The sequence below is a fragment of the Curtobacterium sp. APC 4022 genome (assembly GCF_030407555.1).
In the GTDB taxonomy this organism is placed as follows: domain Bacteria; phylum Actinomycetota; class Actinomycetes; order Actinomycetales; family Microbacteriaceae; genus Curtobacterium.
In genome coordinates, this window is record NZ_JASDDD010000029.1 from 1 (window position 1) to 41,721 (window position 41,721).

Here is a 41,721-nt window from a genome sequence, read left to right on the forward strand (position 1 = left end):
CCCTCCACGGGGTCGGCCTTCCCAGGCCGGCCCCGTGGAGGGATGTGGAGGAACTAGTCCTGCTGGTTGCGCTTGTCCCAGCGCTCGTTCATCCGGTCGATGAAGGAGCCGCCGCCGGAACCGCGAGCCGGGCGAGCACCGCCGCGGGCAGGTCGGGCGGAGGCGCCGCGTGCCGGTCGTGCGGTGGGGGTCCGACCACCGGGCCGCAGGGCGAAGAGCACCCCGGCCAGCATGACGACGAAGCCCAGCACACCGATCAGGGGCTGCTTGATGACGAGCCCGAGGACGATCACGCCGACGCCGACGAGTCCGATCAGGACACCGATCGTGATCGCGGTGTACGTCGGACGGCCCTGGCGGCGAGTGACGCGCGCCACGAAGTCGGAGTCGTTCTGGTAGAGGCTCCGCTCCATCTCTTCGAGGAGGCGCTGCTCTTGCTCCGAGAGTGGCATCTTGGTTCCCTCTTGTTCCTGGGATCGACGCGGTGGAAGGGGTGGATCGATCTTACGACCGGACCACCCACTAAGGTAAGGACCGTGGCTGAGAGTACGCGATTAGTGGACCTCGTCTCGGCGCGGATCGATCGGGCTCTCGACGAGCAGCGCGACCGCCTCGCGGCGATCAGTCCCGACCTGGTGTCCTTCGACACCTTCGCACGAGACCTGTTGTCGGGTGGGAAGCGCTTCCGTGCGCTGTTCTGCTACTGGGGCTGGCAGTCGGTGGCGGGCCGTTCGGGCTCGTTCGACCCGCTGTCGGAAGGCGCCCGGCAGACCACGGCCGAAGCGATCGTCACCGCCGCCGCCGCGCTCGAGGTCTTCCACGCCGCGGCCCTGGTGCACGACGACATCATGGACCGCTCGGACACCCGTCGCGGGCGTCCGGCAGCGCACCGCCGTTTCGAGTCGCAGCACGCCGACTCCGGTTGGGTCGGCGACCGCGCCCTCTACGGCACCAACGCCGCGCTGCTGCTCGGCGACATGCTCCTCTCGCTCAGCGACTCCCTCTTCGACGAGGCCCTGGCACTCCTCGACCCGGTGCGCGCCCGCGTCGTCCGCCAGGAGTTCCACACCATGCGACTCGAGGTGACCGCAGGCCAGTACCTCGACATCCACGAGGAGACCGCCTGGCCGACCGTCGACGACGCCGAACAGCTCGTCCGGGCCCAGCGCGTCATCGTCTTCAAGTCGGCCAAGTACTCGGTCGAGGCGCCGCTGCTCATCGGGGCGCTCATCGCCGGTGCCAGTGCCAGCCAGCTCGACGGCCTGCGGTCTTTCGGCCTGCCCCTCGGCGTGGCGTACCAGCTGCGCGACGACATGCTCGGCGTGTTCGGTGACCCCGAGGTGACGGGCAAGCCCGCCGGGGACGACCTCCGCGAGGGCAAGCGCACCGTCCTGGTCGCCACGGCCCGCAAGTCCCTGCCGGTCGGCGCCCGGCAGCTGCTCGACGAGCTGCTCGGTGACCCGGACCTCGACGACGACCAGGTGCAGATGCTCCGGGCGACCCTCACCGACTCCGGCGCGGTCAGCGCGGTCGAGCGGTCCATCGAGCGGCACGTGCAGCGCGCGAAGGCCGCTCTCGACGCGTCGCCGCTGACGCCGTCGGCGCGCGAGCAGCTCGCGTCGCTCGCTGACACGGTCAGCCGCCGGTCCGCCTGACCCAGCGCACCCCTGACGGACGGGAGGCCCGGTACCAGCTGGTACCGGGCCTCCCGTCTGACAGGGGGTCGCGACGAACGCGACGGGCGCGGCGACGACCGCCGCGAGCTGACGCTAGAGCAGCGACTGCGCCGCGCGCCGGACCTCGGCCTTGCGGTTCGCCCGGAGTGCGGCGATCGGCGTCGTCCCCATCGCGTCGTCCTCGGTGAGCATCCACCGGACCGCCTCGTCGTCGGTGAGCCCGTTGTCGCCCAGGACGATGAGGGTGCCGCGCAGCGAGGGCAGCGGCTCGGTGTCGTCGAGGAACTCGGACGGGACGCGGAGGACACCGTCGACCCGGGCCGGCAGCAGGGTCCGTTCCTCGAACAGGCGGTGGACGCGGCCGGGGCTCACCCCCAGCAGGTCGACCAGGTCGGGCACGGTCAGCCAGCGTTCGGACAGGGCGTCGTCTCCGGGAAGGGCACTCACGGGTCCCATCGTGCCAGAGCGGGGCGGGCCCGCGCAGCACCCGCCGCCCCGATGCCCTCCGCAGACCGCAGATCGCGGATGAGCACGACTCGATTGAGTCACTCCAGTCACACAAGTCACAGCAGTCACGAGCACAACTTCCGGCGCTCTGGTTGACTTGGGAATCACAGCGTGTCAGCGTGTGGTCACCTGTGTGTGCCGTGTACGTGCACACACGGCCGACAGACCCACCCCGTGCCGACGACGCGCGGAGACAGGAGAACGACCGTGGACAGGGACACGACCCCCGACGAGGCAGCCCGACGCCTCCGCTCGTCGCGCTTCGCGACGATGCCGATCGTCCTCGCCGGCACGATCGCGGTGACGGCCGGCCTGACCGGACCGATCGCCCACATCGAGCAGCGTCATGACGACGACTCCAACCGTCGGCACGTCGACGCGGACCGGAACCTCGGCTCCGGCCCGGTCTTCGGCACCGCCGTCGCCCGCCAGCAGCAGCCGGTCGTCACGACGGTCGCCGCCACCCGCTCAGCGGCGCCCACCACCTACACCGTCCGCCAGGGCGACACCGTCTCCGCGATCGCCGGCCGCTACGGGCTGTCCGCGCAGGAGATCCTGGTCCGCAACGGCCTCGGCTGGAACACGATCATCCACGCGGGCCAGACGCTGCGGCTCGCCTCGACCCCGGTCGGCGGTGCGGTCACGTCGAGCACCACGACCGCCAGCTACCACGTCAAGCAGGGCGACACCGTCTCCGGCATCGCGGCGAAGGTCGGCGTGTCGACCGCCGCACTGCTCACCGCCAACGAGCTCTCGCAGCGCAGCGTCATCTACCCCGGGCAGTCGCTCCGCGTGCCGGCCGGTCGGTCCAGTGCCACGAAGACGGCCACGACCGCCGGGCCCGCCGCACCGAGCGCCGCCCCCACCACGAGCGCCACCGTCCACCGCGCCGGCTCCGTGACGATCGGCAACGGAGACACGATCCTCTCCGTCGCGACGACGCACGGCGTCTCGGTCTCGTCGCTCCTCGCCGCGAACGGCCTGACCTACACGAGCACGATCTACGCCGGCAGCACCCTCGTCCTGCCCTCCAGCGGCCCGTCGCTCTCCTCCGAGCAGCGTGCCAACGCGGCGACCATCGTCCGTGTCGGCCGCTCCCTCGGCGTCTCGGACCGTGGTCTCGTCATCGCGTTGGCGACCGCGATGCAGGAGTCGAACCTCCGGAACCTCGCCCACGGCGACCGCGACTCCGTCGGCCTGTTCCAGCAGCGTCCGAGCCAGGGGTGGGGCACCCCCGGTCAGCTGCAGGACACCGTGTACGCGTCCGAGCTGTTCTTCGGCGGGTCGCGGAACCCGAACCCGGGCGTCACGGCCGGCCTGCTCGACATCCCGGGCTGGTCGTCGATGAGCGTGACCGAGGCTGCGCAGGCGGTCCAGCGCTCCGCGTACCCGAAGGCCTACGCGCAGTGGGAGCAGTCCGCCCACGCCTGGCTCCGCTCGCTCTGACGTCCGCACGGTCGGACCTCCCGTCCACCACGCCGGCCAGCAGCCTGATCGGCACCGCCGGGTCATCCCTCCGGTCGAGATCGTGTAACGACCGGTGCGCCGGTGCCGGTCCTCCCCGTCCGGATTCGTAGAATGCCGCAGATGACCACGAACGCCGCCACGGACCCGATGATCGGTCGCATGATCGATCAGCGGTACCGCGTCCGATCCCGGATCGCGCGCGGCGGCATGGCGACCGTGTACCTGGCGACCGACGTGCGCCTGGAGCGCCGGGTCGCCGTGAAGATCATGCACGGGCACCTGGCGGACGACCAGGCGTTCCGGGAGCGCTTCATCCAGGAGGCCCGCTCGGCAGCCCGGCTGTCGCACCCGAACCTCGTCGGCGTCTACGACCAGGGTGCCGAGGACGACTGCGTCTACATCGTCATGGAGTACATCCCGGGCATCACGCTCCGCGACCTGCTCCACGAGCACCGTGCGCTGACGCCCGAGCAGGCGACCGACATCCTCCGCGCGGTCCTCGCCGGCCTGGCCTCGGCGCACCGTGCCGGCATCGTGCACCGCGACCTCAAGCCCGAGAACGTCCTGCTCGCCGACGACGGGCGCATCAAGCTCGGCGACTTCGGCCTCGCGCGCGCCACCACCGCGAACACCGCCACCGGCGCGGCCCTGCTCGGCACGATCGCGTACCTCTCCCCCGAGCTCGTCACCCGCGGCGCCGCCGACTCGCGCAGCGACATCTACGCGCTCGGCATCATGCTCTACGAGATGCTCACCGGCGAGCAGCCCTACAAGGGTGAGCAGCCGATGCAGATCGCCTACCAGCACGCGAACGACACGGTCCCCGCACCGAGCGCCGCGCTACCGGGTGTCCCCGCCGAACTCGACGACCTCGTCGCCTGGGCCACCGCCCGGGACCCGCGCGACCGGCCGCTCGACGCCCGCGAGATGCTCGACCACATGGCGGGCGTGCAGCAGCGCGCGACCGGCCAGTACCGCACCGCCGTGCTGCGCCCCGAGAACGCGACCGCGATCCTCCCGTCCGGTGGCAGCGCCGGTGCCGCGGCCTTCGGGGACGACGTCCAGGACGCGAGCGAGCACGACACGACGGTCCTCGACCGACGGGGCACGCAGGAGACCCCGCCGCGTCCCCGGAACGCGCCGGGCGCCCGGAACGCCCCCGGCCCCCGCCGGACCGGCGCGGTCACCGCGACCCTGTCACCGGCCGGCCAGCGCCTGGCCGACAAGTCCGCCAAGCGACGGAAGCGCGGCTGGATCGCCCTGGTCGTCGTGCTCGTCCTGGCCCTCGTCGGAGCGGGCGTCGCCGCCTGGTACGGCCCCGGACCGGGCGGCAACGTCCGGATCCCCGCGGTCGCCGGCAAGACGGTCTCCCAGGTCCGACAGGCCCTGGCGTCCAACGGGCTGCGTGCCGCCGAGGCGACGACGAGCCGCCCCGACCTCGAGGTCGCAGCCGGCCTGGTGACCGCCACCCAGCCGCCCACCGATCGCGAAGTGCGGAAGGGCACCGCCATCCGCATCGTCGTCTCGAGCGGCCCGCGGATGATCAGCCTGCCGGCGATCGTCGGGCAGTCCGCTTCCACCGCCCGCGCGGCCCTCGACGACGACTTCGACCTGCAGGACCCGCAGTACCAGTTCTCCGCCGACGTCCCCGCCGACACGGTGATCGCCGCGACCGGCCGGAACGGCTCCGGCGCCCTCGACCTGACCACCGTCGAGCAGTACCCGGAGCGCGGCCCGGTCACGCTCACCGTCTCCCTCGGGGCCGTCCCGGACGTCACCGGCAAGTCCGTCGCCGACGCCACCAGCACGCTGCAGGGCGTCGGCCTGGTGCTCGGCAGCCAGACGCAGCAGTTCAGCGACTCGGTACCGGACGGCCAGGTCATCTCCGCCGCCCCCGCCGACGACCCCGCCGTCAAGGGCACCGCGGTCGACGTCGTCGTGTCGAAGGGACCGGTGCCGATCACCATGCCGTCGGTCAAGGGGCAGACGATCGACGAAGCCACCTCGACCCTGAAGGCACTCGGGCTCCAGGTCAGCTACCCGGACTGCACGAACATCCTCTGCGGCTTCTACGACTGGAAGAGCAAGCTGCCCGTCACCGCGACGGACCCGGCCGCCGGTGCCACCGTCCACAAGGGCGACACGATCGCCCTGGCCTACGACCAGTAGCGGCGCGACCGCCCACATGACGGGAGGCCCGACACCGGACCGGTGTCGGGCCTCCCGTCATGCAGGCGGTGCTGCCCGTCAGCCGCGGATGACCGACGGGTGCGCGCGGAGCTCCTCGGCCACCAGGAAGGCGAGCTCGAGGGACTGCATGTGGTTCAGGCGCGGGTCGCAGAGCGACTCGTACCGTGTCGCCAACGTGGCCTCGTCGATGTGCTCCGAGCCGCCGAGGCACTCGGTGACGTCGTCGCCGGTGAGCTCCACGTGCATGCCGCCCGGGTACGTGCCGACCGCACGGTGCACCTCGAAGAAGCCCAGGACCTCGTCCACGACGTCGTCGAAGCGGCGGGTCTTGTAGCCGTTCGGCGTCGTCAGCCCGTTGCCGTGCATCGGGTCGGTGACCCAGAGCGGGGTGGCGTCCATGCCCTTGACCGCCTCGAGCAGCTTGGGCAGCTCGTCGCGGACCTTGCCGGCACCCATCCGGGTGATGAAGGTCAGGCGGCCCGGCTCACGCTCGGGGTCCAGCTTCTCGATCAGGGCCTGCATGTCGGCGACCGTGGTGGTCGGGCCGAGTTTGACCCCGATCGGGTTCCGGACGCGGGACAGGAAGTCGACGTGGGCGCCGTCGAGGTCACGGGTGCGCTCCCCGATCCAGATGAAGTGCCCGGAGGTGTCGTACGCCTGACCGGACCGGCTGTCGATCCGGGTCATCGGGCGCTCGTAGTCCATCAGCAGCCCCTCGTGCGAGGCGTAGAACTCGACGTGCTTGAGCGCTTCGAAGTCGGCACCGCACGCGGCCATGAACTGGATCGCGCGGTCGATCTCGGCGGCCAGGTTCTCGTACCGGGCGTTCGCCGGGTTGGCGGCGAAGCCCTTGTTCCACGAGTGCACCTGCCGCAGGTCCGCGAAGCCGCCCTGGGTGAAGGCCCGGACCAGGTTCAGGGTCGACGCGGCCGTGTGGTAGCCCTGCACCAGGCGACGGGGGTCGGCCTGGCGGGACTCCGGCGTGAAGTCGTAGCCGTTGACGATGTCGCCGCGGTAGGCCGGCAGGGTGACGTCGCCCCGGGTCTCCCAGTCACTCGAGCGGGGCTTGGCGAACTGGCCCGCCATCCGCCCCATCTTGATGACCGGGGTCGAGGCACCGTAGGTGAGGACGACGGCCATCTGCAGGATGGTCTTGACGCGGTCGCGGATCGAGTCAGCGGTGGCACCGGCGAAGGTCTCGGCGCAGTCGCCACCCTGCAGCAGGAACGCCCGGCCCGAGGCGGCGGCGGCCAGACGGTCGCGCAGCTGGTCGACCTCGCCCGCGAAGACGAGCGGCGGCAGCGTGGCGATCTCGGCCGAGGCGGCTTCGGCAGCGGCGGGGTCCGGCCACGTCGGCTGCTGCTTGATCGGGAGCGTGCGCCAGTGGTCGAGGCCCGCGATCAGGTCCGGATCCTGCAGGGTGAGGGAGTCGATCGACTCGGACAAGGCTGCACCTCGGTCTTGTGGTTCGCGCACGGCCGTCGACGGTGCGACGGCGTCCCGACGGATGCGGGACCGTCCGATCTTACCGTCCGGCGGCGGAGCGACGCTCGCGCATGACGCTCTCGCGGGCACTCGTGGCCCGCTCCTTGACGCTCGTCGCGTAGACGTCCTCGTACTCCTGGCGACTCAGCCCCCGGAGCTCGTGCATGATCTCGTCCGTGACGCTGCGCAGGATGAAGCGGTCGGTCTCGAGCCCCTCGAAGCGCGAGAAGTCGAGCGGCTTGCCGAACACGACGCCGACGCGCTTGAACTTCGGGAACTTCTGCCCGATCTGCTGGACCTCACGCGTGCCGACCATGGCGACGGGGACCACCACGACCCGACCCTCGAGCACCATCCGGGCGATGCCGGTGCGTCCGCGGTAGAGCTTGCCGTCCGGGCTCCGGGTGCCCTCGGGGTAGATGCCGAGCTGCTCGCCGCGGGCCAGGACCTGCAGGCCGGTGCGGAGCGACGCCTCGGACGCCTTGCCGCCGGAGCGGTCGATCGGCAGCTGGCCGATCGCGTTGAAGAACGTCTTCGTCGCCCAGCCCTTGAGGCCGCGCCCGGTGAAGTAGTCGCTCTTCGCCAGGAACGACATCCGACGGTCGAGCACCGCGGGCAGGATCACCGAGTCGATGAACGAGACGTGGTTCGACGCGAAGATGACCGGGCCGGAGGCGGGGACGTTCTCGCGTCCGACCACCCACGGCCGGAACAGGGTCAGGATGAGCGGGCCGAGCACGAAGTTCTTCAGCAGCCAGTAGAGCATCGTCGACTCCGTCGGGTGGTGGGTGTGCGGACCGTGCGGGGTACCGGCAACCGCGGTTCAGGCGGTGCGGGCGTGGATGCGGGCGAGGTCGGCGGCACCGACGACACCGGCGTCGTTGACGAGCTCGGCGATCACGAAGTCCGGCTCCGGGTGGTAGCCCCGCGCCGGCAGGTTGTTGAGGTACGCCTGCTTGATCGGCTCGAGCAGCCGGTCGCCCGCGCTGGCGACGCCGCCGCCGAAGACGAACAGCTGCGGGTCGAGCACGGCCGACAGGGACGCGCACGCTTCGCCGAGGTGGCGGCCGAGACGCCGGAGGGCCGCGAGGGCGCCCGGGTCGTCGGCGAGGATGAGCTCCCCCACGACGGCGCCGTCGAGCTGCCCGCCGTTGGCGTCACGCGCTTCGGCCAGGGCGACACCGATGCCGCCGGCGTCCGCGACGTCGTTCGCCATCCGCTGCAGGGCACGACCGGAGCCGTACTGCTCGATGCAGCCGCGGGCACCGCAGCCGCAGGGCAGGCCGTTCGGCACGATGCGCAGGTGGCCGATCTCACCGCCGGTGCCGAAGCCGCCGCGGAACAGCCGGTCCTCGGTGACGATCGCACCGCCGACCCCGGTGCCGATGGTGAGCATGGTCATGTCGGACACGAGCCGACCGGCGCCGAAGCGGAACTCGGCCCACCCGGCGGCGTTCGCGTCGTTGTCGACGGTGATGTGCAGGTCGCCCAGACGCTCCTGGAGCTTCTGGCGCAGGGGCTCGTTCCGCCAGCGGATGTTCGGCGTGTAGTACACGATCGACTGCGAGGCGTCGATGAACCCGGGGGCGGCGACCCCCACCGCACCGACCTGGTGCTGGAGTCTGAGGCGCTCGACCATCGACACGACGTCGTCGAGCATGGCGATCGGGTCCGCAGCGTTCGTGGCGACGCGGTCCTCGGCGAGGATCTCGCCCAGCTCCGTGACGACCGCTCCCGCGATCTTGGTGCCCCCGATGTCGATTCCGATGGCATGCACGAACACGGAGCCTACCCGTTCGGGGACGACTCACCGAACGAGGCCGACTCACCGAACGCGAGGGGAGTCGTCCTATGCTGAGCGGGAGCCGACTCGAAGATGAGCGGACTCACATCGAACGGGACAACGAGGGAGTTGCCGTGACCGATCAGCGTGCTGACCGCACCACGTCCACCAGCACGGGCGGATCGCCCGTCGCGCACGAGAGCGCACCGGCCACCGCCGGACGCCACACGGCGCCCGCACCCGGGGCACTCGGGAGCGCCGCCGACAGCGGCCCGGTCGCCCCCGACCACGGCTCCGCCGCCCGCCTGCTGTCCGACCGCGCACGGCTCACCCCCGCGCGGCCGATCCTGGCCGAACGCACCGGCGACACCTGGACCGGCATCGCCGCGGCCGACGTCCTGGCCCGGGTCCGTGCGATCGCCAAGGGCTTCGTCGCCGCCGGCCTGCAGCCCGGCGCCCACGTCGCGATCCTGTCCCGCACCCGGATGGAGTGGACGCTCGTCGACTTCGCCGTGTGGACCGCGGGCCTGGTCTCCGTGCCGGTCTACGAGACGAGCTCCCCCGACCAGATCCGGCACATCCTGTCGGACTCCGAGTCGGTGGCGATCGTCGTCGAGAAAGAGGAGCACGCCCGCCGTGTCGCCGGCATCGCGCCCGACCTGCCGCACCTCGGCCAGCACTGGACGATCGACGGCGGCGGCCTGGACGACCTGGCGCGCCTGGGCGAAGAGATCGCCGACGACGAGCTCGATGCTCGCACGGCCGCCGTCTCCGGTCGGGACGACGCCACGATCATCTACACGTCCGGCACCACCGGTCGACCGAAGGGCTGCGTGCTGCGGCACGACAACTTCACCGCCACGGTCGAGGGCTCGACCGAAGCGATGTCGGAGATCGTCGCCGGTGACGCCTCGACGCTGCTGTTCATCCCGATGGCCCACGTCTTCGCCCGGTTCATCGCGGCGATGTCGGTCTCGGCAGGAGTCCTGGTCGGGCACGAGCCGGACACGAAGGACCTGATGCGCGCGGTGTCGACCTTCAAGCCGACCTTCCTGCTCGCGGTCCCCCGGGTGTTCGAGAAGATCTACAACTCGGCCGAGCAGAAGGCCGACCTCGGCGGCAAGGGCCGGGTCTTCCGCGCGGCCGCCGCCACCGCCGTCGCGCACTCCGAGGCCGTCGCCGCCGGACGGGTCCCGCTCGGGCTGTCCCTGCGCTTCCGCCTGTTCGACCGGCTCGTGTACCGCAAGCTGCGCGAGGCGATCGGCGGCCGCGTGCGCTACGCCATCAGCGGCTCGGCACCGCTCTCCCCGCGGCTGTCGCACTTCTTCCGCTCCATCGGCGTGCACATCCTCGAGGGCTACGGGCTCACCGAGACGACCGCACCGGCGACGGTGAACCGGGCGACCGAGCTCCGGATCGGGTCGGTCGGGCGGGCGCTGCCGGGCGTCGAGATCCGGATCGCCGACGACCAGGAGATCCTGATCCGCGGCGTCGACGTCTTCGATCGCTACTGGCAGAACCCGGAGGCCACGGCAGCCGCCTTCCGTGACGGCTGGTTCCGTACCGGCGACCTCGGTCGGCTGGACGGCGACGGGGTCCTGTCCGTCACCGGCCGCGCCAAGGAGCTCATCGTCACCGCGAGCGGCAAGAACGTGGCACCGGCCCCGCTCGAGGACGCGATCCGCGAGCACCCGCTCGTCGGACAGGTCGTCGTCGTCGGCGAGGGCAAGCCCTTCGTCGCCGCACTGGTCACGCTCGACCGCGACATGCTGCCGGGCTGGTGCGAGGCACGCGGCATCGCCCCGGCCCTCACCCCGCAGCAGGCCGCCCACGACGAGCGCGTGCAGCAGGCCGTCCAGGAGGCCGTGGACACCGCGAACGGGCGGGTCTCCCGTGCCGAGTCGGTGCGGTCCTTCTCGGTCGTCGACGCGGACCTCACCGAGGCCTCGGGGCACCTCACGCCGAAGCTCACCATCAAGCGCTCGGTCGTCCTGCGCGACTTCGCCGCGGACATCGAGTACATCTACTCGGGGTCGAAGGTCCAGACCACGGCGACGCCGGTGGTGCAGTCGCGACGGCGGCACTGACCGTCCGGCACTGACCGTCCGGCTGTTGCGGCCGGAACCGCCTGGAGGCCCGTCACCCGTCCGTCGGACGGGTGACGGGCCTCCAGTGCGTGGTCTGGTGACCGGCGGCTGCGGGACCGACGTCGTGGTCGGCCAGGTCAGGCCTGCGGCGTCTCCGGAGCGTCGATCGGGTCGAGGACCGCGGTCGACGCGGTGCTCGTCGAGACCTGCTCGGGCCGGCGGTTGGTGCGGGTGCGGTGCGAGCTGAGCTCGTCGTTCTGGAGTGCCATCGTGCTCGTCCTGGGTGAGGGGGGACCGTCGGCGGGTGACCGACTGCGGAACACCGTACCCCGCGATCCGGACAGAGGGACAATCCCGCGTCCGGGTGTCATGATCCGTCCCCCACGGGCGTCCCCCGGATGTCCCCGCCGGGTCAGCGGACCGTCACCGAGCGACAGCCGAGCAGCGTGTTCGCGGTGCCGGTCCCGACGTTGATGCCGTAGGCACACACCTTGTGCGTGCCCTTCGCCAGCGCGACCGTCCGCGAGTACCCGGACGCCGCCGGTGCACCGGGGTGCGCGCGCACGACGTCCGGACGGGCGATCGAGGTGGACACCCGCCCGAGGCTCTTCGCCCCCGAGGTGGTGTCGTACAGGGCCACCGCGAGCGGGTCGCGGGTGTCCGGGTCGTACGCCCACCCCGACAGCGTCACGCCCGTGCTGCCGGCCGTCACGGCGTCCAGCGTGCCGCGCGGGTCGTGCGACGTGTCCGGTGCTGCCGCGGCGCCCTTCTTCATGACCACCGGGGCGCTCGCGTCCGCGGCCGCGGCGCTGCCGTCCGGGTGGTGGACGGTGACCCGGACACCGTACTTGCCGGCCGGCTTCGTGCCCAGGCTGAACGGCACCGAGTTCGTGCCCTTCACGACGGCGACCCCGGCCGCGATGCGCTGCCAGCTGCCGCTGCCGATCCGCACGGCGACGTCGGCGGTCGCTCCCGACACCCAGGCGTTGTCGTGGAACGTGACCGTGGTCGAACCGGTCGCCGTCGGGTCCGCGCGGAGGTGCACCGACTTGAGGTGCCAGACGGCCTTCCCCGGGTCCTCGTTCGGGTCGAAACGGAGGCCCGTGATCGTCTGCCCGGCCCACCCGGCCTTCGGCGCGATCGCGTCCTCGTCAAGCGGGTTCTGCGCCGTCATGTCGACGGTGGTCTCACTGGCGTTGGCGTTCGAGTAGGTCAGCAGGTCGTTCCCGATCTGCGGGGTGCCCGTCCCGGACACGTTCCAGATCGCCCGCGCCAGCTTGCCGCCGCCGGCCGACCCGGACAGGTCGAACGGCCCGTCGTACCGCAGGTCGTACTGGAGGTAGTGGTAGGTGCTGCCGGCCAGGCGCGAGACCGGCAGGTGGACCTGGGGGTCGTTCTGCAGCGGTCCGGCGTTCCGGGCCGTGATGCCGCGGCTGTCCCGGCTCAGCACCGTCGCGTTGGAGTACCGGACGCTCGAGGTCGCCGGTGCCGACGTGAAGTTCCAGGGGCGTCCGGTCGTCGCCGTCGCGTAGTCCTGCCCCTGCGACGGGTTCGGCGAGTCCACGACCACCTGCGGCCGCGGTGTCACCGTGTAGCCGCTGTAGGCGCCGGCCGGCATGCCGGCGTGCGGGTGGGTGGCGTCCGGGGCGGCGTGCAGGCGCACCCAGTCGATGCTGACCTGCTTGCCGGTGTTGCCCGTCCCCTTCGGCAGCACGACCGGGTCCAGGCGGAACACGACCTTCTTGGCCGATCGCCACGGCACCTTCGCGAGGAGGTTCGACTTGGCGGTGAGGTCGAAGTCGTACACGTGCGGCCCCTGGACGACGGGGAACGAGAAGCCGCCGCCACAGGCCGAGGTCTGCTCGCGGCAGGTGAACCAGTAGACCGCGCCGATGTGCTTGGTGAGCGGCTGGTCCATCGAGAACGTCAGCCGCGAGTACTTCGCGGGGTCGACCGGCTGCCGGGCACCGTCACGACCGGTCGCCAGGCTGCCGGAGATCGAGTGCACCAGGAACAGCTGGTTGCCGAGCGCGAGGTCCACCTTGAGCGCGCCGCCGGACACCGTCGCCCGGGTGCCCGAGAAGTCGGTGTTGAAGTCGGCGGCGTTGCTGAAGTCCCACGCGTCGCCGTAGACGTCGCTGGCGTAGTCGGCTGCCTCGGACTCCGTGGTCGCCGCGGAGGCACGGACCGGTGCGCCGACGGCGGCGCCGAGCGCGAGTCCGGCGGCGACCGCGACGGCCGTCGCGATGGCGACCGCCCGTCGTGGCCCGCGCAGGCGTCGCGTCTGGCGCGTGCGTCCCGTCTGGGGCGTGGTGGCGGTGTGGTCGTGCATGTGCTGTCCCCTGCCTGGTCGTCCGGGGCCCTGTGGTCGGGGCACGCCGGCGTCGCGGACGACCGGGCCGTTCCGACCCGGTCCGGGGTCGGCACGTCGGGAGCGCACGAGGTCGTCGAGCGGAGCCTACGACGCGGTCGGCGGCAGCGGAAGGAGGACGGTACGCGGCGCGCGGGCCAGCTCACTGAAGGTCATCGCAGCCGCTAGTGGAACCAGTCCTGCGCGCGGATGTCCCGGAGCGCCTGCCGACGGGTCTCGGGGTCGAGGGTCATCACGTAGACGGTGCCGTCCAGGTGGTCGCACTCGTGCTGCAGGGCCTCGGCCATCAGCCCGGTGCCCTCGAGCTCCACCGGTTCGCCGTCGACGTCCACGCCACGCACCTTGGCGTACGGGAAGCGCTTCGTCGGGTACGCCAGACCGGGCACCGACAGACACCCCTCGTCCATCAGCTCGGGCTCGCCGGCGGTCTCGACGACCTCGGGGTTGAGGACGTACCCGACCTCGCCGTCGACGTTGTACGAGAACGCGCGGAGGCCGACCCCGATCTGCGGCGCGGCCACGCCGGCGCGGCCGGGCTCCTTGACGGTGTCGATGAGGTCCTGCACGAGTTCGCGGACACCGTCGGAACCGATGCGGACCGGGTCGGCGGGCGAACGGAGGACGGGGTCGCCGAACAGGCGGATGGGACGGACGGTCACGTTACTGCAGCACCACCAAGAGGTCGCCGGCGTCCACCTGCTGGGTCACCGGGATCGCGAGACGGCCGACGGTCCCCGCGACGGGTGCCGTGATGGCCGCTTCCATCTTCATCGCCTCGATGCTCGCCACGGCCTGACCGGCCTCGACGACGTCACCGACGGCGACCTTGAGCGTCACGACCCCGGAGAACGGGGCGGCGACGTGCTTCGGGTCGGACCGGTCCGCCTTCTCGGCGGCCTTGGTCTCGACGACGACCGAACGGTCACGCACGGCCACCGGCCGGAGCTGTCCGTTCATGGTCGCCATCACGGTCCGGATGCCCCGGGCGTCGACCTCGCCGATCGCCTCGAGCCCGACGAGAAGGTTCACGCCCTTGCCGAGCGGCACGACGTGCTCCTCGCCGGCGCGGAGGCCGTAGAGGTAGTCGACGGTCGGCACGACGGACAGGTCGCCGTACTCGTCACGGACCTGCTGGAACTGGCGGGTGGGCTGCTCGAACAGCAGGCGGTTCAGGGCCTGCTGCCGCACGGTGCCCGGGGTGTCGAGGGCGGCGCGCTCGTGCTCCGGCACCGGGGTGACCTCGATCCGGACGTCGCGCCCGGCCAGGACCTTCGAGCGGAACGGCTCCGGCCAGCCGCCCGGCAGGTCACCGAGCTCGCCCGCCATGAAGCCGACCACCGAGTCCGGCACGTCGTACTTCTCCGGGTGCTGCTCGAAGTCCGCCGGATCGGCGTTCACCGCCGCGAGCTGCAGGGCGAGGTCGCCGACGACCTTCGACGACGGGGTGACCTTCGGCGGGCGTCCGAGGATCCGGTTCGCCTCGGCGTACCAGTCCTCGACCTGCTCGAAACGGTCGCCGAGGCCGAGGGCGATGGCCTGCTGACGGAGGTTCGACAGCTGCCCGCCGGGGATCTCGTGCTTGTACACGCGGCCGGTCGGGCCCGCGAGCCCGGACTCGAACGGCGCGTACACGCGGCGGACGGCTTCCCAGTAGGGCTCGAGGTCGCCGACGGCACCGAGGTCGATGCCGGTGTCCCGCTCGGTGTGAGCGAGGGCGGCGACCAGCGCCGACATGCTCGGCTGGCTGGTGGTGCCGGCCATCGGTGCCGCGGCCACGTCCACCGCGTCCGCACCGGCACGGGAGGCCGCCAGGAGGGTCGCGAGCTGCCCGCCCGCGGTGTCGTGCGTGTGCACGTGCACCGGCTGGTCGAACCGTTCGCGCAGCGCGGCGACGAGCTTCTCGGCCGCACCGGCGCGGAGGAGCCCGGCCATGTCCTTGATGCCGATGACGTGCGCGCCGGCGTCGACCATCTGCTCGGCGAGCCGCAGGTAGTAGTCGAGCGTGTAGAGGTCCTCGGCCGGGTCGAGGAGGTCGCCCGTGTAGCAGAGCGCTGCTTCCGCGACGGCCGTGCCGGTGGCGAGCACGGCCTCCAGGGCGGGACGCAGCTGACTGACGTCGTTCAGCGCGTCGAAGACCCGGAAGACGTCGACGCCGGTCGCGGCGGCCTCGGCGACGAACGCGTCCGTCACCTCGGTCGGGTACGGCGTGTAACCGACCGTGTTGCGGCCGCGCAGCAGCATCTGGATCGGGATGTTCGGCATCGCCTGACGCAGCGAGGTCAGACGCTCCCACGGGTCCTCGCCGAGGAACCGGAGGGCCACGTCGTAGGTCGCGCCACCCCAGGCCTCGACGCTGAGCAGCTGCGGGGTGAGCCGCGCGACGTGCGGCGCGACCGCGACGAGGTCCTTCGTGCGGACCCGCGTGGCGAGGAGCGACTGGTGCGCGTCCCGCATCGTGGTCTCGGTGACGGCCAGCGCGGTCTGTGCGCGGAGCGACCGGGCCCACTCGGCCGGGCCGACGCGGAGCAACAGGTCACGCTGCCCCTCGGGGACCGGGGCGCCGAGGTCGACGGCCGGCAGCTTCGACGCCGGGTCGACGACGTGCGCTGCGGGCGAGCCGTTCGGCTTGTTCACCGTGACGTCGGCGAGCCAGTTGAGGACCTTCGTGCCGCGGTCCTTCGACACGTGCCCGTCGAACAGCTGCGGACGTTCGCCGATGAACGCCGTGGAGACGTCACCGCGGGCGAAGTCCGGGTCCTCGAGGACGGCCTGCAGGAACGGGATGTTCGTGCTGACGCCGCGGATCCGGAACTCGGCGAGGGCACGACGCGCGCGGGCGACGGCCGCCGGGAAGTCCCGACCGCGGCACGTCATCTTCGCGAGCATCGAGTCGAAGTGCGGGCTGATCTGCGCACCCGTGGCGACCGTGCCGCCGTCGAGCCGCACGCCGGCGCCACCCGGGCTGCGGTAGGTGGTGATGCGGCCGGTGTCGGGACGGAAGCCCTGGTTCGGGTCCTCGGTCGTGATGCGCGTCTGCAGCGCGGCACCGTGCACCGAGACCGAGTCCTGGGACAGCCCGAGGTCGGCGAGGGTCTCCCCCGCGGCGATCCGCATCTGCGACTGGACGAGGTCGACGTCGGTGACCTCTTCGGTCACCGTGTGCTCGACCTGGATGCGCGGGTTCATCTCGATGAAGACGTGCTGGCCGGCGCGCTCCCCCACGGTGTCGAGCAGGAACTCGACCGTGCCGGCGTTGACGTACCCGATCGACCGGGCGAAGGCCACGGCGTCGCGGTGCAGTGCTGCGGCGATCTCCGGGTCGAGGTTCGGCGCCGGGGCGATCTCGACGACCTTCTGGTTGCGGCGCTGCACCGAGCAGTCCCGCTCGAACAGGTGGATCGTGCCGGCGTCGGTGCCGGTCGCGTCGGCCAGGATCTGGACCTCGATGTGGCGCGGCCGGAGCACCGCCATCTCGAGGAACATCGTCGGGTCGCCGAACGCACTGTCGGCCTCCCGCATCGCCTCTTCCAGTGCGGGACGGAGTTCGGCCGGGGTCTCCACCCGGCGCATGCCACGACCGCCACCACCGGCGACCGCCTTCGCGAACACCGGGAAGCCGATCGCCTCGGCACCGGCCACGAGTTCGTCGACGTCGCGGCTGGCCGGGGTGCTCGCGAGCACCGGGACACCGGCCGCGATCGCGTGCTCCTTCGCCGTCACCTTGTTGCCGGCCATCTCGAGCACGTGCTCGCCCGGGCCGATGAAGGTGATGCCCGCAGCGGCAGCCGCGGCGGCGAGCTCCGGGTTCTCGGACAGGAAGCCGTAGCCCGGGTAGATCGCGTCTGCCCCCGACTCGCGGGCGACCCGGATGATCTCGGACACGTCCAGGTAGGCGCGCACCGGGTGGCCGCGTTCGCCGATCAGGTAGGCCTCGTCGGCCTTCAACCGGTGCAGGGAGTTGCGGTCTTCGTACGGGTAGACCGCCACGGTCCGGGCACCGAGCTCGTACGCTGCGCGGAAGGCTCGGATGGCGATCTCGCCACGGTTCGCGACCAGGATCTTGGTGAACACGAGGTCCCTTTCAGCCCGGGTTGAGGTCTCACAACCTTACTGGCGGTAACGTTGCTCATCGTGCATGTACTCAGCGTGAGCTCCCTCAAGGGCGGTGTCGGCAAGACGACGGTGACGCTCGGCCTGACGTCGGCGGCGTTCGCCAAGGGTCTGCGCACCCTCGTGGTGGACCTCGACCCGCAGTCGGACGTCTCCACGGGCCTCGACATCAACCTGACCGGCCACCTCAACGTGGCCGACGTCCTCGAGAACCCGAAGGAGAAGATCGTCCGCCAGGCCATCGCGCCGTCCGGCTGGACGAAGGGTTCCCAGGGCAAGATCGACGTCATGGTCGGGTCGCCCTCCGCCATCAACTTCGACGGGCCGCACCCGTCGATCCGCGACATCTGGAAGCTCGAAGAGGCCCTGGCGAACGTCGAGGCCGACTACGACCTGGTGCTCATCGACTGCGCTCCGTCGCTGAACGCGCTGACCCGTACGGCCTGGGCGGCGTCCGACCGCGTGACCGTCGTCACCGAGCCCGGCCTGTTCTCCGTCGCCGCTGCCGACCGGGCCCTGCGCGCGATCGAGGAGATTCGTCGTGGTCTCTCGCCGCGCCTCCAGCCCCTCGGCATCATCGTGAACCGCGCCCGCGTGCAGTCGCTCGAGCACCAGTTCCGCATCAAGGAGCTCCGCGACATGTTCGGGCCGCTCGTGCTCTCCCCGCAGCTGCCTGAGCGCACGTCGCTGCAGCAGGCGCAGGGTGCCGCGAAGCCGCTGCACGTCTGGCCGGGCGAGTCGGCGCAGGAGATGGCGCGGAACTTCGACCAGCTGCTCGAGCGCATCATGCGTACGGGCAAGATCGGGCCGTACGCGGACGGTGCGGGCGCGATCGCCTGACGGTCGTTCGTCGCTCGGAGGGTCGCCCGCGGGCGGCCCTTCGTCGTTCCCGGGGCGCGCGTGGCCGAGCGGCCAGAACACCCCGCTCAGTTCCGCCGAGCGGTCACGAAGTGTCGGCTGTGCCCCGCGCTAACGACGATTCGTGACCGGTCGGCGAGGGAACGCGGGCGCGTCGGGCCCGGCTGGCGGCCTCCGGCGGCCCGCGACGAACGGCCAGGACACCCCGCTCAGTTCCGCCGAGCGGTCACGAAGTGTCGGCTGTGCCCCGCGCGAACGACGATTCGTGACCGGTCGGCGAGGGAACGCGGGCGCGTCGGGCCCGTCCGGCGGCTCCCGGCGGCCCCCGACGAGCGGCCAGGACACCCCGCTCAGTTCCGCCGAGCGGTCGCGAAGTGTCGGCAAAGTCCGGCGAGAACGACGATTTGTGACCGGTCGGCGGGGGGCGCGTGGCGCGGCGGCGGGGGCGCGGCCGGGAGGCGCGGCGCCCGTCAGGCAGGCGTCGGAACCGGGACGGACCCGGCAGCCACGACGGCCGGGACGGTCAGGACGCGCGGGTCGCCCGACGCGCCGCGAGCTCGTCGCTCGGGTCCTCTGCCGGGGTGGCATCGAGCTCGACCAGGGAGGACTCGACCTCGCGCAGGACCTTGCCCACGGCGATGCCGAAGACGCCCTGCCCGCGGGAGACCAGGTCGATGACCTCGTCGTCGGAGGTGCACAGGTACACCGAGGCACCGTCGGACATCAGGGTCGTCTGGGCCAGGTCGCTCACGCCGGCTTCGCGGAGCTGGTTCACGGCGGTGCGGATCTGCTGCAGCGAGATGCCGGTGTCGAGCAGGCGCTTCACGAGCTTGAGGACGAGGATGTCGCGGAAACCGTAGAGCCGCTGCGAGCCGGAACCGGCAGCGCCGCGGATCGTGGGCTGCACGAGTTCGGTGCGGGCCCAGTAGTCGAGCTGGCGGTAGCTGATTCCGGCTGCCTTCGCGGCGACGGTGCCGCGGTAGCCGTTCTGCTCGTCGTGCTCGGGCAGGCCGTCGGTGAACAGCAGCCCGAGGTCGTACCGCGTCATGTCAGACGGGGTACCGGGGACATCGTTCCCACTCATCAGCTTGCCTTCCACGACGATCGAGCTCCCACCCGAAGCTTCAACAGCGGGTTGAGAGTTGTTCCGAGGTCCACGGTAGCGAGTCGGGCGGCGTGGAGGCGGGACATCCGCACCGGCGCGTCCGGCGTGTCGAGGATATGCCCCGGCACCGACCGCCGTCGAGGGTCCGACCCGCCCGGGCCGCTCACGAGTCGAGCCGACCGATGGCCGCGCGGATGAGTGACGATCGGATGACCTCGAGGTGTCCGGCGATCTCCCGGGCGAGTTCGAGGGCCTTCGCGCGGGACGTGGCGTCCCCACGGCGGGACACCGGCATGAGGGCGGACTCGATGAGACCGACCTCGCGCTCGGCGGTGCTGCGGAAGGTCCGGAGGTGCCGGGGCTCGATGCCGGAGCGCTGCAGCTCGACCAGGGCCTTCAGCACACCGACCGAGTCCTCGCCGTAGGTGTCGGACGCCGGGATGAGGGAGGCGGACACCGCGTCACCGACGAGCATCGGCGACGCCCCGGCCGCGCGCTGGAGTTCGTCGCGGGAGTACCGCCGCTCACGCCCGAGCATCGACGGACGCGGGACGTCACCACCGCCCGGCAGGGCCGGTTCGCGTCCGGCGTCGAGGTCGGCGAGGTAGTCCTTGATGACCTTGAGCGGCAGGTAGTGGTCGCGCTGCAGCCCGAGCACGATGCGCAGTCGGTCGACATCGGCCGGCGAGAACTTCCGGTAGCCGCTCTGGGTGCGGATCGGGGTGACGAGTTCGCGCTCTTCGAGGAAACGCAGCTTGGAGCTCGACAGGTCGGGGAACTCCGGCTTCAGACGCGCGAGGACCTGCCCGATCGTGAGCAGGTCCGGCGCCGGGGACACCGCCCGCGCCGCAGCGGAGCGGGGCGCCACTACGCGTTCGCCAGGCGCGCCAGGTCGACCCGGGAGGCGTAGAACGTCAGCCGGAACTTGCCGACCTGCACTTCGGAACCGTCGACGAGCAGTGCTTCGTCGATGCGGACACCGTCGAAGTACGTGCCGTTCAACGAGCCGAGGTCCTTCACGCTGAACGACGTGCCCCGACGGACGAAGTCGGCGTGCTTGCGCGACACCGTGACGTCGTCGAGGAAGATGCTGGCGTCGGGGTGTCGACCGGCCGTCGTGACGTCGGAGTCGAGGAGGAACCGCGCACCCACGTTCGGACCGCGACGGACGACGAGCAACGCCGAGCCCGACGGCAGCGCCGAGATCGCGTCGCGTTCTTCTGCGGTGACTCCGGCCTCGGGCGTGAGCGCCGCGGCGTTCTCCATGCTGAAGGTCAGCGTGGTGTCGACCAGCCGCTCTTCCGGGCGTCCCGGCTGCGGGACCACTGGATCTGGCATCGTGGACCTCCTCCTCTTGGTCGTCCAGCGTATCGGAAACGACGCACTCGGCGAGAGCCCCGTGCACAGGGGACATGCGGCGGACTCCCACGGACGGACGGGAGGCTCCCCACCAGCTGGTGGGGAGCCTCCCGTCCGGCACGTCGCCGGGTCGTGCCGCAGCGCCTCTGCGGTCAGTGACCGGCGCCGGACGGCGCCGACCCGCCGGACTGCACGTCGTGCAGGATCTCCTGCACCTCGGAGTCCTTCAGCCGCGTCCAGGGCGAGCCGTCGGGGTCGCTGGTGGAGGCCTCCGGGCTGTCGCCGGTGTTCCACCACTTCGCCTGGTACGGCGTGCCGTCGAACAGGACCCGGTCGCCGGTGTCGTAGCTCGTGGTGCCCGACCAGGCCGGGTAGGTGCCGGACGGCAGCTGGACGGGTGCCACCGGCTTCTCCCCCGGCAACACCGGGCCGACGAGCTGCCACGGCGTCTCGTAGGAGCTGAGCACGGCGTCGTCGGGCAGGTCGCCGGACGTCCACCACTTGGCCTCGTAGACGTTGCGGTGCCAGACGATCTTGGTGCCCTCGAGGTAGGCCGAGTCCTTGTCCCACACCGGGTAGGGGCTGGTCGACGGGTCGTCGGAGGGCTGCGTGGTCGAGGACGGCTCGGCGGTCGTCACGTCGCCGGACGCCGCGACGATGCCGCCGCTGAAGCCCTTGCCGAGCACGTCGGCGAACAGCTTGCCGTCCTGGTCGACCCCGGAGCACGAGTTCGACACGGTGGACAGGTTGACGTAGTTCGAACCGCACGTGGTGTCGCGGTTGAGGGACCACATCGACATCCGCCCGAGCCCGGTCTGGCGCGCCCAGGCGTTGAGCTTCGCCGCGTCGCGCATCGAGAAGACCTCGTCCTGCACGTCGTTCTGGCCGATCATCGGGGTGGCGCCGACCTTGCGCCAGAGCGTGCCGTCGCTGAGCGGGGTGCCGGCGCGGGTGTACAGGATGCCGAGCTGGCGGTGCACCTGCTGCAGGGTCTCGACCGAGGCCGAGTACATGCTCTGGCTCGAGCCCATGCTGTCGCCGTAGTCCATCGTCATGGCGTTGACGCCGGCCAGGTCGACCCCGGCGCTGAGGAACTGCGACACGGCCTTGGTGCCGTCGGCGGTCAGTCCGCCGGGCGCGGCGGGCAGCGTGAGCCACACGGCGAGCGGGTGTCCGGCGCCGCGACGCTGCTCCTGCAGCTCCGCCACGGCCTGGGCACGGCGCTTGCCGGCGTCGGCCTTGGTCAGGTCGTCGCTCTCGATGTCGAAGTCCACCGTGGAGACGTCGTAGCGCTCCACGACGCTCTGGTACGCCGACACGAGCTTGCCCTGGTCGGTGCAGGTCGAGGCGAGCTCGTCGTTGGCCAGGCCGCCGAAGGACACCCCGACGGCGCCCTTCTGCTGCTCGAGACGGGCGATGCGGCGGTCCAGGTCGAGCTGGTCCCCCGCTTCCTGGAGGCCGTAGGCGGCACCCCAGGTCGGCGTGCAGGCCTGGTCGTGGTCGGCCACCACGAAGGACAGCATGACGTCGCGGCCCTTCGCGGACTTGACGTCCTCGAACGGGAACGTCGGGGTGACGGTGACGTCGGTGTAGGCGGCGAACCAGGGCTTCACCGTCTCGGCCGCCTGGGCGCTCTGCCACCGGTCGACGCCGGCGTACCCGCCGGCGACGACCGCGAGGGCGACCACGGCGGCCAGGGTGACCCGGACCGGGGAGAGTCGTCGTGTGGTGCTCATGGTCAGGCCGCCGTCTTCTCGTCGTGCTGCACGGCCAGGCCGCGCTGGGCACCGACGGTGCCGGCCCCGATCTGGTGGGTGGTCCCGGGGTGGGAGGTGCCGAGGTGGTCGGCCCCGAGGTGTTCCGGGATGGTCGTGCCGCGCTGGCCGAAGTAGAGCACCGAGCGCCAGTCCTCGGTCGCGGGGACGGCCTCCGGGACCAGTCCGCGTCGGACGGCCTTGGCGGTGGCGCGCTCGTCCTTCCGCGCTGCACGGCGTGCGGCGCGGGCGGACGGGTCGTAGAACATCCACTTCGTCGCCCAGATGAAGACGTCGACGACGGAGTTCCAGAGGCCGATGTAGGCGGTGATGGCGTACAGGGCGAGCAGGGCGTTGAAGGCGGCGAACACCGCGTTGCCCCAGTTCTGCGCGCCGAAGTCCCGCACGAAGGTGAAGACCGAGAAGGCCACCATGGCGTACGGGGCCAGGACGTAGAGCGCCGGCGAGGCAGTGCGGTCCTTGACCTTGGGCGTGCGGGCGAACGGGATCTTCTTCGCGGTGAGGGCCTGCTGCACGCTCTTCAGCACGCCGGCGACGTTCACCGGCATGAGGACCAGGTTGAAGCCGTAGATGCGCAGGATGTCGGTGCGCTTGTAGCCGCAGTACTTGAGGTCGCTCGCGAAGAGCCAGAAGTACGGCAGGGCGGCGAGCAGCACCATCGGGCTGAGCAGCCGCGAGTCGTACGGGTAGGCCAGCAGGAAGATCAGGCCGAGCGACCCCCAGGCGATCGACGCCATGTAGTTGACGCGGAGCGCCATCTCGACGACGCTGACGCGCTCCCCGCGGGCCCGGCGCTCGCGCACCTGGCGGATGTACTTCGGCAGGATGAGCAGGCCGCCGTTCGCCCAGCGTCGCCGCTGCACGATCAGGGAGCCGAAGTCCGGCGGGGTGGCGCTGTAGGACAGGCGCTCCGGGTAGTTGACGAGGGTCCAGCCGTGCATGCCGAGGTCGACGCTCGACTCGGTGTCCTCGATGACGGTGCGGTCCTGGACGTAGCGCTTCACCTCGAAGCCGCCGACGGTCTCGGTCTCCTCGATGTCGCGCAGGGCCCGGGTGCGGATGACCGCGTTCGCGCCGACCCAGAAGGTGGCGCCGTACTTCGACATGCCCTGGTGCAGGATGTGCTGGATGTCGGTGGTGGCACCGGCGAGACGCTCGATGCGGGTCGCGGCACCGCGGAAGGACGAGTACGGCGTCTGGGTGACGGCGACGCGTTCGTTCTCGGGCTGCTCGAGGAAGTAGACCAGGCGCAGGCAGTAGTCGCGGAGCAGCACCGAGTCGGCGTCGAGCGTCAGGACGTAGTCGGACGCGGGGACGACGAGGTCGGCGTCGGCCGGGTCGGTGACGGTGCGCAGGACGGTGCCGGACGCGGTCTCCTCGTGGCGGTAGGCGCCGCCGAGCAGGCCGATGTACGAGTTGAGGTTCATCGCCTTGTTCGCCTCGTGCGAGAGGTTCGCGTAGCGCTTCCGCTCGAACGTGGTGATCTCGGCGGTGAAGGTCCACGCCAGGCGACGCTGCAGTTCGACGGCGCGCGCCGAGCTGACGTCGGTGGACTGGGCGGTGCCGGCGTCGGTGATCGCGGCGTCGAGCGCCTCGGCCGTCAGACGGAACTCGTCCGCAAGGCCGACGAGGACCTGGTCGGTGAAGAACTGGTCGACGTGGTCGGCGACGCCGTGTTCGCGGGCGTGGCGACGGAGCCAGGCGTCCGCCCAGCGGTGGTGCGCGACCAGGGTGCGCACGGCCTCCACGGAGGCCTGCGGGGCGTTCGCGGCCTCGACCTCGGCGGAGAGCAGGGCCTCCTGGAACCGGCGGGACGGCGCGGCCAGCTGCGACTGGATGGTGTCGGCGACGGCGCGGGTGCGCTCGAGCTTCGCGGCGGTCTCCGGGTCGGTCGGGAACGGCGAGTCGTCGACGAGCAGCACGATGCGCAGGTCCGGGTACTCCTGCAGGGCGGCGGACCACAGCGTGGTGGCGACGACCTCGGGCTCCTCGGCGTAGCTCGGCACGAGGACGGTCAGCGGCGACTCGTGGCCCTCGGCGAAGTGCCGGTCGAGTTCGGCGCGCGGGACGCGGACGTGGGTGGCGAAGCGCTCGAGTGCCCCCTGGCGGGCGACCAGGTGCATCAGGGCCGAGAAGGTCAGGAAGGTGACGACGACCGTGTACGAGATGGCCTCGGTGGTGAAGCGGAAGCTCTCGGTGCCGGAGTCCAGGAACTGGCGGATCACCGTGTAGACGACGTAGGCCAGCCAGAACGCGATGGTCAGGATGATGGCGACGCGTCCGGAGACGAGCTTCCGGTCGGAGGGGCGGGCGTGGATCGTGTCGAGCGGCTGGGTCCGTCGCTCGGCACCCCACTGGCGGCGGCGCGTCGGGGCACCGTCCAGGTGTTCGGGCATGCTGTCCTTCGTTCGTACCGGACCAGCAGCCGTCGGGTGTGGATGCTGTCGGGAGTCCGGTGGTCGTCGATGACGGTACGGCGACGGGCGTCGTCGTGCGGACCCTCGGACGGGGGGTTCTGGGCACCTCCTGCGGGTTCCCGCAAGCGTGCGCGCAGACCCGCATCCGGGGGGGCGGCACGGCGAGTCCGACCGCCGGCTGGACACGGCCTGGAGGCGCGGTGCACGTCCGTCGACCGGCTGCGGCCAGGCGGCAGGCGGGTCCTCAGCGCCCGCGGGCGAGCAGCCAGAGCAGGTAGGGCGCTCCGACGACTCCGGTGACCACCCCGACCGGCAGGGTGACGCCGGGCAGCGCGAACTGCGCCACGAGGTCGGAGCCGAGGGTGACGACGGCGCCGACGGCTGCGGCCGGGCCGAGGGCGATGCGTCCGCCGCCGACGAGCCGCCGGGCGATGGGCGCCGCCATCAGCGCGACGAACGCGACGGGTCCGGCGGTGGCGACGGCCCCGGCGGTGAGGAGCACCGCGGTGAGCAGGAGCAGCACCTTCGCCCGGTCGGGCCGGAGGCCGAGGGACGCCGCGACGTCGTCGCCGAGGGTCAGCACTGCGAGGCGCGGCGACTGCACGAGGGCGAGGGCCATCAGCACGAGGAAGCCGACCAGGAGCGCGCCGACGACGGTGCGGTCGACGGCGTTCAGGCTGCCGGAGAGCCAGAGCAGCGCGGTGCCCGCCTGCTGCAGGCTGCCGCTGGTGAGCAGCCACCCGGTGACGCTGAGGGCCATCGCGCCGACACCGACGCCGACCAGGACGATCCGGTTGCCGGTGATCCCCCGCCGCCAGGCCAGGGCGGCGATGAGCACCGCGACGGCGACGGCCCCGACGAGCACCACGCCGAAGAGCAGCACCCCGGAGGCACCGAACAGGACGATGGCGACGAGGCCCGAGGCACTGGCCCCGGCGGTGATGCCGATGACGTCCGGGCTGGCGATCGGGTTGCGGACGACGCTCTGCACGATCGCCCCGGCCGCGCCCAGGCTGGCCCCGACGAGGACGGCGGCCAGGACCCGCGGGCCACGGAGCTGTCCGAGCACGAAGTCCGAGATCGTGTCGCCATGCCCGACGAGCGCGCCGAGCACCTGCACCGGCGACAGCGGGATGTCACCGACGCCCAGGCCGACGAGGACCAGGACGAGCAGCGCGACGAGGGTGCCGACGAGGACCAGTGCCTCGCGGCGCCGGGTCCCCCGGCGCCGCGGTACGGGCGGGTCCGTCCGGGTCGTCGTCGCCGTCACAGTCCGCGCACCGCCCGGGAACGGACCAGCGCGATGAAGACCGGGGCACCGATCAGCGCGGTGACGATGCCGACCTGCAGCTCCCCCGGGTAGGCGACGACCCGGCCGATGACGTCGGCGACGAGCAGGAGCGCGGGTGCGACCACGGCGGACAGGAGGATCGTCCAGCGGTGGTCGGGACCGGACAGCCGGCGAACGGCGTGCGGCACGGCGAGCCCGACGAAGGCGATGGGCCCGGCGGCGGCCACCGCGGAACCGGCGAGCAGCACGGTCACGACCGCGCCGACCGCCCGGACGAGCACCACGCGCTGCCCGAGCGACGCCGCCAGCTCGTCGCCGAGCGCCAGGGTGTTGAGCGAACGGCCGAGTCCGACGGCGATGACGAGCCCGACGACGATCGGGGCCACGACGACGCCGGCGGTGCGGAGGTCCTTGCCAGCGAGGGCCCCGACCTGCCAGAAGCGCAGCTGGTCGAGCAGGCTGGCGTTCGTGACGAGCACCGCGGTCGTGACGGAGGACAGTGCCGCGGCGGTGACGGCGCCGGACAGGGCGAGCCCGACCGGGGTCAGCCCGCCGCGGGCGACGGCGGCGATGCCGTAGACGAGCAGTGCGGCCAGGGCAGCGCCGGCGAACGCGAACGGCAGGTAGGTGGCGGTCCCGCTGATGCCGAACACGGCGATGCCGACGACGACCGCGAGCGCAGCACCGGCGTTCACGCCGAGGATGCTCGGGTCGGCCAGCGGGTTCCGGGTGATCCCCTGCATGACGGCGCCGGCGACACCGAGGGCCGCGCCGGCGAGCAGTCCGACGACGGTCCGGGGCACGCGGTTGCCAAGCACGATGAGCCCGATCTCGTCCGTCCGCCCCGGGTGCAGGAGCGTGTCGACGACGACGCCGAGCGGGATCGGACGTGACCCGACGGCGACGCTCAGGGCGCAGGCGGCGGCGAGCACGACGACCGCGAGGACGGTGGCGAGCACCAACCGGGACACGGGAGCGGGCGCCGGAGGCGCGACGGATCGGGATCGCATGGGAAGTGAGGCGAGCCTAATGGATGCTCCCGGCGCGGCTCCGAGGGGCAGTGGCGTCGTTGTCGGCAAGCGTCGAGCAGCTGCTCGGCACCACCATGGTCCGTTCATAGGGTCGTCATGGGAACGGGGCCTGTACTGACATCCATCGACGGCCGACCGGGCCGCGAGGAACGACCGGAGAGCACCGATGAACGAGACCCCGAACCCCATGCCGGACGACGAGCGTCGCGAGCCGGAGCAGGCCCAGCGGCAGGAGCAGCTGCCCTCGTGGGAGGCGCCGCACGCGGACCGGGCGTCCCTGCGTCCCGCCTACGCCTTCGACGGGTCCGGTCCGTACCTGTACGGACCCGACGGCTCCGGTCCGTACGCGTACTCCCTCGACGGGCGCGGTCCGTACCTGGTCGGCAGCCCGGCACTCGGCGGGACGCAGCAGGGCGGCCCGACCGGCGCCCAGTACGGCGGGCAGTACGGCGGGCAGTACGGTGCCGCGCCGCAGGGCTGGACCGGGGCGTTCGGCACCGCGCCGGGGACGAACCGACGCTCCCGCAAGCTGGCGCTGGCGATCGGCTCGGGCATCGCGGCGCTCGCGATCGTCGGTGCTGCCGGTGGCACCGCGCTCGGGCTGTCGTCAGTGCACACCACGACGACGTCCAGCCAGGGCTCGTCGCAGGGCACGACCACGACCCCGGGCACCGGCTCCGGCACCGGCACCGGCTCGGGCACGACGGGTGACGGCAGCGGCACGAACGGCTTCACCGTCCCGGGCCAGGGCACCGACGGCTCGGGCACCGACGGCTCGGGCACCGGCACCAACGGCACCGGTACCGGCAGCACCTCCGAGTCCGCCGCCACCCCGGCGACCGCCGCGCAGAAGAAGGGCGTCGTCACGATCGACACCGTGATCGGCTACGACCAGTCGCAGCAGGCGGCCGGCACCGGCATGGTCCTGACATCCGACGGCACGATCCTGACGAACAACCACGTCATCCAGGGCGCGACGTCGATCGAGGTCACCGACGAGACGACCGGCAAGCAGTACACCGCCGACGTCGTCGGGGCGGACGCGACGAACGACGTCGCGGTCCTCAAGCTGCGGGGTGCCTCCGGGCTGTCGACCGTCACGCTCGACGACGACGGCGGTGCGTCGACCGGTGACGCAATCACCGACGTCGGCAACGCCGAGGGCACCGGTGACCTGGTGGCGGCGACGGGCACCGTGACCGCCACCGACCAGGACATCCAGGTGCAGAGCGAGTCCGGCACCGGCACCGAGTCCCTGACCGGGCTGCTGCAGCTGGCGGCGCAGGTCGTCTCGGGCGACTCCGGCGGCCCGGTCCTCGACAGCGAGGGTGAGGTCGTCGGCATGGCCACCGCCGCGTCCTCGGGGACGGCCGACGTCACCGGGTTCGCGATCCCGATCAGCACGGCGAAGTCGATCGCGGACAAGATCCTGGCGGGCGACTCGTCGGGCACGATCACGATCGGGCTGCCGGCGTTCCTCGGGGTGCAGATCAGCAGCACCGCGACCGGCACGACCAGCGGGGTGCCGATCGCCGGCACCGTCGAGGGCTCCGGGGCTGCGAGCGCCGGACTGGCCGCGGGCGACACGATCACCAGCGTCGACGGCACCGCGGTCACGAGCTCGGACCAGCTGACGAAGACCATCAGCGGCCACGACGTCGGCGACCGGGTCTCGATCGGCTACACGACGAGCGACGGCACCGCGAAGACCGTCACCGTCACCCTGACCGCCGGCCCCGCAGCCTGACCCGACGACCTGACACCGGTCTGTCCACGACACGGACTCCACCGGCAGCACCGATCTGTCCACGACACGGACTCCCCCGCACGATGCCCGCGCCCCACGGCGCGGGCATCGTGCTGTCCGGGGATGTCGGGCCAGCAGGAGGGTCCGGGTCGCTCAGCCGAGCAGCGCGCGGACGAGCGTCCGGTAGACGTTCGCCGACGCCTCGGCCGCGAAGGCCGTGGTGCCGCCCTCGGTCCGGCCGACCCGGGCGAAGCCGATCCCCTCGGCCGAGACCACGACGAGCGGCCGGGTCCGACCGGGGCGAACGAGCGCCGAGACCGTCCACGGGGCCGCCCAGAACGCGGCCAGGGTCGGGTCGTCCGCGGCCACGGCAGCGGGCAGGTCGGGCGTCGACTCGCCACCGGCCAGGCGTCGGTCGAGCAGGTCGCCGGGCAGGACCGACGTGCGGAACGGCCAGGTCCACGTCGGGCGGATGCCGAGCCTCCCGGCCAGCAGTCCGACCACGCGTTCCGGCGGGACGGACGCGACCACGGACCGGCCGTCGGCACCGGTATCGACGACGGTGCCGGACCAGGCCTGGAGGCGCGTCACCCGCCCGTCGTCGTCGTGCTGGTCGAGCGTGGTCGGCTGCACCCCCTCGGCCCAGGGGGCGAGGACGGCCGCGGTGTCCGGCGGGACCGTGCCGAAGCGGCCGACCAGGTCGGCGGCGACGAGTTCCCGACCGCCGTCGGTCCGGAGGAGCGCGGGGTTCCAGCGGCGACCGGCGAGGTTCTGCAGGGTCGAGACGGCCTCGGCACCGAGCGACGGGCCGGTGAGGGTCGATCCGCTGAGCAGCACCGGCAGCGGTTCGAGGCTGCGCGACCCGCTCGCGGTGACCCGGTCGAGGACCCGGACCGACTCGAGGACGGCGAAGACGACGTCGTCCGTGGCGGTCATCCGGGCGAGGGGCCGTTCGATCGTCAGGTCCACGCGGTGCCGCCCCGTGACGAGCAGCAGGTGCGCGCCGGCGATGTCGCCCTCCTCGTCGGGACGGACGTACTCCACCAGACGCGCGGGGGCGCCGGCCGTGGTCCAGACGTCACAGCCCACCAGGAGCAGCCCGTCGACCGAGCCCGGCAGCCGCTCGAGCAGCGAGGCGTTCTCGTCGCCGATCGCGCGGTCGCTCGGACGGGAACGGACGGTGAGGACGACGTCGTCGCCGCGGACCCGGAGGTCGGCGCCGGCGGTCTCCTCGGTGCGCCAACCGGACGGGCGGACGAAGCGGACGCGGGCGGTGCGGTCCTCGGTCTGCCCGGCAGCGGCGGCGGGTGGGTCGGGGACGAGCATGCTGCGAGGCTACGTGCGGGCCCGCGGCCTCGGGTCAGCGGCTCGCCGGGCCGGAGCGATCACCCGGCCGCAGCGATCAGCCGGCCGGAGCGATCACCCGGCTGTCCGGCGCGGTCGGGGTGACGGGGGCGGCGGGACGGGCTTCGCGGCGACCACGTCGGCGCGACGGACGGTGACGAGTCCGCGGCGGGTGGCGACGGTCACGGTCTCCGGGGTGCGGTCGGTGAGGTCGCCGAGGGCGTCCCGTGCGCCGTCGCCGTCGTGCGCCCGGACGACCAGCCGGTCACCGAGCGTCGCCGCGTCGAGCACGGCGAGGGCCTGCGCTCGGGCGATCTCGGCCTGCGACGGGGCGGCGGCGGGATCGCGGTCGGCGTCGGACATGTCTCGAGGGTACGGCCGACGGTCGACGGCGCACGTGCCTCGGCGGGACGGCCCCGGGGTCCGCCCGACCGCCGCGGCTAGGGTGGCGGGATGGACAAGGCCCGGGTGGACAGCTGGATCTGGGCGGTCCGGATCACCAAGACCCGGTCCGCCGCGACGACGGCGTGCAAGGCCGGGCACGTCAAGGTCAACGGCGAGCGGGCGAAGCCGTCGCAGCCGGTCGCACCCGGGGACGAGGTCCGGGTGCGTCAGGCCGGGTTCGACCGGATCGTCGTCGTGAAGAGCATCATCCTCAAGCGCGTCGGTGCGACCGAGGCGGCGAAGCACCTCGTGGACAACACCCCGCCTCGTCTCCCTCCCGAGGAGGCCGGCTTCGTCCCGATCCGCGAGCGCGGCGCCGGGCGTCCGAGCAAGCGGGAGCGCCGCGACCTCGAGAAGCTCCGCGGGTACTGACCGGCGTACCGCCGACCACACGGGTCAGACGAAGCGGACGGTCTGCTGCAGGCGGTCGCGGATCGCGAAGACGTCGACCGAGCCCTCGGGTGACCAGTTGCCGGCGAGCACCTGCACGAGCGCACTCCGTCGGACGATCAGCGCCGTGGGCTTCCGGGGCGTGCCGATGAGTTCGACGTCCTCGTCCACCGCGGAGTCCGGCACGACGAGCAGCCGCCCGGTGAAGCGCACCCGGGTCTGCTTCTGCACGGCACGGGCGGCGCGGACGAGTTCCTTGACCGGGCGCTCCCCCGGCTCGAGCGTCTCGCCGACCACCTCGCCGTGTTCGATCAGCACCGGACCACCCCAGTCGATGGACTCGACGGCCCAGAGCCCGGTCGGGGTGAGGACGGCGTGGTCGAGCTTGCCCTCGGTGCCGGCGTCCAGGTCGTGCCACACCGTCACGCCGATGCCCATGTCGGCGATGATCGCGGCGGTGGCTTCCTCGGCCAGTGCCTCGCCGAGCAGCCGGCGGACGGACCGCGGTGCCGAGCGGACCAGGGCGGGGTCGTAGGGGTCCGCGATCGGGTCGCCGAGTCCGACCCACTCGCGCTCGGCTGCCAGGAAGACCTCGCGCGACCGACCGCCGGGGTGACCGTGCGACCGGGCCCTGGGGCGGGAGTCGCGACGCGCTGTGGGCGGTGCGTAGTCGTCGCGACCGGCACCGCTCCTCCAGGCCGCCGACCCGGACGGTGCGGACGACGAGCCGGGACGGACCGCGCCGGTGTCGTAGGCGCGGCGGGCGGCCGGTGTGCCGATCAGCTCCCACGCGACCTGCACGCGGCGGAAGTGCTGCGCGTCGCCGCCGAGGTCGGGGTGGCTCTCGCGCGCGGCTCGACGGTAGGCACGGCGGAGGGTCTCGTCGTCGGCGCTCGCGGGGACGCCGAGGACTTCGTACGGGGTGGCGTCGGCCGGGCTGTCGGTCATGGCCCTGGAACGCTACCCGACACGGGGTCGGTGTCCGCCGCGAGCGGGCTGGGCGGCTGCTGAGCAGTGCCGCCTGACCCCGCCCTGCGGCCTGACCACGCCGGTGCGGTCAGACCAGCGCTGCGGTGATCGCGTCCCCGTGCTCCTCGAGCCAGGCGACGTCGGCGCGGTAGAGCTCCGCGTGCCCGTGCGCCAGGTCGCTGACGAACTTCGGGTTGCCCGCCGCGGCCTCGGTGTCGATCGTCGTGACGAGGGCCACCAGGCTCGACGTCATCGTCTCGACGAGCACGCTGCGCGAGCGGGCATCCAGGCCGTAGGCGCGGCAGAACTCGGCGGCACGGGTCACCCGGTCGGCGAACTCGGGCACGGGCCCGCCCTCGTCGACACTGCTGGTGAAGGGGGCGAAGCGGTACACGGCACTGGCGACGTCCCAGACCCGCGGGCCGGGGTGCGCCGTGTCGAAGTCGATCACGCCGACCGCCGCGATGCCGTCGTAGACGACGTTGTACGGGGCGAAGTCGCCGTGCACGATGGTCTCGACCGGCAGCCGTTCGGCCTGCGACCAGACGTCGGTCGTGTCGTCACGCGGGAACGAGGCGGCAGCGTCGTGGAACTGCCGCAGCAGGCGTGCGGTCGTGACGAGGGCGGCCTCGCTTGCGACGTCCGCGGTCCAGGGGTACTCGCCCGCCTCGCCGGGGACGAACGTCACGGTCTCGAGCTGTGCGCCGAGGGCGATCGGGGCGGGGGCCGCGACGAAGCCCTGCTCGTGCAGGTGCGTCAGCAAGCGGTGCACGGTGGGGGTCCACGGCCCGGCAGGCCGGTGCACCCGGTCGTCGGCCTTGGTGATCCGTTCCATGGGGGAACCTCCTGAGCGTCGTCGTCGACGTGCTCGCCACTGTAGCGGCAGGAGCGGACGCTCGGGTCGGCCGACCGGCGACCATCCGATCGGCGCGCCGTCGGCGAGACGGAAGGCGCAGTCCGGACAGGATCAGGCCGGCCAGGGACAGCGACGGGCCGGAGTCGGACCGGTCGGAGTCAGTCCGGCAGCAGCTCCCGCAACCAGCCCGGGCCGCGGACGTCGGCACCGAGCGCGTGCACCCGGTCCCGCAGGCCACGGTCGGCGGTCACCACGACGACCGGCACGTCGCCCGCGGCGACGGCTGCCTCGACGGCAGCGACGACCGCGTCGTCACCGGACGCCGCTGCGCGGTCGATCGTCACCGGCGGCAGACCCGGCCGCGGGGCGGACGGTACCGGCTCCGTGGTGGCGCTGCGGGCCTCCCCCTCGAGCACGACGGTCCAGCGCGGCCACCAGGCGGTCGACGGCAGGTCGAGCGCGGTCGCGGGGACGCCGGCCGCGGCGAGCGCGCGGACCTGCTCCACGAGTCGGGTGGCGGCGCCGACGCGGTCCTTCCACCATCCGTCCGGGACGCTGCCGACGACGTTGGCGGCGTCGACGACGACGTGCGGCGTGCGGTCGAGGGTGGCGCGCAGGGCTGCCCAGGAGCGGCCGAAGCCGGGATGCAGGTCGAGCGTGTCGACGTCGGCGACGGGGACCCAGGCCAGGGCGAGGCTCTCGCGGTCGGCCATCACGGGTTCGAAGGGCCGGGAGGCGCGCCCCACCACGGTCGTGTACGTCCAGAACCCGAGGTCGAGGACGGCGGTGTGGCGGAGGTCGACGGCGTCGTCGGGGACGCCGGCTTCCTCGGCGGACTCGCGGAGGGCGGCGGTGACGGGGTCCTCGTGCTGGTGACGGGCACCGCCGGGGATGCCCCAGGTGCCGCCGTGGTGGCTCCACTCGACGCGGTGCTGCAGCAGGACGCGGCCGTGTCCGTCGTCGACGAGCAGGCCAGCGGCGCCGAAGCGGCCCCAGGCCTTCGTGCCGTCCGCGCCGTACGCCCAGGCGTCGCCCGGGTCGCGGGGGCCGGAGGGGGGTCCGGGCGGCGGTCCGGCAGGCGTCGCGGTCCGTCGTTCGTCGTCCACGTGTCCACCCTTCCACAAACGTCCGTCAGGAGCCCCTGGACGTCGGTGCCGATGCGTGTACGGTGTCGTCCGAGACACGGGGTGCCGCATCCGAGCGGCTGAGATCACACCCGTCGAACCTGCTCGAGCTCGTACTCGCGAAGGGATCGTCCATGGAGAACGCTGCGCCCACGATCGACTGGGCCCACCGAACCGCCGACCTGCTGGAGGCCGTCCGCACCCGGGCGCCGCTGGTGCAGTGCATCACGAACACGGTGGTGCAGAACGTCACCGCGAACGTGCTGCTCGCGCTGGGGGCGTCGGCCGCGATGGTCGACGTGCCGACCGAGGCGGGGCCGTTCGCCGGCGTCGCGGACGGACTGCTCGTCAACACCGGTACCCCGCACGCCGAGCCGCGCGTCGCGTCGCTCGAAGCCGCGGCCGCCGCGGTGGCTGCCGGGACGCCGTGGGTCCTCGACCCGGTGGCGGTGGGGTCGTTGCCGGTCCGGACCGCGTTGGCGCGTGACCTGCTCGCGCTCCGGCCCACGGTCCTCCGCGGGAACGCGTCGGAGGTGCTCGCGGTCCTCGGTGCCTCGGCGGGCGGTCGTGGTGTCGACAGCACCGTCGGGACGGAGGACGCGCACGACGCCGCGGTCGCGGCCGTCCGGGGCGACACCGTCGGGGCCGTCGCCGTCTCGGGTCCGGTCGACCTGCTGGTCGGGCCGTCCGGACTGGTGCGGGTGGCGAACGGCACGGAGCTCCTCACCCAGATCACGGGCGGCGGGTGCGCGCTCGGGGCGGTCGTGGCGGCCTTCGCGGCGGTGGCTCCCGGCAGTCCGCTGGACGCGGCCGTCGCCGCGACGGCGGTGCACACGATCGCCGCCGAGCTGGCCGCGCGGGACGCCGGCGGTCCCGGTACCTTCCAGCCGCTGTTCCTCGACCGGCTCGCCTCGCTGACGCCGGAGGACGTCGTCCGGGAGGCCCGGATCACCGCCGACACGTCGGCTGCGGCCGTCCTCGGCATCGCCGGCGGGGCCGCCTGATGCCCGGTACGGACGACTTCGGCGTCTACCTGGTGACCGACTCCGCGCTGGCCGACCGGCACGGGCACGGGGTGCTCGGCGTGGTCCGGGCCGCGGTCGGTGCCGGGGTCCGGATCGTGCAGGTGCGTGACAAGACCGCGTCGGCTCGGGACCTGCTGGCACTCACCGCCGCCGTGGCCGATGCGGTGGGCGACCGGGCGCTGGTGGTCGTGGACGACCGACTCGACGTCGCCCTGGCCGCTCGGCACGCGGGGCACCGGGTCGCCGGCGTGCACCTCGGCCAGTCGGACGTCCCGGCGAGCGCCGCCCGTGCACTGCTCGGCCCGGACGCCCACGTCGGGCTGACGGCGAACACGACGCGGCACCTGGTGGAGGTCGCGACGATGCCCGCCGGGTCGGTCGACCTGCTCGGGGTCGGTGTCGTGCACCCGACCAGCACGAAGCCGGACCACCCGCCGGCGCTCGGCGTCGCCGGGTTCGGACGACTGGCGGCGACGACGACCGTGCCGTGCGTCGGCATCGGCGGCGTGACCCTCGACGACGTCGGGCCGCTCCGGCAGGCCGGGGCCGCCGGTGTCGCCGTCGTCTCGGGCATCTGTGCGGCGCCGGACCCGGGCGCTGCCGCTCGGGCGTTCGTGGCGGCGTGGGACGGAGCGGGACGGTGAGCGGGAGCGCAGGTGTTCCGGTTGCGCCGCTGCCGCGGGTGCTCAGCATCGCCGGCACGGACCCGACGGGTGGTGCCGGGGTGCAGGCGGACCTCAAGTCGATCGCGGCGCACGACGGGTACGGCTTGGCGGTCGTCACGGCACTGGTCGCGCAGGACACCGTCGGGGTCCGGTCGGTGCACGTCCCCGACGCGGTGTTCCTCCGGCAGCAGCTCGACGCGGTGTCGGACGACGTGACGATCGACGCGGTGAAGACCGGGATGCTCGGCACGGCCGAGGTCGTGCGGGTCGTCGTCGACTGGCTCCGGGCACACCGGCCGGCGTGGGTGGTGGTCGACCCGGTGATGGTGGCGACGAGCGGCGACCGGCTGCTCGACGCGGACGCCGAGTCCGCGATGACGGAGTTGTTCGCCCTCGCCGACCTGGTCACGCCGAACCGCGACGAACTCCGGGTCCTCGCCCAGCTGGCGGACGCGGCGTCGACCGACGGCACCACGATCGACGGCATCGACGCCGCCCGTGCCGTCGCCCGCCGGTGGGACGTTCGGGTGCTCGCGAAGGGCGGCCACGACGACGGGCCGACCTCGGACGACGCCCTGGTCGCCCCGGACGGCAGCGTCCGGGTGTTCACCGGTCCCCGGGTCGCGACGACGAACACGCACGGCACCGGGTGCTCCCTGTCGAGTGCGATCGCCACCCTCGTCGCCCGGCACGGCGACTGGGAGCTGGCGGTCGGGTCGGCGAAGACCTGGCTGACGGCCGCCCTCCGCGGTGCCGACGCCCTGCAGGTCGGCCGCGGTCACGGGCCGATCGACCACAACGCCCTCGTCCGGGAGGCCCTGCCGACACCACGCTGGACCGACGCCTGGTGGGTCGACGCGACCGAGGTGCTCGACGAGACGCTGGACTGCCGGTTCCTCCGAGGTCTCGCCGACGGCACGCTCGACCCCGAGGTGTTCGCGGGCTACCTGGCGCAGGACGTCCACTACCTGCGGGCGTACGAACAGCACCTCGCCACGATCGCCGCCGGGTCCACCGGGGAGGCCGCCGCGTTCTGGACGACCGCCAGCGAGGGCTGCGCGGCCGAAGCCCGCGACCTGCACCACCGTCGGCTCGCCGGATCGCACGCGGACGACCCGGTCCACCCGGTGTGCGCCGGGTACCTCGCGCACCTCGCCGACGCGGCAAAGCAGGGCGCCGGAGACGTCAGCGCCACCGGAGACGTCGGCGCCACCGGGGACGTCAGCGTGCTCGCGGCTGCGGTGCTGCCCTGCTTCCGGGTCTACGCCTGGGTCGGGGAACGGCTCGGCACGGCTCCGGTCGGGCACCCGTTCGCCGACTGGATCACGGCGTACGGGGACCCGGGGTTCGCGGCCTCGAGCGTGCGGGCCGCGGAGCTCGTCGAGGAGCTCGCGCGGCGGGCCGACCCCGAGCTGCGGGGGCGGATGGCGCGCGCGTTCCGGCAGTCGGTGGCGCAGGAGCTCGCGTTCTTCCGGATGCCGGAACAGCTGGGCGAGCCGGTCTGACCGGCGAGCCACGTCGACCTGGGCGAACCGGTCTGGCCAGGGTGAGCCGGTCTGACGGAGGCGGGACGGGCCTCCCGGTCGAACCGTCGCGCGTCAGGACGCTTCCGGGGACGCGACCAGGCGGATGCCGTCCGCGCCGGGGGCTCGCCGGACCAGCGTGACCGACAGGTCCGACCCGTCGACCTCGCAGCGCATCCACGTGTGGTCGGGCTGTCGTCGGCGGTCCGTCGGCGAGCCGGGGTTGAGCAGACGCATGCCGTTCGGTGCGGTGGAGTCCCAGGGGATGTGCGAGTGGCCGAAGACCAGGACGTCGACGTCGGGGTGGTCCGCCTCGGCCCGACGTCCGCGCTCGGTCGCCGGACCGGTCTCGTGCACGACGGCGAAGCGCAGCGACTCGATGCGGCGGGTGGCGACGAGGGGCAGGTGGTCCTCGAAGCCCAGGTCGTTGTTGCCGCGGACGGCGAGCAGGTCGCGGGACCGGGCTCGGAGCAGGTCGACCGTCGCCAGGTCCACCCAGTCGCCGGCGTGCACGACCAGGTCGGCGGCGTCGATGTCGGCCCACAGCTCGGCCGGCAGGTCCTTCGCCCGCTTCGGCAGGTGCGTGTCCGACAGCAGGACGAGCGTGGTGCTCACGGGTTCGCCGTCACTCGCCGGGGTCGCGGCTCGGCATCGGCAGGTCGACCTCGTCGGCGGCACCGAGCCGTTCGAGCATGCCGGCGAGCAGTGCCACGTCGTCGTCGGACCACTCCGCCAACCGTTCGACCAGGGCGTCCCGGTGCAGCTGCACGGACCGCGCCAGCGCCGCACGGCCGGCGTCGGTCGCCTCGAGCGGCTTCGCGTTGCCGGAACCGCCGTCGACCGTGCGGACCAGGCCCGCGACGAGCAGCCCGGAGAGCTGCCGCGAGATCGTCGACCGGTTCAGCCGCAGGTAGCGAGCGATGTCGATCGCCATGCACCCGGGGTGCTGGACGACGAAGTCGACCAGCGACTGGTCCACGATGCTCAACACGTCGTCGGTGCCGCGCGCACGGACGCTCGCTCGGCGGGTGATGCGGGAGAGCTCGGTGTACGCCCGTCCGATGTCCGCTTCGCGGATCCCGGGGCCCCTCGGGTCGGCCATGGTGTTCCAGTCTGTCGTCCGGCGTCGGCCGGAGGTCGGTCGCCCCTGGTCAGGGCGTGGTGCTTGCGTGGCGGTCCCCGCATCGCTGACGCGGGCCCCTCCGCCGACGGTGTCGCCCCACGATAACCGGGCGTCCGCCGAAGAGGGGACATCGGCGACCGACCGGGGCGCCGGCGGGCGTCGGGCTCAGGCCGGGGCAGCCGCCGACCGGAGTGCGGCGATGTCGAGCTTCACCATGTCCCGCATCGCCTCGTGGACCCGGGTGGCCGCCGCGTGGTCGCCGCCGGCTGCCATCAGCTCGCCCATCATCGACGGGGTGACCTGCCACGACAGGCCCCAGCGGTCGACCAGCCAGCCGCACGCCACCGGGTGCCCGCCCTCGTTGATCAGGGCGTCCCAGATCCGGTCCAGTTCCTCCTGCGTGTCGACGTCGACCTGCAGCGAGAGTGCGTCGGTGAACGGGTGCCCGGGGCCGCCGTTCATCGCCCGGTAGGGCTGGCCCATCAGGGTGAACTCGACCACGAGGACCGAGCCGTCCGGACCGCGGCCGACGCCGTCGATCCGTGAGTCGGGGAACAGCTCCGTGTAGTACTCGGTGGCGTGCTGGGCCTGGTCGTCGAACCAGAGGAAGGGGACGATGCGGGGCATGGCGGTCTCTCGGTGGGTCAGTCCGCGACGCCGCGGCTGAGGAGGTCGTTCTTCTCGGGGTGCTCGTCGAACCACTGGCTGACGAACCAGCACATCGGGACGATGCGCTTCGACGACGTCGTCTCGACGTCGGACACGGCGTGTTCCACGAGTTCGCCCGCGTACCCGTGGCCCCGGTGCGCCGGCACCGTGTACGTGTGCGGGAAGGCGATCGCGTCACCGTTGACGCGGTAGTCGAGCACGCTCACGAGGGTCCCGTCGACGTACATGGCATACCGGTCTCGGTCGGCCTCGTTCCGGAACTCGTGTGTCATGCCGCCATCCTGCACCGCCGTTCAGGTTCCGGTGCCACCGCGCTCCGGGGAACGCCAGACGGAATGCCCTGGCCGCGCTCGTGTTGCACCGTGCATGACAACCATCGGAATCATCGGAGCAGGCAACATCGGATCCCAGCTCGCACGCCTCGCGGTGCAGCACGGCCACCAGGTCGTGATCGCGAACTCACGCGGACCGGAGACCCTCACCGACCTCGTCACCGAGCTCGGCGAGCACGCCACCGCCGGCACCCGCGAGGACGCCGCCACCCAGGGCGAGATCGTCGTCGTCACCGTGCCGCTCGGCGCCATCGACACGATCCCCGTCGAGCCGCTCGTCGGCAAGGTCGTCATCGACACGAACAACTACTACCCCGAGCGCGACGGCCAGATCGCGGCCCTCGACGAGGAGACCACCACGACGGCCGAGATGCTGCAGGACCACCTGGTCGGCGCCCACGTCGTCAAGGCCTTCAACCACATCGGCGCGGACCACCTCACCGAGCACGCCACCCCCGCCGGCACCCCGGACCGCCGCGCCCTCGTGATCGCCGGTGACGACGCCGCTGCCAAGACGACCGTCGCCGACCTGATCGACGAGTTCGGCTTCGACACCGTCGACGCCGGCGCCCTCGCCGAGGGATGGCGCATCCAGCGCGACACCCCCGGCTACGGCCCGCGCCTGACCGTCGACGAGCTCCGCGAGGCCCTCGCCGCCGCGAAGCGCTACCGCGACATGTGACGTCGACGCACCCCGCGCTCGACCCCCTCTGACTGGGGCTCTCGGCCGCTGTTCCTCCCCGGTAGAACTGACGATGGATCAATCCAGGGAGAGGAACAGCGGCCGTGGCGTCTCATCGCATGCCCGAGTCCGAGCGACCCCGCCGGGCGGTACCCGCATGGGTCACCGCTCCGCCGGAGGACGCCCGCCCCGTGGTGGCGGCACCGACTGCGGCGAGCGCCGGAGTCGCCCCCGCCGTCGGCAGCGTGGAGGTCAGCGGCCGCCCCGTCGCCCGGGCACTCCCCGCGGTCGGGGCAGTTCCCTCCGCCGGGGCGGTTCCCTCCGCCGGCGCAGTCCCCGCGATCGGCGCAGGCCCCTCGGTCGGCGCTGTCCCGGCGGTCGACGCGGCCCTCGCGGTCGACGCAGTCAGTCTGGAGGCGCTCCGCACCTCCGCCACGCCGGCCCTCGACCCGAACGCGGTCGCCCCCGACTACCCGCCGGCGCAGGAGCTGCTGCCGCCGGCCCCGACGTCCCCGAACGTCGACACGATCCCCTTCGCCCCGGTCTCCAGCCCTCCCGTCGTCAGTGCGCCCACCGTCAACGCACCCGGCAGCGGCGTGACCGTCACCACGGTCCCGGCGGGCAGCTCCGCGGTCGGCCGACACGGTGCCGGGCAACACGGTGCCGGGCAGCACGGTGCCGGGCAGCATGCGCCGACCGGACGTCGTGGCGCCGGTGCAGCCAGCATGGCGATGCCCGTCGCGCCCGGGACCGATGTGCCCGTCGCGGAAGTCCAGCACCCACCGCTCAGCCCCGTCGACTCCGCCACACCCGGTGCGCCTGCCAACTGGTACACACCGCAGTCCGGGGTACCGGCAGCCGCGGACGTAGCGGCCCCGGCCACCCCGGAAGCACCGGTGCCGTCCGGGTCCTGGCTGCCGGCCGTCGGCGCGCCCGCCCCTGGTGGGAGTGACACCGCTTGGTCAGCGTCCGGCCCCGCTCTGCCGCCCACGCCGGCCGTCCCCGTCGTACCGGCGGCCGGTCAGCCGCGGTTCTCGGTACCGGGCCTCGAGCACGTCGTCGTCGAGGGCGGTGAGCCCGAGCCGGTCGGCCCGATCGGCTACCGCACGCCCGCACGCTTCGCCCGACAGCAGGCCCGGGTCGTCCCGCCGGCCGCCACGGCCGCCACGGCCGCCCCGACGTTCGACGCGATCATCGGCGCGTCGGCACCCACCGGTGTGGCGCAGTCCGCCCGCCTGGACCCGGTCGTCAGCACCCCCTCCGTCCCGCCCCTCGCTCCGGTCCTGCCGGAGACGGCCGGGGCGACCCGCGGCAGG

36 protein-coding genes, 1 pseudogene and 1 riboswitch are annotated in these 41,721 nt (G+C 72.7%); of the genes and pseudogenes, 12 read left to right on the top strand and 25 right to left on the bottom strand.

All coding sequences use genetic code 11. From position 1 onward, the window contains the following. Window positions 1–53: 53 nt before the first annotated feature. The gene (locus QL987_RS10335; protein ID WP_253462660.1) at window positions 54–452 is read right to left on the bottom strand and encodes a DUF3040 domain-containing protein; all 399 of its coding nucleotides are present in this window, start codon (window positions 450–452) and stop codon (window positions 54–56) included. Window positions 453–536: 84 nt separating this feature from the next. Here QL987_RS10335 and QL987_RS10340 point away from each other — a divergent pair, with 84 nt between their 5' ends. Beyond that, window positions 537–1,655: a polyprenyl synthetase family protein gene (locus QL987_RS10340; RefSeq protein ID WP_290157567.1), complete on the top strand. Its 1,119-nt coding sequence runs from the start codon at window positions 537–539 to the stop codon at window positions 1,653–1,655. A 114-nt stretch (window positions 1,656–1,769) separates the two neighbouring features. On the opposite strand, the gene QL987_RS10345 is transcribed toward QL987_RS10340, so the two are convergent. After that, a complete protein-coding gene (locus QL987_RS10345; RefSeq protein WP_290157568.1) occupies window positions 1,770–2,123 on the bottom strand; it encodes an Rv2175c family DNA-binding protein in 354 nt (117 codons plus the stop codon). Between the two features lie 267 nt (window positions 2,124–2,390). Between QL987_RS10345 and QL987_RS10350 the strand changes: the two genes are divergently transcribed. Both QL987_RS10350 and pknB read left to right on the top strand, forming a co-directional pair. Next, a complete protein-coding gene (locus QL987_RS10350; protein ID WP_290157569.1) occupies window positions 2,391–3,629 on the top strand; it encodes a LysM peptidoglycan-binding domain-containing protein in 1,239 nt (412 codons plus the stop codon). 141 nt (window positions 3,630–3,770) lie between these two features. Continuing rightward, entirely contained in the window at window positions 3,771–5,819 is a 2,049-nt protein-coding gene (gene pknB, locus QL987_RS10355; protein ID WP_290157570.1) for a Stk1 family PASTA domain-containing Ser/Thr kinase, read from the top strand. Window positions 5,820–5,897: 78 nt separating this feature from the next. Here pknB and QL987_RS10360 read toward each other — a convergent pair whose 3' ends face one another. The 3 genes from QL987_RS10360 to QL987_RS10370 form a co-directional block, all read right to left on the bottom strand. Next, window positions 5,898–7,244 (bottom strand): class II 3-deoxy-7-phosphoheptulonate synthase, encoded by a 1,347-nt coding sequence (locus QL987_RS10360; protein ID WP_290157595.1) that lies wholly within the window; start codon window positions 7,242–7,244, stop codon window positions 5,898–5,900. Window positions 7,245–7,365: 121 nt separating this feature from the next. After that, window positions 7,366–8,091, bottom strand: coding sequence for a lysophospholipid acyltransferase family protein (locus QL987_RS10365; protein ID WP_111075065.1), 726 nt, complete (start codon window positions 8,089–8,091; stop codon window positions 7,366–7,368). Between the two features lie 57 nt (window positions 8,092–8,148). Beyond that, entirely contained in the window at window positions 8,149–9,102 is a 954-nt protein-coding gene (locus QL987_RS10370; protein WP_111075108.1) for an ROK family glucokinase, read from the bottom strand. Window positions 9,103–9,242: 140 nt separating this feature from the next. Here QL987_RS10370 and QL987_RS10375 point away from each other — a divergent pair, with 140 nt between their 5' ends. Then, window positions 9,243–11,195, top strand: coding sequence for a long-chain fatty acid--CoA ligase (locus QL987_RS10375; RefSeq protein WP_253462654.1), 1,953 nt, complete (start codon window positions 9,243–9,245; stop codon window positions 11,193–11,195). 137 nt (window positions 11,196–11,332) lie between these two features. Here the strand turns inward: QL987_RS10375 and QL987_RS10380 are convergent, their stop codons facing one another. From QL987_RS10380 to QL987_RS10395, 4 genes are all read right to left on the bottom strand, one after another. Beyond that, the gene (locus QL987_RS10380; RefSeq protein ID WP_258376716.1) at window positions 11,333–11,464 is read right to left on the bottom strand and encodes a hypothetical protein; all 132 of its coding nucleotides are present in this window, start codon (window positions 11,462–11,464) and stop codon (window positions 11,333–11,335) included. 143 nt (window positions 11,465–11,607) lie between these two features. Next, window positions 11,608–13,527, bottom strand: coding sequence for a hypothetical protein (locus QL987_RS10385; RefSeq protein ID WP_290157571.1), 1,920 nt, complete (start codon window positions 13,525–13,527; stop codon window positions 11,608–11,610). Window positions 13,528–13,730: 203 nt separating this feature from the next. Then, window positions 13,731–14,225 (bottom strand): peptide deformylase, encoded by a 495-nt coding sequence (gene def, locus QL987_RS10390; protein ID WP_111075062.1) that lies wholly within the window; start codon window positions 14,223–14,225, stop codon window positions 13,731–13,733. 1 nt (window position 14,226) lies between these two features. Continuing rightward, window positions 14,227–17,637 carry a pyruvate carboxylase gene (locus tag QL987_RS10395; RefSeq protein ID WP_290157573.1) on the bottom strand — a complete coding sequence of 1,137 codons (3,411 nt, stop codon included), beginning with the start codon at window positions 17,635–17,637 and terminating at the stop codon, window positions 14,227–14,229. Between the two features lie 60 nt (window positions 17,638–17,697). Between QL987_RS10395 and QL987_RS10400 the strand changes: the two genes are divergently transcribed. Next, entirely contained in the window at window positions 17,698–18,516 is an 819-nt protein-coding gene (locus QL987_RS10400; protein ID WP_111075060.1) for a ParA family protein, read from the top strand. 541 nt (window positions 18,517–19,057) lie between these two features. On the opposite strand, the gene QL987_RS10405 is transcribed toward QL987_RS10400, so the two are convergent. The 7 genes from QL987_RS10405 to QL987_RS10435 form a co-directional block, all read right to left on the bottom strand. Beyond that, the gene (locus QL987_RS10405) at window positions 19,058–19,618 is read right to left on the bottom strand and encodes a MerR family transcriptional regulator (protein ID WP_110825505.1); all 561 of its coding nucleotides are present in this window, start codon (window positions 19,616–19,618) and stop codon (window positions 19,058–19,060) included. A gap of 184 nt (window positions 19,619–19,802) precedes the next feature. Continuing rightward, a complete protein-coding gene (locus QL987_RS10410; protein WP_290157575.1) occupies window positions 19,803–20,507 on the bottom strand; it encodes a MerR family transcriptional regulator in 705 nt (234 codons plus the stop codon). After that, window positions 20,507–20,905, bottom strand: coding sequence for an FHA domain-containing protein (locus QL987_RS10415; protein WP_253467865.1), 399 nt, complete (start codon window positions 20,903–20,905; stop codon window positions 20,507–20,509). Before QL987_RS10415 ends, QL987_RS10410 begins: the two co-directional genes overlap by 1 nt. Before the next feature lie 245 nt (window positions 20,906–21,150). Further along, window positions 21,151–22,734, bottom strand: a complete 1,584-nt coding sequence (locus QL987_RS10420; RefSeq protein WP_290157577.1) for a carbohydrate-binding protein — start codon at window positions 22,732–22,734, stop codon at window positions 21,151–21,153. 2 nt (window positions 22,735–22,736) lie between these two features. Further along, window positions 22,737–25,169, bottom strand: coding sequence for a glycosyltransferase family 2 protein (locus QL987_RS10425; protein ID WP_290157579.1), 2,433 nt, complete (start codon window positions 25,167–25,169; stop codon window positions 22,737–22,739). A 265-nt stretch (window positions 25,170–25,434) separates the two neighbouring features. After that, entirely contained in the window at window positions 25,435–26,460 is a 1,026-nt protein-coding gene (locus QL987_RS10430; protein WP_290157581.1) for an iron chelate uptake ABC transporter family permease subunit, read from the bottom strand. Next, window positions 26,457–27,491, bottom strand: coding sequence for an iron chelate uptake ABC transporter family permease subunit (locus tag QL987_RS10435; RefSeq protein ID WP_290157582.1), 1,035 nt, complete (start codon window positions 27,489–27,491; stop codon window positions 26,457–26,459). The genes QL987_RS10430 and QL987_RS10435 overlap by 4 nt, the downstream gene beginning before the upstream one ends. Before the next feature lie 187 nt (window positions 27,492–27,678). On the opposite strand from QL987_RS10435, the gene QL987_RS10440 reads away from it, so the two are divergent. After that, window positions 27,679–29,259: a trypsin-like peptidase domain-containing protein gene (locus QL987_RS10440; protein ID WP_290157583.1), complete on the top strand. Its 1,581-nt coding sequence runs from the start codon at window positions 27,679–27,681 to the stop codon at window positions 29,257–29,259. A gap of 153 nt (window positions 29,260–29,412) precedes the next feature. On the opposite strand, the gene QL987_RS10445 is transcribed toward QL987_RS10440, so the two are convergent. Both QL987_RS10445 and QL987_RS10450 read right to left on the bottom strand, forming a co-directional pair. After that, window positions 29,413–30,585 (bottom strand): hypothetical protein, encoded by a 1,173-nt coding sequence (locus QL987_RS10445; RefSeq protein WP_290157584.1) that lies wholly within the window; start codon window positions 30,583–30,585, stop codon window positions 29,413–29,415. Window positions 30,586–30,678: 93 nt separating this feature from the next. Then, window positions 30,679–30,966 (bottom strand): hypothetical protein, encoded by a 288-nt coding sequence (locus QL987_RS10450; protein ID WP_290157585.1) that lies wholly within the window; start codon window positions 30,964–30,966, stop codon window positions 30,679–30,681. A gap of 90 nt (window positions 30,967–31,056) precedes the next feature. Between QL987_RS10450 and QL987_RS10455 the strand changes: the two genes are divergently transcribed. Continuing rightward, window positions 31,057–31,419 (top strand): RNA-binding S4 domain-containing protein, encoded by a 363-nt coding sequence (locus QL987_RS10455; protein ID WP_221851592.1) that lies wholly within the window; start codon window positions 31,057–31,059, stop codon window positions 31,417–31,419. Between the two features lie 24 nt (window positions 31,420–31,443). Here QL987_RS10455 and QL987_RS10460 read toward each other — a convergent pair whose 3' ends face one another. From QL987_RS10460 to QL987_RS10470, 3 genes are all read right to left on the bottom strand, one after another. After that, window positions 31,444–32,385: a DnaJ domain-containing protein gene (locus QL987_RS10460; RefSeq protein ID WP_290157587.1), complete on the bottom strand. Its 942-nt coding sequence runs from the start codon at window positions 32,383–32,385 to the stop codon at window positions 31,444–31,446. Window positions 32,386–32,494: 109 nt separating this feature from the next. Then, window positions 32,495–33,241, bottom strand: a complete 747-nt coding sequence (locus QL987_RS10465) for an aminoglycoside phosphotransferase family protein (RefSeq protein WP_221851597.1) — start codon at window positions 33,239–33,241, stop codon at window positions 32,495–32,497. Window positions 33,242–33,420: 179 nt separating this feature from the next. Then, window positions 33,421–34,368 (bottom strand): NUDIX hydrolase, encoded by a 948-nt coding sequence (locus tag QL987_RS10470; protein ID WP_290157589.1) that lies wholly within the window; start codon window positions 34,366–34,368, stop codon window positions 33,421–33,423. 67 nt (window positions 34,369–34,435) lie between these two features. Further along, window positions 34,436–34,532, top strand: a riboswitch (TPP riboswitch). On the opposite strand from QL987_RS10470, the gene thiM reads away from it, so the two are divergent. The 3 genes from thiM (at window position 34,521) to thiD (ending at window position 37,581) form a co-directional block, all read left to right on the top strand. Next, on the top strand, window positions 34,521–35,390 hold the full coding sequence (thiM, locus tag QL987_RS10475) for a hydroxyethylthiazole kinase (RefSeq protein ID WP_290157590.1): 870 nt from the start codon (window positions 34,521–34,523) through the stop codon (window positions 35,388–35,390). It overlaps the preceding riboswitch by 12 nt. After that, complete coding sequence (gene thiE / locus QL987_RS10480; protein ID WP_290157591.1) at window positions 35,390–36,055, top strand: thiamine phosphate synthase; 666 nt, start codon at window positions 35,390–35,392, stop codon at window positions 36,053–36,055. The genes thiM and thiE overlap by 1 nt, the downstream gene beginning before the upstream one ends. Next, on the top strand, window positions 36,052–37,581 hold the full coding sequence (gene thiD, locus QL987_RS10485; RefSeq protein WP_290157592.1) for a bifunctional hydroxymethylpyrimidine kinase/phosphomethylpyrimidine kinase: 1,530 nt from the start codon (window positions 36,052–36,054) through the stop codon (window positions 37,579–37,581). The genes thiE and thiD overlap by 4 nt, the downstream gene beginning before the upstream one ends. A gap of 93 nt (window positions 37,582–37,674) precedes the next feature. Here the strand turns inward: thiD and QL987_RS10490 are convergent, their stop codons facing one another. The 4 genes from QL987_RS10490 to QL987_RS10505 form a co-directional block, all read right to left on the bottom strand. Then, window positions 37,675–38,214 carry a YfcE family phosphodiesterase gene (locus QL987_RS10490; RefSeq protein ID WP_290157593.1) on the bottom strand — a complete coding sequence of 180 codons (540 nt, stop codon included), beginning with the start codon at window positions 38,212–38,214 and terminating at the stop codon, window positions 37,675–37,677. A 10-nt stretch (window positions 38,215–38,224) separates the two neighbouring features. Further along, window positions 38,225–38,701, bottom strand: coding sequence for a MarR family winged helix-turn-helix transcriptional regulator (locus QL987_RS10495; protein WP_221851623.1), 477 nt, complete (start codon window positions 38,699–38,701; stop codon window positions 38,225–38,227). Window positions 38,702–38,887: 186 nt separating this feature from the next. Next, window positions 38,888–39,349 (bottom strand): VOC family protein, encoded by a 462-nt coding sequence (locus tag QL987_RS10500; protein WP_290157594.1) that lies wholly within the window; start codon window positions 39,347–39,349, stop codon window positions 38,888–38,890. Between the two features lie 17 nt (window positions 39,350–39,366). After that, entirely contained in the window at window positions 39,367–39,663 is a 297-nt protein-coding gene (locus QL987_RS10505; protein ID WP_111075044.1) for a GNAT family N-acetyltransferase, read from the bottom strand. 94 nt (window positions 39,664–39,757) lie between these two features. On the opposite strand from QL987_RS10505, the gene QL987_RS10510 reads away from it, so the two are divergent. Together QL987_RS10510 and QL987_RS10515 are read left to right on the top strand one after the other, a co-directional pair. Next, entirely contained in the window at window positions 39,758–40,405 is a 648-nt protein-coding gene (locus QL987_RS10510; RefSeq protein WP_253462619.1) for an NAD(P)-binding domain-containing protein, read from the top strand. Window positions 40,406–40,509: 104 nt separating this feature from the next. Beyond that, window positions 40,510–41,721, top strand: a pseudogene (locus QL987_RS10515) (hypothetical protein); the annotation flags it as partial.

Bases quoted from the DNA above. Each gene is read 5' to 3' on its own strand.
- QL987_RS10335 (WP_253462660.1), bottom strand. From the start codon at position 452: ATGCCACTCTCGGAGCAAGAGCAGCGCCTCCTCGAAGAGATGGAGCGG.
- pknB (WP_290157570.1), top strand. From the start codon at position 3,771: ATGACCACGAACGCCGCCACGGACCCGATGATCGGTCGCATGATCGAT.
- QL987_RS10365 (WP_111075065.1), bottom strand. From the start codon at position 8,091: ATGCTCTACTGGCTGCTGAAGAACTTCGTGCTCGGCCCGCTCATCCTG.
- QL987_RS10380 (WP_258376716.1), bottom strand. From the start codon at position 11,464: ATGGCACTCCAGAACGACGAGCTCAGCTCGCACCGCACCCGCACCAAC.
- QL987_RS10385 (WP_290157571.1), bottom strand. From the start codon at position 13,527: ATGCACGACCACACCGCCACCACGCCCCAGACGGGACGCACGCGCCAG.
- QL987_RS10405 (WP_110825505.1), bottom strand. From the start codon at position 19,618: ATGAGTGGGAACGATGTCCCCGGTACCCCGTCTGACATGACGCGGTAC.
- QL987_RS10415 (WP_253467865.1), bottom strand. From the start codon at position 20,905: ATGGAGAACGCCGCGGCGCTCACGCCCGAGGCCGGAGTCACCGCAGAA.
- QL987_RS10420 (WP_290157577.1), bottom strand. From the start codon at position 22,734: ATGAGCACCACACGACGACTCTCCCCGGTCCGGGTCACCCTGGCCGCC.
- QL987_RS10425 (WP_290157579.1), bottom strand. From the start codon at position 25,169: ATGCCCGAACACCTGGACGGTGCCCCGACGCGCCGCCGCCAGTGGGGT.
- QL987_RS10435 (WP_290157582.1), bottom strand. From the start codon at position 27,491: ATGCGATCCCGATCCGTCGCGCCTCCGGCGCCCGCTCCCGTGTCCCGG.
- QL987_RS10440 (WP_290157583.1), top strand. From the start codon at position 27,679: ATGAACGAGACCCCGAACCCCATGCCGGACGACGAGCGTCGCGAGCCG.
- QL987_RS10445 (WP_290157584.1), bottom strand. From the start codon at position 30,585: ATGCTCGTCCCCGACCCACCCGCCGCCGCTGCCGGGCAGACCGAGGAC.
- QL987_RS10450 (WP_290157585.1), bottom strand. From the start codon at position 30,966: ATGTCCGACGCCGACCGCGATCCCGCCGCCGCCCCGTCGCAGGCCGAG.
- QL987_RS10455 (WP_221851592.1), top strand. From the start codon at position 31,057: ATGGACAAGGCCCGGGTGGACAGCTGGATCTGGGCGGTCCGGATCACC.
- QL987_RS10460 (WP_290157587.1), bottom strand. From the start codon at position 32,385: ATGACCGACAGCCCGGCCGACGCCACCCCGTACGAAGTCCTCGGCGTC.
- QL987_RS10465 (WP_221851597.1), bottom strand. From the start codon at position 33,241: ATGGAACGGATCACCAAGGCCGACGACCGGGTGCACCGGCCTGCCGGG.
- thiM (WP_290157590.1), top strand. From the start codon at position 34,521: ATGGAGAACGCTGCGCCCACGATCGACTGGGCCCACCGAACCGCCGAC.
- thiE (WP_290157591.1), top strand. From the start codon at position 35,390: ATGCCCGGTACGGACGACTTCGGCGTCTACCTGGTGACCGACTCCGCG.
- QL987_RS10495 (WP_221851623.1), bottom strand. From the start codon at position 38,701: ATGGCCGACCCGAGGGGCCCCGGGATCCGCGAAGCGGACATCGGACGG.
- QL987_RS10500 (WP_290157594.1), bottom strand. From the start codon at position 39,349: ATGCCCCGCATCGTCCCCTTCCTCTGGTTCGACGACCAGGCCCAGCAC.
- QL987_RS10505 (WP_111075044.1), bottom strand. From the start codon at position 39,663: ATGACACACGAGTTCCGGAACGAGGCCGACCGAGACCGGTATGCCATG.
- QL987_RS10510 (WP_253462619.1), top strand. From the start codon at position 39,758: ATGACAACCATCGGAATCATCGGAGCAGGCAACATCGGATCCCAGCTC.